The 48,599-nt window shown below is 68.7% G+C and carries 44 protein-coding genes; 23 read left to right on the top strand and 21 right to left on the bottom strand.

Features of this window, described 5'->3' with window-relative positions:
- Window positions 1–34 precede the first annotated feature (34 nt).
- Window positions 35–1,543, bottom strand: a complete 1,509-nt coding sequence (locus VFJ21_10390) for an MFS transporter (GenBank protein HET7407527.1) — start codon at window positions 1,541–1,543, stop codon at window positions 35–37.
- A gap of 158 nt (window positions 1,544–1,701) precedes the next feature.
- Here VFJ21_10390 and VFJ21_10395 point away from each other — a divergent pair, with 158 nt between their 5' ends.
- The gene (locus tag VFJ21_10395; GenBank protein ID HET7407528.1) at window positions 1,702–2,277 is read left to right on the top strand and encodes a TetR family transcriptional regulator; all 576 of its coding nucleotides are present in this window, start codon (window positions 1,702–1,704) and stop codon (window positions 2,275–2,277) included.
- A gap of 65 nt (window positions 2,278–2,342) precedes the next feature.
- Window positions 2,343–2,975, top strand: coding sequence for a trimeric intracellular cation channel family protein (locus VFJ21_10400; GenBank protein HET7407529.1), 633 nt, complete (start codon window positions 2,343–2,345; stop codon window positions 2,973–2,975).
- 14 nt (window positions 2,976–2,989) lie between these two features.
- On the opposite strand, the gene VFJ21_10405 is transcribed toward VFJ21_10400, so the two are convergent.
- Entirely contained in the window at window positions 2,990–4,249 is a 1,260-nt protein-coding gene (locus VFJ21_10405) for a DEAD/DEAH box helicase (GenBank protein ID HET7407530.1), read from the bottom strand.
- A 449-nt stretch (window positions 4,250–4,698) separates the two neighbouring features.
- Between VFJ21_10405 and VFJ21_10410 the strand changes: the two genes are divergently transcribed.
- Window positions 4,699–5,034 carry a metal-sulfur cluster assembly factor gene (locus VFJ21_10410; protein HET7407531.1) on the top strand — a complete coding sequence of 112 codons (336 nt, stop codon included), beginning with the start codon at window positions 4,699–4,701 and terminating at the stop codon, window positions 5,032–5,034.
- Between the two features lie 13 nt (window positions 5,035–5,047).
- Complete coding sequence (locus VFJ21_10415) at window positions 5,048–5,521, top strand: hemerythrin domain-containing protein (protein ID HET7407532.1); 474 nt, start codon at window positions 5,048–5,050, stop codon at window positions 5,519–5,521.
- Window positions 5,522–5,555: 34 nt separating this feature from the next.
- Here VFJ21_10415 and VFJ21_10420 read toward each other — a convergent pair whose 3' ends face one another.
- The 4 genes from VFJ21_10420 to VFJ21_10435 all read right to left on the bottom strand — a co-directional run bounded on the left by VFJ21_10420 (window position 5,556) and on the right by VFJ21_10435 (window position 9,689).
- The gene (locus tag VFJ21_10420; GenBank protein HET7407533.1) at window positions 5,556–6,182 is read right to left on the bottom strand and encodes an FMN-binding protein; all 627 of its coding nucleotides are present in this window, start codon (window positions 6,180–6,182) and stop codon (window positions 5,556–5,558) included.
- Between the two features lie 4 nt (window positions 6,183–6,186).
- Window positions 6,187–7,554, bottom strand: a complete 1,368-nt coding sequence (locus tag VFJ21_10425; protein ID HET7407534.1) for a ferredoxin reductase family protein — start codon at window positions 7,552–7,554, stop codon at window positions 6,187–6,189.
- A gap of 63 nt (window positions 7,555–7,617) precedes the next feature.
- Complete coding sequence (locus tag VFJ21_10430) at window positions 7,618–8,433, bottom strand: hypothetical protein (protein ID HET7407535.1); 816 nt, start codon at window positions 8,431–8,433, stop codon at window positions 7,618–7,620.
- 8 nt (window positions 8,434–8,441) lie between these two features.
- Window positions 8,442–9,689, bottom strand: a complete 1,248-nt coding sequence (locus tag VFJ21_10435) for a TQO small subunit DoxD (protein ID HET7407536.1) — start codon at window positions 9,687–9,689, stop codon at window positions 8,442–8,444.
- 79 nt (window positions 9,690–9,768) lie between these two features.
- On the opposite strand from VFJ21_10435, the gene VFJ21_10440 reads away from it, so the two are divergent.
- The 6 genes from VFJ21_10440 to VFJ21_10465 all read left to right on the top strand — a co-directional run bounded on the left by VFJ21_10440 (window position 9,769) and on the right by VFJ21_10465 (window position 17,200).
- A complete protein-coding gene (locus VFJ21_10440; protein ID HET7407537.1) occupies window positions 9,769–10,449 on the top strand; it encodes a response regulator transcription factor in 681 nt (226 codons plus the stop codon).
- A complete protein-coding gene (locus VFJ21_10445) occupies window positions 10,446–11,768 on the top strand; it encodes a HAMP domain-containing sensor histidine kinase (protein HET7407538.1) in 1,323 nt (440 codons plus the stop codon). The genes VFJ21_10440 and VFJ21_10445 overlap by 4 nt, the downstream gene beginning before the upstream one ends.
- Before the next feature lie 163 nt (window positions 11,769–11,931).
- Window positions 11,932–12,072 (top strand): hypothetical protein, encoded by a 141-nt coding sequence (locus tag VFJ21_10450; protein HET7407539.1) that lies wholly within the window; start codon window positions 11,932–11,934, stop codon window positions 12,070–12,072.
- A gap of 107 nt (window positions 12,073–12,179) precedes the next feature.
- Window positions 12,180–13,913 (top strand): ABC transporter ATP-binding protein, encoded by a 1,734-nt coding sequence (locus VFJ21_10455; protein HET7407540.1) that lies wholly within the window; start codon window positions 12,180–12,182, stop codon window positions 13,911–13,913.
- On the top strand, window positions 13,913–15,952 hold the full coding sequence (locus VFJ21_10460) for an ABC transporter ATP-binding protein (GenBank protein ID HET7407541.1): 2,040 nt from the start codon (window positions 13,913–13,915) through the stop codon (window positions 15,950–15,952). Before VFJ21_10455 ends, VFJ21_10460 begins: the two co-directional genes overlap by 1 nt.
- 171 nt (window positions 15,953–16,123) lie before the next feature.
- Window positions 16,124–17,200, top strand: coding sequence for a ResA-like WAxxUGC motif-containing protein (locus VFJ21_10465; protein HET7407542.1), 1,077 nt, complete (start codon window positions 16,124–16,126; stop codon window positions 17,198–17,200).
- A 16-nt stretch (window positions 17,201–17,216) separates the two neighbouring features.
- Here VFJ21_10465 and VFJ21_10470 read toward each other — a convergent pair whose 3' ends face one another.
- Window positions 17,217–18,578: an oxygenase MpaB family protein gene (locus VFJ21_10470; protein ID HET7407543.1), complete on the bottom strand. Its 1,362-nt coding sequence runs from the start codon at window positions 18,576–18,578 to the stop codon at window positions 17,217–17,219.
- 114 nt (window positions 18,579–18,692) lie between these two features.
- Between VFJ21_10470 and VFJ21_10475 the strand changes: the two genes are divergently transcribed.
- From VFJ21_10475 to VFJ21_10485, 3 genes are all read left to right on the top strand, one after another.
- Entirely contained in the window at window positions 18,693–19,259 is a 567-nt protein-coding gene (locus VFJ21_10475; GenBank protein HET7407544.1) for a TetR/AcrR family transcriptional regulator, read from the top strand.
- Between the two features lie 117 nt (window positions 19,260–19,376).
- Window positions 19,377–19,688 carry a non-heme iron oxygenase ferredoxin subunit gene (locus tag VFJ21_10480; GenBank protein ID HET7407545.1) on the top strand — a complete coding sequence of 104 codons (312 nt, stop codon included), beginning with the start codon at window positions 19,377–19,379 and terminating at the stop codon, window positions 19,686–19,688.
- A 16-nt stretch (window positions 19,689–19,704) separates the two neighbouring features.
- A complete protein-coding gene (locus VFJ21_10485; protein ID HET7407546.1) occupies window positions 19,705–20,028 on the top strand; it encodes a hypothetical protein in 324 nt (107 codons plus the stop codon).
- 6 nt (window positions 20,029–20,034) lie between these two features.
- On the opposite strand, the gene VFJ21_10490 is transcribed toward VFJ21_10485, so the two are convergent.
- The 5 genes from VFJ21_10490 to VFJ21_10510 all read right to left on the bottom strand — a co-directional run bounded on the left by VFJ21_10490 (window position 20,035) and on the right by VFJ21_10510 (window position 27,449).
- Window positions 20,035–20,715, bottom strand: coding sequence for a DUF2249 domain-containing protein (locus VFJ21_10490; GenBank protein HET7407547.1), 681 nt, complete (start codon window positions 20,713–20,715; stop codon window positions 20,035–20,037).
- A gap of 84 nt (window positions 20,716–20,799) precedes the next feature.
- Window positions 20,800–21,543 (bottom strand): respiratory nitrate reductase subunit gamma, encoded by a 744-nt coding sequence (gene narI, locus VFJ21_10495; protein HET7407548.1) that lies wholly within the window; start codon window positions 21,541–21,543, stop codon window positions 20,800–20,802.
- Window positions 21,540–22,157, bottom strand: a complete 618-nt coding sequence (gene narJ, locus VFJ21_10500; GenBank protein ID HET7407549.1) for a nitrate reductase molybdenum cofactor assembly chaperone — start codon at window positions 22,155–22,157, stop codon at window positions 21,540–21,542. Before narJ ends, narI begins: the two co-directional genes overlap by 4 nt.
- Window positions 22,154–23,782, bottom strand: a complete 1,629-nt coding sequence (gene narH / locus VFJ21_10505) for a nitrate reductase subunit beta (GenBank protein HET7407550.1) — start codon at window positions 23,780–23,782, stop codon at window positions 22,154–22,156. Before narH ends, narJ begins: the two co-directional genes overlap by 4 nt.
- A 31-nt stretch (window positions 23,783–23,813) precedes the next feature.
- On the bottom strand, window positions 23,814–27,449 hold the full coding sequence (locus VFJ21_10510) for a nitrate reductase subunit alpha (GenBank protein ID HET7407551.1): 3,636 nt from the start codon (window positions 27,447–27,449) through the stop codon (window positions 23,814–23,816).
- 330 nt (window positions 27,450–27,779) lie between these two features.
- Between VFJ21_10510 and gnd the strand changes: the two genes are divergently transcribed.
- Together gnd and VFJ21_10520 are read left to right on the top strand one after the other, a co-directional pair.
- Window positions 27,780–28,799, top strand: coding sequence for a decarboxylating 6-phosphogluconate dehydrogenase (gene gnd / locus VFJ21_10515; protein HET7407552.1), 1,020 nt, complete (start codon window positions 27,780–27,782; stop codon window positions 28,797–28,799).
- A gap of 6 nt (window positions 28,800–28,805) precedes the next feature.
- A complete protein-coding gene (locus tag VFJ21_10520; GenBank protein HET7407553.1) occupies window positions 28,806–29,480 on the top strand; it encodes an HAD family hydrolase in 675 nt (224 codons plus the stop codon).
- A 67-nt stretch (window positions 29,481–29,547) separates the two neighbouring features.
- Here the strand turns inward: VFJ21_10520 and VFJ21_10525 are convergent, their stop codons facing one another.
- Together VFJ21_10525 and VFJ21_10530 are read right to left on the bottom strand one after the other, a co-directional pair.
- Window positions 29,548–30,024 carry a phage tail protein gene (locus VFJ21_10525; protein HET7407554.1) on the bottom strand — a complete coding sequence of 159 codons (477 nt, stop codon included), beginning with the start codon at window positions 30,022–30,024 and terminating at the stop codon, window positions 29,548–29,550.
- Window positions 30,025–30,029: 5 nt separating this feature from the next.
- On the bottom strand, window positions 30,030–31,532 hold the full coding sequence (locus tag VFJ21_10530) for a catalase (protein ID HET7407555.1): 1,503 nt from the start codon (window positions 31,530–31,532) through the stop codon (window positions 30,030–30,032).
- A 27-nt stretch (window positions 31,533–31,559) separates the two neighbouring features.
- Between VFJ21_10530 and VFJ21_10535 the strand changes: the two genes are divergently transcribed.
- The 4 genes from VFJ21_10535 (at window position 31,560) to ftsH (ending at window position 35,669) form a co-directional block, all read left to right on the top strand.
- On the top strand, window positions 31,560–31,790 hold the full coding sequence (locus VFJ21_10535; GenBank protein ID HET7407556.1) for a hypothetical protein: 231 nt from the start codon (window positions 31,560–31,562) through the stop codon (window positions 31,788–31,790).
- A gap of 94 nt (window positions 31,791–31,884) precedes the next feature.
- Complete coding sequence (locus VFJ21_10540; GenBank protein ID HET7407557.1) at window positions 31,885–33,147, top strand: MFS transporter; 1,263 nt, start codon at window positions 31,885–31,887, stop codon at window positions 33,145–33,147.
- 104 nt (window positions 33,148–33,251) lie between these two features.
- Window positions 33,252–33,479, top strand: coding sequence for a hypothetical protein (locus VFJ21_10545; protein HET7407558.1), 228 nt, complete (start codon window positions 33,252–33,254; stop codon window positions 33,477–33,479).
- Window positions 33,480–33,728: 249 nt separating this feature from the next.
- Window positions 33,729–35,669: an ATP-dependent zinc metalloprotease FtsH gene (gene ftsH / locus VFJ21_10550; GenBank protein HET7407559.1), complete on the top strand. Its 1,941-nt coding sequence runs from the start codon at window positions 33,729–33,731 to the stop codon at window positions 35,667–35,669.
- A gap of 99 nt (window positions 35,670–35,768) precedes the next feature.
- Here the strand turns inward: ftsH and VFJ21_10555 are convergent, their stop codons facing one another.
- Both VFJ21_10555 and VFJ21_10560 read right to left on the bottom strand, forming a co-directional pair.
- Window positions 35,769–36,920 (bottom strand): acyl-CoA dehydrogenase family protein, encoded by a 1,152-nt coding sequence (locus VFJ21_10555; GenBank protein HET7407560.1) that lies wholly within the window; start codon window positions 36,918–36,920, stop codon window positions 35,769–35,771.
- A 3-nt stretch (window positions 36,921–36,923) separates the two neighbouring features.
- Entirely contained in the window at window positions 36,924–37,205 is a 282-nt protein-coding gene (locus tag VFJ21_10560) for a hypothetical protein (protein HET7407561.1), read from the bottom strand.
- Window positions 37,206–37,501: 296 nt separating this feature from the next.
- Here VFJ21_10560 and VFJ21_10565 point away from each other — a divergent pair, with 296 nt between their 5' ends.
- From VFJ21_10565 to VFJ21_10575, 3 genes are all read left to right on the top strand, one after another.
- The gene (locus VFJ21_10565) at window positions 37,502–38,461 is read left to right on the top strand and encodes a cyclase family protein (protein HET7407562.1); all 960 of its coding nucleotides are present in this window, start codon (window positions 37,502–37,504) and stop codon (window positions 38,459–38,461) included.
- A gap of 110 nt (window positions 38,462–38,571) precedes the next feature.
- Window positions 38,572–39,081: a MarR family transcriptional regulator gene (locus VFJ21_10570; protein HET7407563.1), complete on the top strand. Its 510-nt coding sequence runs from the start codon at window positions 38,572–38,574 to the stop codon at window positions 39,079–39,081.
- Window positions 39,082–39,165: 84 nt separating this feature from the next.
- Window positions 39,166–39,936: an enoyl-CoA hydratase gene (locus VFJ21_10575; GenBank protein HET7407564.1), complete on the top strand. Its 771-nt coding sequence runs from the start codon at window positions 39,166–39,168 to the stop codon at window positions 39,934–39,936.
- Between the two features lie 82 nt (window positions 39,937–40,018).
- On the opposite strand, the gene VFJ21_10580 is transcribed toward VFJ21_10575, so the two are convergent.
- From VFJ21_10580 to VFJ21_10600, 5 genes are all read right to left on the bottom strand, one after another.
- Window positions 40,019–40,981, bottom strand: coding sequence for a cyclase family protein (locus VFJ21_10580; protein ID HET7407565.1), 963 nt, complete (start codon window positions 40,979–40,981; stop codon window positions 40,019–40,021).
- A gap of 52 nt (window positions 40,982–41,033) precedes the next feature.
- Entirely contained in the window at window positions 41,034–42,041 is a 1,008-nt protein-coding gene (locus tag VFJ21_10585; GenBank protein ID HET7407566.1) for an ABC transporter permease, read from the bottom strand.
- Between the two features lie 100 nt (window positions 42,042–42,141).
- Window positions 42,142–43,146 (bottom strand): ABC transporter permease, encoded by a 1,005-nt coding sequence (locus tag VFJ21_10590; GenBank protein HET7407567.1) that lies wholly within the window; start codon window positions 43,144–43,146, stop codon window positions 42,142–42,144.
- 26 nt (window positions 43,147–43,172) lie between these two features.
- Window positions 43,173–44,723 carry a sugar ABC transporter ATP-binding protein gene (locus VFJ21_10595; protein ID HET7407568.1) on the bottom strand — a complete coding sequence of 517 codons (1,551 nt, stop codon included), beginning with the start codon at window positions 44,721–44,723 and terminating at the stop codon, window positions 43,173–43,175.
- 44 nt (window positions 44,724–44,767) lie between these two features.
- Window positions 44,768–46,015: a substrate-binding domain-containing protein gene (locus VFJ21_10600; protein ID HET7407569.1), complete on the bottom strand. Its 1,248-nt coding sequence runs from the start codon at window positions 46,013–46,015 to the stop codon at window positions 44,768–44,770.
- Window positions 46,016–46,815: 800 nt separating this feature from the next.
- On the opposite strand from VFJ21_10600, the gene VFJ21_10605 reads away from it, so the two are divergent.
- Window positions 46,816–48,438, top strand: coding sequence for an AMP-binding protein (locus VFJ21_10605; protein ID HET7407570.1), 1,623 nt, complete (start codon window positions 46,816–46,818; stop codon window positions 48,436–48,438).
- The last annotated feature ends 161 nt before the right edge of the window (window positions 48,439–48,599 follow it).

The raw sequence follows: 48,599 nt of genomic DNA on the forward strand, positions 1-48,599 counted from the left end.
CACTCCGGCGCAGCGGGAGACGCGAGCCGGCTGATCAGCCCAGGGCAGGCACCGGCTCCGGCAAGGGATACGGCTGCTCACCGCCGCCGTCGAGGTCCGGCCGGCTCTCGCCCGGGCGCCGGATCAGCGACACGACGACGACGAAAGCCACCGCGAGGATCCCGACGTTGACGGCGAACGCGCTGGTGAAGCCGTGCACGACTGCAGCAGGTGACAGGCCGCCGTGACCGACGGCGTACGACGCGGTCGCGCTGGTAGCGATCGTGTTCAGGAACGCGACTCCGAGCGAACCGCCGACCTGCTGCATCGTGTTGACCAGCGCCGATGCGGCGCCCGCATCGTGGTTCGGCACCCCGAGCAGGGCGGTCGACGACAACGGCACGAAGACGTGGCCCATGCCGAGACTGACGAGCAGCTCGGCCGGCACGACGTGCACGGCGTAGGACGACTCCGGCGACAGCTGCGTCAGCCACAGCATGCCGAGGGCGGCCGCCGCGAACCCGATCGAGGCGAGCACCCGCGGTCCGAACCTCGGAAGCGTGCGAGACGCGATCGTCGAGGAGGCGATGATCCCGGCCGGGAACGGCAGGAAGGCGATACCGGCCTTGAGCGCGGAGTAGTGCAGCACCTCCTGGAAATAGTAGGTCAGGAACAGGAACGTGCCGAACAGCGCGAGGGTGGACAGCAGGAACGCGGCGTAGGAGCCGCCGCGGTTGCGGTCGAGCACGACACGCAACGGCAGCATCGGGTTGGCCGCCCGGCGCTCCCACGCGACGAAACCGACGAGCAGCGCGACCGCGACGGCGACCAGCGTCAGGGTGAACGCTGCCGTCCACCCGTGCAGGGACGCCTCGGTGAACCCGTAGACGAGCAGGGCGAGACCGGAGGTGGCGACGAGCGCGCCGGGTAGGTCGAAGTGGCGGTCACCCTCGACGCGGCTCTCCTTGACCAGCGGGATGGCGGCGCACGCGACTGCGATGGCGATCGGCGTGTTGACGAGCAGCGTCCACCGCCACGACAGGTACTGCGTGAGCGCACCGCCGGCGATCAGGCCGAGCGCTCCGCCGGCGCCCGAGATGGCGCCGTAGACCGCGAAGGCCTTCGCGCGCTCGTGCGCCTCGGTGAACGTCGTGGTGACGAGTGACAGGACGGCCGGTGCAAGCACTGCCGCGAACACACCCTGGACGGCGCGAGCGCTGAACAACCAGGCCGGCGACTGTGCCAGCCCGCCGAACGCGGAAGCCGCGGCGAAGCCGAACAGACCGATCAGGAACGTGCGTTTGCGGCCGAGGTAGTCGGCGACGCGGCCGCCAAGCAGGAGCAGGCCGCCGAAGGTGAGCGTGTAGGAGGTGAGCGCCCACTGGCGCGAGGCGTCGGAGATGTGCAGCGCCTGCTGCGCATGCGGCAGCGCGATGTTCACGATCGACGCATCAAGAATGATCATCAGTTGGGCGAGGCCGATGACCCCGAGCGCGAGCCATCGCCGATCGCGAGGAGCAGGTGCCCGGGTCGCGGCAGCCCGGTCGAGTGTGGGTGCAGACATGCGGTTGTCTCCCTGACGAAGCGGATGATCCCTTGCGGATCGCCGAGCGGCGGCCTACGCTGGCGCCTAAGCGGAAGCAGCCTCCGTTAACTTACCGGAGGCACCCTCCGCTTTGTCAACGCCTTTCGTGATGTCTTTTTCGAGGCCGGGAGGAGCCGATGGGCCGCGCGCCGCGTGCCGACGCGTGCCGCAACCGCGACCGGCTGCTCGAGGCCGCCTCGGAGGCATTCGCCCGCGACGGTGTCGACGCGTCGCTTGAGAAGATCGCGAAGGCCGCAGGCGTGGGTATCGGCACGCTCTACCGGCACTTCCCCAACAAGGACGTGCTGATGGAGGCGGTCTACCGCCACAACCTCGACCAGATGCTGGCCGACGCCGACGAGCTGCTGGCCACCAAGCCGGCCGCCGAGGCGCTCGCCGAGTGGATGCAGCGCTTCGTCGCCTACGTGGCGACGAAGAAGGGCCTCGCCATGCATCTCAAGACCGTGGTGTCCGCCGACTCCGACCTGTTCACGAGCAGCCAGGAGCGGATGGGCGACACCATGCGGCGGATGGTGGAAGCCGGTGTCGCCGAGGGCGAGATCCGTCCCGACGTCGACCCGACCGACGTGCTGCGCGCCCTGGCCGGCGTGTGCATGACCAGCGACATGACGCAGTCACAGGAGCAGCCGTGCCGCATCGCACAGCTGCTGATGGACGGTCTGCGCTACGGCGCCGCGTCGGCAAGCCGCTGACCCACGCGACCGGGCATCCGCCGCGATCCAACCCCTAGGCTCGACCCCGTGAGGTGTACGCCGGGGTGACGCACGAGCCGTCCCTGCTGCTGGCTCTGGACCTGGCCGGCACCTTCGCATTCGGGCTCAACGGCGCGCTGACCGCGGTACGCGCCGTGCGGCTCGACATCGTCGGTGTCATCTCGCTCGGAATGGTCACGGCCCTGGGCGGCGGCATCATCCGCGACATCCTCATCAACGCGCTGCCGCCGGCCACCTTTCGCGACTGGCGCTACCTGTCGGTGGCGGCCGGCGGCGGGCTGGTCGCCTTCGCCGCCGGTCGCTGGTGGGATCGGCTGATGATGCCCATCACCGTGCTCGACGCTCTCGGGCTGAGCCTGTTCGCCGTCACCGGCTCGAGCAAGGCCCTGGGCTACGGTCTCGGCGTGGGGCAGGCGGTGATCCTGGGTGCCATCACCGGCGTGGGGGGCGGCACGCTGCGAGACGTGCTCATCCAGCGCGTGCCGACCGTGCTCACGAGCGGGCTCTACGCGATCCCCGCGCTGGTGGCGGCAGCCATCACCGTGGCGACGACCCGTGAGGGGGTCTACGGCGTACCCGCGGCTCTCGGCGCAGCCGCCGCGTGCTTCGTGATCCGCATGGTCGGGGTGCGCTACGGGCTCAACGCCCCCCGGCCACGTGGCGTCTCACCCGAGTAGGACGCGCTGACGGACTACGCAGCGGTGTCGCGACGATGCTGACGCTGCTTGGACCGTCCCGCGCGTAGCTGCCCCGGTGCGCGCCGGGCAGGTTGCGGTGACGACTGCAGCGGACGGACGGGGGTGCCGGACTCGGCGAGGCGGCGTACCTCCGAGTGGCCGGGATGGACGCGCGCCGACGTGGGCGTCACCTGCGCATCGCGATGCAGTCGGGTGACGGCGCGCTCCTGGTCCGGCTGGATGAAGGAGACCACGGTGCCTCGCGCACCGGCGCGTGCAGTGCGGCCCGACCGGTGCAGGTAGTCCTTGTGATCGTTCGGCGGGTCGAAGTGCATGACCAGGTCGACGTCGTCGACGTGGATACCGCGCGCCGCGACGTCGGTGGCCACCAGCACTCGAGGGTGGCCGTCGGCGAAGCCGGAGAGGGCTCGTTGGCGGGCGGGCTGAGAGAGACCGCCGTGGATCGCGGCGGCAGGCACCCCCGCCTTGCCCAGCTGCTTGGCGAGGCGGTCAGCACCGTGCTTGGTCCGGACGAATACGAGCGTGCGACCCGGTCGGGCGGCGATCTCGGCGGCGACCGCAACCTTGTCGCCGCCCTCCAGGAGGAACGCGTGGTGGTCCATCGCCTCGACCGGCGACGCCGCCGGTGCGACGGCATGCACGGCCGGCTCGCTGAGGTAGGCGCTGACCAGGCGGTCGACGCCGCGGTCGAGCGTCGCGGAGAACAGCAGTCGTTGCCCGTCGGCCGGCACGTCGTCGAGCAGCCGCACCACCGCGGGCAGGAAGCCGAGATCCGCCATGTGGTCGGCCTCGTCGAGAACGGCGACCGACACCGCGGACAGCGAACAGGCGCCGCGGTCGATCAGGTCGATCAGACGGCCGGGGGTGGCGATCACGATGTCGACGCCGCGTTCCAGCGCGGCGAGCTGCCGGCCGTACGGCGACCCGCCGAAGACCGCGACGATGCGCAGGTCGACCGCGTCGGCGAGCGGGCGCAGCGCGTCGGCGACCTGCATGGCGAGCTCACGGGTCGGGACGAGCACCAGGCCGCGCGGGTGGCGAGGCCTGGAACGCCGGCCGGACAAGCGCGCCAGCGTCGGCAGCCCGAAGGCGAGGGTCTTGCCGGAACCGGTCTGCGCACGGCCGAGCACGTCACGTCCCGCGATGGCGTCCGGGAGCGCGCGAGCCTGGATCGCGAACGGGGCGTTGATGCCGCGCCGGGCGAGCGCGTCCACCAGGACGGCGGGCAGCCCCGCCGCTGCGAAAGACGTCACCGGCGGCGCCTCGCGTGCCGACGCCTCGTCAAGCAGGCGCTCCAACGCGGATGGGGTGGGCTCGACGGCGGCGGCGGGAACGCTGCGCGGGTGCGGTCGGCGGCGAGGCCGCGATGACGACGTGGGTCGCCGCTGGTGTGGCGAAGACATGGGACGTGCTCCAACTCATCGATCGGCAGGCCACAAGGAGGCTCGCCAACACCGACGGGAACACTTCTTCTGCGACCTCGCGGGCGGCTCGCCCGCGGGAGACGACGGCGCGACGCACCGTCAGTGCCGCAAGGGTATCAGCGACGGTGCGCGATTCGTTGCGGCCTCGGGACCAACGGCCTATTGTTTCTCACAAGATGTCTCAGTAAAAAGTAGGTGTCGCACCGAGCGCGCGGAGAGGATTCCCTGTCGTGACCCACCCCATCACCGGCCGCGCAACGCGGCACGAGGAGTAGGCCGTGCTCCTCACCGACCTGCTCACGACCGAGCCGACCCACGAGTCGATCGGCGAGCTGCTGCACGAAGTCATCGACCCCGAGCTCGGCGTCAACATCATGGACCTCGGGCTCGTGCGCGAGATCGCCATCGCGGAGACCGGCGCGGTCGGGATCGCGATGACGTTGACGACGCCGGCCTGCCCGCTCGGGCCCTACATCACCGAGCAGATCCAGGACCTGCTGGGTCAGGTCACCACCGTCACCGACGTCGAGGTCGAGGTCGTCTGGAACCCCCCGTGGGACCCCGACCACGACATGACCGACTACGCCAAGCAGCTGCTCGGCTGGCGCCACTGACAAGGAGTGCACCATGCCCGCCACCACCGACATCGTCGCCGCGATCACCGGCCACCACGCCGAGCTCGAGGCGGCCCTCGACGCCCGCGTGGACGCGGTCGTCCGTGCCGCCCGCGACGGCGCCGACCCCGCTGCTGCGGTCGCCGAGCTTCGCGGCCTGCTCGACCACGACATCGTCCCGCACGCTCGCGCCGAGGAGGACGTGCTCTACGCCGCCGCCGTCACGCCGGACCTGCGCCCGCTCGTCACCGGCATGATCTTCGAGCACGAGACGCTGCTCGGGCTCGCCACCGACCTGGCCGGGGCGACCGCCGCGGTCGACTCGGCGTCCGTCGCCGCCGCGATCCGCGCGGTGTTCGTCGGCCACGTACGCCGCGAGAACGAGCTCCTGCTTCCTGCACTGGCCGCCGACCCCGCGGTCGACCTGCCGGCGCTGCTCCCGGTCATGCAGCAGCGGTTCGCGGACTACCGCGCCGTCGCGTCCTGACCCTGCCGCCGCCTGCCCGGTCGGCGGCGGCCCGTTACGGCAGGTGCGCCTGGTCCAGAGCGGACTGCAGCGACTGCCGGTAGCCGTCGGAGGTGTAGGTCGCGCCGGACACCGTGTCGATGTTCGCGCTCTGCGCCTGCAGGGCTTCTTGCCGCAGCTGCGGGCCGGCGTAGGAGCTGATCTCCTGGCTTCGTGGCGTGTCGTTGGGCAGCTGGAGAGCCTGCACGTCGGTGATGCGACCGCCGCTGACCCAGATCTCGACCTGCACCGGACCGTACGGCGTGTCTTCGGTCTGACCCGTGTAGGTCGTGGTCGTCGGCCGGGGACTGGGCGCCGGCGCGGCGCGGGTCGCGGCCGGCGCCGGGGCCGTCTTGACCGGTGCAGTCGCGGTCCGTGCGGCCGGTGCCCGCGATGCGGGCGCGCTCGCGGGCACCGCAGCGCGGACCGGCGCCACCACAGGACGCGACCGGGACGCCGGCTGGGCCGTTGCCGCGACGGGCGGGTGCGCCGGCGCGGCGGAGATCTTCGGCGCAGCCGTCGCGGGCGCGACGGCAACCGGCCGGGCGGCCGGCTCCGCCGGTGGGGCGGCCTGCTCGTAGCGCAGCAGCGCGACGATCGCGACGGTCGTGAGCCCCACAGCGACCGATGGGCGGACGCTCATGCGCTCACCACGCGAAGCTCTCCGTGTGGATGCGCGGGGCGGCGACCCCCGCAGCCTGCAGCAACGTGATCATCTCGCTCACGAGCCCCTCGGGACCACAGAGGTAGGCGTCGACCTCACCGGGCTCGGTGAGGAGTCGGGTCAGCTGGCCGGCCCGGAGGAACCGACGTACCTCCTCCTCGTGCCGGCCGCCGGCGAGGACGTGCAGGTCGACGTGGCCGGTCTGCGCCAGCCGGTCGAGCTCGGTCTGGAACCACGCCTGCCCGCGACCGCTGACGCGGTAGATCAGTGTGACGTGGGTCCGCGCACGCGCCGCTTCCTGGGCCATGGCGAGCATCGGGGCGATGCCGGAGCCGCCCGCGACGAGCACCAGGTGCCGCCCACGGGCGAGCCGGCGGGTGACCGCGCCGTAAGGCCCTTCGAGGATGACCGGGACGCCTTCGCGGAGTCGGTGCAGCGTGCTGGTGTGGTCACCCACCGGCTTCGCGGTCATCCGCAGCCATCGGCCGTTCGGTGCCTGCGACACCGAGAACGGGTGCGCGTGCCACCAGCCGGACGGGGTCAGGAAGCGCCAGCGGAAGTACTGGCCGCCCTCGATCGGCAGCCGCGACAGGTTGCGCCCGCCGACGTAGACGCTGACCGACCCGTCGGCCTCGGGGATGACGTCGACGACCCGGAACCGGTGCCGGCTCCACAGCAGGAGCGGGTCACCGACCCGGTAACGCAGCACGAGCAGCAGCACCACGACGTGCGCACCGATCCAGCCCGCGCGCATCGTCGCGTGCCGGGCGAACTGCGCACCGTCGACCAGCTGGTGGACGATCGCCAGCGCGATGCCGACGTAGGCCAGCAGGTGCAGGGTGTGCCACACCTCGTAGGGCAGCAGGCGGCGCAGCGGCTTCAACGACGTGACGACGACGAGCGCGACCAGCGCCAGCCCGACGGTGCCGAGCAGCACGTAGGGATAGGTGAGGACCAACGTCGCCGTCTCGTGCGAGACGGAGGCGTGGTCGTACGCCGCATAGCCCACGATCACCGCGCCGACGTGGACGGCGACGAGGCCCATGACGTAGGAGCCGAGCCAGCGATGCGCGCCGGTCAGCCAGTCGGTGCCCACCCGGCGCTCCAGCCAGGGAACCCTGGCCAGCAGCGCGACCTGTACGAGCAGCAGGTAGGCGGCGAGCATGCCGGCCGCCCGGGCGACGCCGACGAGCACGTCGCCGCCGCTGCGCACCGTCCGCGTGGCGGGGTCCTGCCACCACGGCACGAGCACCAGGAGAAAGCCGGTCGCGCAGGCGGCCGTCACCAGGAGCGCGGCCTCCCGCCGGCTCAACGCGACGCTCGCCGCAGGCCCGGGGCGCACCGCCGTCATCGCCGGTCGCCGCCCGTCGAGTGACCTGCGGACCGTGCAGCGATCAACGGCGGACCGCCAGGTTCACGACCGTCCCAACGACGAGACGGGTGCGGAGGAAACAGACCCGCGATGAGGGGTCGCGGTCATGCCTTGCGAGTCGTCGTGGATCCGGTCGAACTCGTGGTGGTGAAACGCGCGAACGCTGCCGTCGGTCCACCCGCCCGCGAGGTGCAGGACCAGCACCCCGATGGCCGCGCCCAGGGCCAGCGTCCCGAGCATGACGACGCCCCGGCCCACGGACCCGGGCACCCGCCGACGGTGCGGTCTTCCGCCCGCCGCGACCTGCACCGCCGGGACAGTGCGCGCGAGCACGTGCAGGCCCGTTGCGACCAGCCAGGCGATGAACGACGCCTGGTGCACGGTGAGCGGGCTGATCCGAAAGCCGACCACGCTGCCCAGCGAGCTGAACGCCCCGTCTCCCAGGGGGACGAGCGCGAGACCGCTGCCCACCACGGCGAGACCGGTCAGGACGACCAGTGGGCCGAGCACCCGCAGGACCAGCGGCGGCGGCCCAGCGGCGCGGTAGGCCGATGCGCCCAAGTAGTAGCGCACGATGCGCCAGCCGGTCGTCGCCGTCTTCAGCAGCACCAGCGGGATGAGGAACGCGCCGAGCAAGATGTGGATGTTGATCATCGCGTTCAGCGACAGCAACGTGAAGCACTCGACGAGGAACGCGACGAGTAGGAAGAGCCCCGCCCAGGCGGTCAGGCGCGCGTTGCCGGCGGGACCCCCGGTGTGCGGGGCCACCGGGTCCTCTCGATGGGCGGTGCCCATCGCCGTCGTGACGACGTCGTTGAGCACCGGCGGGAGCCCCGTCTCGGACGCGAACTGCTGCATGCCTCTCCTCAGTCGACCCGGATCTCACCGGACACGACGTGTACCGGGATGCCGTCGAGCGGCGCCGGCGGCGGCCCACCGAGGACCTGGCCGGTCTTCGCGTCGTACGTGCCGCCATGGCAGGGGCAGACGAACTCCTCGCTGGACGGGTCGAAGTCCACGGTGCAGCCGGCGTGGGTGCACACGGCCGAGAAGGCGACGAAGCGATCGCTGCTCGCGTGCACGACCCAGGCGGGCTGGCCGCTGGCCGGGTCGGTGAAGCTGCGGGCTTGGCCGACGGGCACCGCCGAGACGGGACCGACCGCGGTCCCCGGCGGTGGGGCAGCGGGCGCGGTCGGCCGGGATGTCGTCGCCGAGGACGTCGCGGATGGCTGCGGCGTCGCCCGCCGCGACGTGGGCAATGCTCGACGTTGCGTGCTCGTGGTGCCGCCGGCAAGGCGACCGGCTGCCGCGGTCAGCCCGCCGCCGGCTCCGGCGACGACCGCGACGAGAGCCGCGACCCGCGCGCGCCCGAGGAGGGTCCGCCGGTCGATCTCGTCGCGAGCCGCCGGCGACAGCGGCTCGCGGACCGGGAAGACCGGGCAGTCGGCACGGCGGCCGCACTCGCCGGAGGGTCGAAGCCCGCAGCTCGACCCGTGGGCGCACAGCTGGCGCAGCCGCGGGACCTCGACGCCGACGACGGCCGGTAGCCCGCCGACCCCGGTCGACAACCGGGCCCGCTCGGTCAGCCAGCCGTCGACGCTGAGGACCCCGCCGGCCCCGAAGCCGACCAGGATCGTCCACGCGAACAGGAAGACGATGTCCGAGCCGTAGTAGTAAGGCGTGGTGTTCCAGCTGACGGTGAGCAGGAACGTCAGCGACAGCAGCATCCCGCCGATCGCCGCGAGCCGGGTGAAGAGGCCGAGCAGCGCGCCCACGCCCACGGCGAGCTCGCCGAAGGCGATGAGCAGGCCCACCAGAGTCGGCGCGTGCGCCGACAGCTGCAGCAGCGGCCCGATCGGGCTGGTCGCCTGCAACGAGTGCATCTGCCCGACGACCGACGCCGGGTTGTGCGGGTCGAGGTACGCCGGATTGGCGAGCTTCTGCAGGCCGGCGTACATGAACGTCACCGCAAGGAAGCCGCGCAGGGGCAGGATCAACCAGCCGGGTTGCCGCAGCCCGAGCTCGGTCCAACGGCGACCGGCCAACCACGCGGGGGGCGCCGGCGGCGGCGCGGTGCGCACCGCCGATGTCTGCCCCGTCCGCTGGAACGTCACGACCCCAGAGTGACGCGGCGGTGACTAAGAAGTCGTTCAGCGCGGCGCGCCGGCGATGCCGCGGCCGTACCGTTGCACCGTGACGGCACCGGGCGACGCGCTGACCGGCGTCCGGGTGCTGCTGGTCGAGGACGACCGATCGATCGCGCAACAGCTGACCCGCGGGCTCGAGCGGGCCGGCTGCTCCGTCATCGCCGTCCGGACCGGATCCGAAGCGCTGCAGCACTCGGAGGCCGACCTGATCCTGCTCGACCTCGGCCTGCCGGACGTCGACGGCATGCCCCTCTGCGCCCAGCTGCGCGGCTGCACGGACGCGCCGATCATCGTCGTCACGGCGCGAGACGCCGAGCCCGACCGGGTTCGCGCCCTGGACAGCGGTGCCGATGACTACGTGGTCAAGCCGTTCGGGTTCGCCGAGCTGATGGCGCGGATGCGAGCAGTGCTGCGCCGGGCGGAGCGCAGCCAGCCGACCCTCCTCCGGTACGGGCCGCTGTCGGTCGACCTCGACGGCCGGCGCGTCGAGGTGGACGGCGCGTCGGTGGTGCTGACCGGCAAGGAGTTCGACATCCTCTCGTGTCTGATCACCGAGCCCGGCCGAGTGGTCAGCCGCGAGGAGATCTTCGACCGGGCCTGGGACGAGCACTGGTATGGCCCCACCCGGGTGCTCGACGTCCACATCGCGGCCTTGCGGCGCAAGCTCGGCGACCCATCGCTCATCGAGACCGTCTACGGGCGCGGGTTCCGGTTGCGGGCACCGTGACCCGCCGCATCCTGGCGGGGTTCCTCGGTCTGCTCATCGGCGTGCTCGCGCTCATCGTCGTACCTCTCGGTGCGGATCTCTCCGCGCAGCACCGGCGCGACTTTCAAGACGCCGTGAACGGGACCGCAGCGTCTCTCGCGGCGGTCGCGGAGGAGCGGCTGGGCGACCGGGCGGACCCGAAAGATCGCGGGCTGATCACCCTGCAGGCCCACCCCGGCGACACCGTCATCCTGCTCGACGACCGTGGCAACGTCTTGGTCGCCGAAGGTGCCCACGCGACCCAGGCGGCCATCCGAGCCGTCCGGGCCGGCCGCGCGCCCGAGGTCGTCGACACCGTCACCGCGGTGGCGACGGTGGGCCCGAAGGCGCACCCCGAGGGGAGGCTCGTGCTCGTGCGTGCGGCCGAGCCGCTCGACCGCCGGATCGAGCGGCTCTGGGCAGGGCTGAGCGCCGCGGCCGCACTGGCCCTGGCGGTCGGCGCGCTCGTCGCCGTCGGCCTGGCCCGCTGGATCGCCCGTCCGTTGCGGGATCTTCGCGGCGCAGCGATGCGCATGGGCGGTGGCGACATCACGGCTCGCGCCGGTGGGACCAATGGGCCGCCGGAGGTGCGCGAGCTCTCGCGCGCGTTCGACGAGATGGCCGCACGGATCGGCTCGCTCCTCGACAGTCACCGCATCATGACGCTCGACGTGTCGCATCAGCTGCGCACCCCGCTGGCCGCCTTGCGGCTGCGGTTGGAGCTGCTCGCCGACGACGTCCCGGGCGATCTGCGCAGTGAGCTCCACGGCGCCCTGCGCGAGATCGGCCGGCTCACCCGGCTCGCCGACGGCCTCCTCGCGGTCGCCCGGGCCGAGGAGATGGTCACCCATCCCGAGTCGGTCGACGTGCGTGGAATCGTGGAGGAGCGCGTCGAGCTGTGGGAACCCGCCTCCAAGGAGTGTGGGGTCACCTTGACGACCGCGGTGGGGCCGGCCCGTGCCTGGGCGACACCGGGCCACCTCGACCAGGTGCTCGACAACCTGCTCGCCAACGCGCTCGAGGCCCTCGGCCCGGGCAACCACATCGCGGTGACGGCCCGGGTGGCGGACGGCAGCGTCGTCATCTCCGTAGCCGACGACGGCCCGGGCCTGACCCAGCCGCAGCGCGACGCGGCGTTCAACCGGTTCGTCAGCGGCCGCTCGCAGCCGTCGAGCTCCGGGCTGGGGCTCGCCATCGTGGCGCGACTCGTCGCGGCCGACCACGGCAGCGCAGAGCTGCACGAGACCCCGGGCGGCGGCCTGACGGCGGTCGTCCGGCTGCCGAGCGGCCGGCCGCGATAGCCCGGCGCCCGCAGGTGACCGACGGCGGCGCGGGCATTTCGGCGGCCCGGAGTGTCACGGCCGCGAAACGGGAAACAATCCGCACGGCCTCAGACAGCAGTCGCCGCCGCCCAGGCGGCATGCCCGTAGCCTGGCGCGCCTGCCGAAGTCGCCGTTCGTCTCGATGCGTGCGCTGCGAATCCTCGCGCAGTACCACCGGCCGGGGTTCCACTCCAACGACCGCGACACCACGCGGCTGATCGCCGACTGGAAGCAGGCGCTCTTCGGCAGGGACGGGCAGCTGACCGGGCTCCTCGCCGGCTAGCGGCAGCACCACCCCACCTCGAGCACCCGGCACGGTCAGGCCGCCGTCCGACCGCCCGGCTGCGGCGCGCAGCGAGATTAGAGTGGCCGGGGGATGGGGGGCAGAACGTGTTGTTGACCCTGGTGCGCCGCTACCTCGCGCCCTACCGGACGTGGCTGCTGGGGATCGTCGCACTGCAGTTCGTGGCGACGGTGGCAGCGTTGTACCTGCCCAGCCTGAACGCCGACATCATCGACTTCGGCGTGATCACGGGCGACACCGGCTACATCCTCAGCCACGGCGGCATCATGCTCGCGGTCGCCCTCGTGCAGATCGGCTGCTCGGTCGCAGCCGTCTACTGCTCGGCCCGCACCGCGATGGCCTTCGGCCGCGACGTCCGGGCCGGCATGTTCCACCAGGTGGGGTCGTTCTCGGCCCGTGAGGTGCAGCACTTCGGGGCGCCGTCGCTGATCACGCGCGAGACCAACGACGTGCAGCAGGTCCAGCTGCTCGTGCTGATGTCGTTCACGATGATGGTGATGGCCCCGATCATGATGATCGGCGGCATCGTGATGGCGATACACGTCAACCTCGGCCTGTCGTGGCTGATCGCCGCCTCGGTGCCGATCCTCGTCGTGGCGATCGGATTCATCGTCACGCACATGGTGCCGAGCTTCCGGTTGATGCAGGTCCGGATCGACGAAGTCAACCGCCTGCTGCGTGAGCAGATCACCGGGGTTCGGGTGGTGCGAGCCTTCGTCCGCGAGCCCGAGGAGACCGAGCGTTTCCGTCTCGCCAACGGCGACCTGACCGACGTCTCGATCAGCGCCGGCCGGTGGATGGCTGCGATGTTCCCCACCGTCATGGTCGTCGCGAACCTGTCGTCGGTGGCCGTGCTCTGGTTCGGCGGGCATCGAATCGACGCCGGGCACATGCAGGTCGGCGCGCTGACGGCGTACCTGTCCTACCTGATGCAGATCCTCATGTCCGTGATGATGGGCACGTTCATGATGATGATGATCCCGCGCGCGGCGGTGTGCGCCGAACGGATCGTCGAGGTGCTCGACACCGACACCTCCGTCGTGCCTCCGGCGCAGCCGGTCACCGAGATCGTCGAGCCGACCACCTTGCGCTTCGACGAGGTCGAGTTCACCTACCCCGGCGCCGACGTCCCCGTCGTCCGGGGAGTGAGCTTCGCGGCCGCGCCCGGCCAGACGGTGGCGATCATCGGCTCGACCGGCGCCGGCAAGTCGACGCTGCTCAACCTGGTGCCCAGGCTGTTCGACGCGACCGCGGGCACGGTTTCCGTGGGGGGCGTGGACGTACGGCGGCTGGACCCCGACCTGCTGTGGTCGAAGCTGGGGCTGATCCCCCAGAAGGCGTTCCTGTTCTCCGGGACGGTGGCCTCGAACCTGCGCTACGGCAAGGAGGACGCGAGTCCGGACGAGATGTGGGCGGCCCTGGAGATCGCCCAGGCACGCGACTTCGTCGAACTCATGCCTGAAGGGCTCGAGGCGCGCGTCGCGCAAGGAGGCACCAACCTCAGCGGTGGCCAGCGCCAACGCCTCGCGATCGCCCGTGCGCTCATCCGGCGACCGGACATCTACCTGTTCGACGACTCCTTCTCCGCCCTCGACCTGACGACCGACGCACGGCTCCGGGCGGCGCTGCGCCCGGTGACCCGCGACGCCACGGTGGTGATCGTGGCCCAACGGGTGTCGACCATCCGCGACGCCGACCTGATCCTCGTGATGGAGGACGGCGCGCTGGTCGGCACCGGCACGCACGCGCAGCTGCTCGAGACCTGCGCGACGTACCAGGAGATCGTCGAGTCCCAGCTCAGCGCCGAGGAAGCAGCCTGATGAGCCGATCCGGCGGCAACGGCTCGGACCCTGCGGAGGGCCGGCCCGCCGGCGTACCAGCGGGAAGTCCTCCTGCCGGGCACGAGACCGGCCGGCTCAAGGAGACCGAACGGGTCCAGACCGGCGGACCGGGCGGTGGCCGGTGGGGCAGCGGGCTGGTCGGCCAGAAGGCCTCGTCGTTCGGGCCGTCGGCCAGACGGCTCGTCGGGCGCATGCGCCCCGATCGCGTCAAGGTCGTCGGCGTGGTGCTGCTCACCATCTTCAGCGTGGCACTGACCGCACTCGGTCCCAAGCTTCTCGGCCGCGCCACCGACCTCATCTTCGGCGGCGTGATCGGCAGGGAGGTGCTGCCGCACGCCACCAAGGCCCAGGCGATCGCTCGCCTCGATGCGTCGGGCAACCACACGAGGGCGAGCCTGCTCTCGTCGATGCACCTGACGCTGGGGGTCGACTTCGGGTCGGTCGGCCGGGTGCTGCTGTTCGCCGTGCTCGTCTACGCCGGTGCGGCGGTGCTGAGCTTCGTGCAGGGCTACCTGCTCAACGACGTCGTGCAGAACACCGTGCGCCGGATGCGGGCGGACGTGGAGGAGAAGGTCCACGCCCTGCCGCTCAGCTACTTCGACCGCCAACCCCGTGGCGAGCTGCTGAGCAGGGTGACCAACGACATCGACAACATCAGCCAGAGCCTGCAGCAGACGATGAGCCAGCTGTTGACCAGCCTGCTGACGGTCGTGGCCGTGCTGAGCATGATGTTCTGGATCTCCTGGCTGCTCGCGCTGGTCGCACTGGTGTCGGTGCCGGCCTCGATGGCGCTGGCGCGCGTGGTCATGCGTCGCTCCCAGCCCATGTTCATCGACCAGTGGCGCCGCACCGGCCGGCTCAACTCCCACATCGAGGAGACCTTCACCGGCCACGAGCTGGTCAAGGTCTTCGGTAAGCGGCGCGAGGTCGAGAAGGTCTTCGCGACCGAGAACGAAGCGCTCTACAAGTCGTCGTTCGGCGCGCAGTTCGTCAGCGGCCTGATCATGCCGCTGATGATGTTCGTCGGGAACCTGAACTACGTCGTCATCGCGGTGGTCGGCGGGCTACGCGTCGCGCACGGGTCGATGTCCCTGGGAGACATCCAGGCATTCATCCAGTACTCGCGCCAGTTCACCCAGCCGCTGACCCAGGTCGCCTCGATGGCCAACCTGCTGCAGTCCGGTGTCGCCTCCGCGGAGCGGGTCTTCGAGCTGCTCGACGCTCCCGAGGAACCCGCCGACGCCACAGGCAGCGCCGCGCCCGAGCGGCACGGCGAGGTCCGCTTCGCGCACGTGTCGTTCTCCTACGACCCGAGCAAGCCGCTCATCAAGGACCTGTCCCTCGTCGCCCAGCCCGGCCAGACCGTCGCCATAGTCGGGCCCACCGGCGCAGGCAAGACCACGCTGGTCAACCTGATCATGCGGTTCTACGACGTGAATGGCGGTCGGATCACCCTCGACGGGGTGGACATCACGTCGATGCCACGCTCGGCGCTGCGCCGCCAGATCGGCATGGTGCTGCAGGACACCTGGCTGTTCGAAGGCACCATCCGGGACAACATCGCCTACGGCAGACCGGACGCCTCCGAGGACGAGATCCGCACCGCCGCCCGAGCGACCTTCGTCGACAGGTTCGTGCACTCGCTGCCCGACGGCTACGACACCAGGGTCGACGAGGAGGGCTCCAACCTGTCGTCGGGCGAGCGCCAGCTGGTGACGATCGCGCGGGCCTTCCTCGCGAGTCCGGAGCTGCTGATCCTGGACGAGGCCACCTCGTCGGTCGACACCCGGACGGAGCTGCTGCTGCAGCACGCGATGAGCGCGTTGCGCACCGACCGCACGTCGTTCGTGATCGCGCACCGCCTGTCCACGATCCGCGACGCCGACCTGATCCTGGTGATGGAGCACGGCGAGATCGTCGAGCACGGCACCCACCAGACGCTGCTGCAGGCCGACGGGGCCTACGCACGGCTCTACCAGTCGCAGTTCGCAGCGACCGGCGAGGCGCTGACGCACTGAGCGCAACCCGTGCTGAGCCTGAACCTGGGCTGCCACCTGCTCGATGCGACCACTTCGGCTCGACGGTGGAGTGAACCGCCTGCGCGACGATCCAGCGGCCCGGACCTCTCGGCCGGGAACGCTACCGTCAATCCCGCACCGGAAACCGTATCGACCTGGCAGGATGGCGCGGTGCTGCTTGACTCACTGTCGGTCGATCCCGGCTCGTTCTCGGCGACCGGATGGTCCGTGGAGCCGCAGGGCGCCTGCCGAGGCGACGTGTGTGTGCCGTTGCCGGTCGAGGCAAGGGTCGCGGGCGGCGCGATCGACGTAACCGTGGTCGCGGAGCGCCTGGGGATGCCCCTTGTGCACGACGCCGAGCATGAGCTCTGGGCACTCGGGCCGGCCACGGTGGGCGGTAGAGCGCTTGCGACGGCTACCGCTGCAGAGCTGACGCTGCCCGACCTCGATGGGCGGCCGTTCACCCTGTCATCGTTGCGGGGCCGCAAGGTGCTGCTGCTGGCCTGGGCGTCCTGGTGAGGCTGCCGTGACGACCTGCCCGGGTGGCAGGCAGTGCGCGAGGAGATCTACCCGCAGGGCGCCGAGGTGGTCACGGTCGCCCTCGACCTGGGCGGCCCCGAGGCCGCGCGCCCGTGGATCGAGAAGGCGCGACCACAGCACCCGTCGCTGATCGACCAGGCGCACAACACCGACGAGAAGTTCGGCTTCGTCAACGTGCCCAACGCCGTGTGGATCGACGAGGCCGGGACGATCGTGCGACCCGCCCACGCCGCGCACGTGCAACGGTCGCCGCTGCGGGACATGGACGTCCCCGAGGGGCTGGGCCGGCTCGGCGAGATGCTGACCGAGGTCAAGAAGATCCGAACCGATCCGGATGGGTACCTGCGCGCGCTGCGCGACTGGGTGTCCCGCGGCGCCGACAGCCGGTATGCCATGTCACCGGACGAGGTGGTGGCGGCCGCACGCCCCCAACCGCGCGAGCACGCCGAGGCGGCAGCGTGCTTCGAGATCGGCCAGCACCTGTGGCGAGCCGGCGACACGGACGCAGCGGTGCGGTGGTTTCGACGCGCACACGAGCTGCACCCGGCGAACTGGACCTACAAGCGGCAGGCCTGGACCCTCGCCACCACGGCCCCCGGCGAGCCGTCGGACCTCGTCCAAGGACCGACGGACGTCTACCCGGGCAACTGGCTCGACGACGTCCGCGCCATCGGTGCGGAGAACTACTACGACGTGCTGGACGACTGACCGCGCCCGTCAGGCGCTAGCCGCGGGCCGACGACAGGGGGCGGCCGCTGCCGTCACTGCTGTGGCCGACCGGATACTTGCTCGCGTCAGTGGTGAACTCCGGCGTGCCATAGGTCACGAGCCGCTTCTTCAAGACGCGGATCGCGTAGGCGTCGCACACGCCTCGTAGTCCGGGCAGCTTGCTGGCGGCGATGACTGCCGCGTTGCGACCAAGGATGAACGGCGCCGTGACACCGACGACCGCGACATCGAGCAGCCGCAGCCGCACACCCATCCCGGCTGCCGCTGCCCGGTTGCCGTTGCAGAAGGCGCGGACGAACCCGACCTTGCTCCAGCACTTCTCGATGAACTCGACCGCGCGGTCGTACGGCGTGTGTCCCGGCCGGACGTAGGCGGCCATGGTCGACCGGACGAGCGCACCGCAGGTCGCATCGTCGAACCCGTCCCGCAGCAACGCGCCGCGCGCGTGGAAGACGTCGACGATCTCCTGCGGGTCGGTGGGGAGGAGGTCCTTGGGCAGGCCGAGCAGGAAGCACCGGTAGCGGCTGAACTCGAGCACGGCGCGCTCGTCTGCGTTGAACTCCGTGCCGCCTCGGCGCAGGACTGCGGCCGCGAGCATGTACATGTTGATCAGCCCGGCCGGCATCTGGTCGACCTGCGGGACGGGTACGCCGTAGATCCCCGCGTCCCACTTGTCGGAGCGCTTCAGCGCGTTGAACCGCACCATCGAGTGCATGAGGCGGACCATCGCCGCCGCCTCGAAGCCCGGCCCGTGGCGCTCCAGCGCGCCGGGCATCGTGGTCACCGCGAAGAAGCTCGACGTCTCGTTGACCCGGTGCGCCGCGCGCGTGCCGGACAGCGCCCCGGTAAGCGCCATCGGAAGCGCGGCGTAGCTGTTGATGAACGTCCCGAGGAACACGCCGCGAATCACGAAGGGCGCCACGAACGCCGACGGGATCCGGGCCTGCCGAGCACCCTCCTCGACCAGGCGCATGTCAACCCAGTCCGGGGTCGCCTCCATCGACGCGATGAACGCCCGCAGCTCGTCGGGCGCATCCGGCACGGAGTCGACCCCTTCACGGCACGCCTGCCGCAGCATGCCGATCAACCCGGGCACGCCGTAGCGCCCGACGAGCGAGGCGTAGGGGTCGGCGACCACGTCGCCGAGCATCGTCGCGGTCGCCACCAGCTCGACGATTCGCTCGTTGCCGAGGATCTGCTCCCGGTCGGCGACCCATGACGGCAGCGCCGCGGTCTCCTCGGGGTCCGCCGTGTGCCGGTAGGGCAACCGACCGAAGTCGATGTCGCCGTACAGCTCTGGCTGCAGCACCGCCTGGCTGCGGACGCGCGCGGCCAGCTCTGGGTAGTGGAGCGTCATCGACACCTCTGCTCGGGCACGGTTCGACCGGTCAAATTTCACTGTGTAAGTTGATACTGTCAGATCGTAAGTTACGCTGTCAACGTGGCTGCAACCGCAACGCCGCGCACGCGGATGAAGGCGGAAGAGCGTCGCGAGCAGATCCTGGACGTGACCCACGAGATCGTCGACGCCGAGGGCTTTCACGCGGCGACCCCTGCCCGGATCGCCGAGGCGGCCGGCGTCACCCGGCCGGTGCTCTACCAGCAGTTCGGTGACCTCGGCGGCTTGTTCGTCGCGCTGATCGACCGGGAGGCAGAGCGGGCCGCAAAGCAGTTCACCGAGGCGATCGCCGAGCCGGACGAGGAAGCCGACTCCGACCCGTTCCTGCACGCCTTCGACGGTGCCCTGCGGGCGATCGACACCCATCCGGCGACCTGGCGGCTGTTCCTGGTCCCACCCGAGGGTGCGCCGCCGGAGCTGCACCAACGTGTCGCCGTGTCACAGGACGGCGTGCGTCTCTACCTCACCCAGCAGCTGCTCCGGCTCTTCCCCGAGCTCCCGGACCCCGACTACACCGCTCGGATCATCTTCGCCACCGGCCGAGAGCTGCTCTACCTGCGGCTCACCGATCCCGAGGCAACCAACGAACGCCTGCGATCCGTGGTCAGGCATCTGCGCACTCTCACGGTGCAGGACTAGCCATGGGTACGCCGTAGAGCGGGCACGGCCGGCCGGCTGCCTGTCCGGACGTGTTGGCCTGGAGACGTCGTGAGAAGGTCGCCTCGTGAGGCTGCAGTCAGCTGCTCGGCAACGACCATGAGCTGGGCGGACGCCTGTCCTTTGGCCGATCTGGCCGACGAGCTGCCGGCGGGCGTGGTCGTCGACGGCGTGGCCGTCTGCCTGGTCCGGCTGGCGCACGAGGTCTTCGCCGTACACGACGAGTGCACCCACGAGGCGGTGCCCCTGTCGGAGGGCGACGTCGAGGACGGCACGATCGAGTGCTGGCGGCACGGCTCCCGGTTCGATCTGCGCACCGGTGCCGTACTCAACCCACCGGCCGTCAAGCCGGTGGCGACCTACGCCACCCGCGTGAATGGCGGGACCGTGCAGGTCGACGTGGGCGCCTGAGACGAGGGAGGAACCCATGCCCGTATCCGAGTGGCGGTCGGCGGTCCGGTTCGACGACCACGGTCCGGGCGTGACCGTGCTGCACGAGTCGGCGGAGCTCAAGGTCGTGCTCGTGGGACTGCGGGCCGGACAGCAGCTACCGGTCCACCCGGGACCCGCGGCATCGTTCACGTTTCTCAACGGGGAAGCGGTCATGGTCGTCGGAGACGTCGAGGTCCCCGTCGCGGCCGGAGGCATCGTCATCGTGCCGACCGGTGCCAACCGTGCGGTACGTGCGATCACCGACACGGTGTTCCTCGGAAACCTCGGCGACCCGGGCTCGGAGCAAGGGCCCCACTGAGCAGCGTCAGTCGCCCGAGTTGCTGCGACGGGTGACCCGGGCGCGCCACATGCCGGGCCCTTCGAGCTCGTAGACCCAGACGTGCGAGTCCGGGGAGCGGGAGTTCTGCCGCCTCCACAGCGGGTGCAGGTCGCCGCGCGCCTGCAGGCGAACAACCTCGCCGGGACGCATCCAGGTGAGCCGTTGCAGCACCATCCGCTCACGGTGCCGGGCCGGCAGCGCATCGAGATCGATGTCGCCGGCGAACAGCAACGGCAGCGCCCAGCCCTGCTGGTCGACTTCGGTCGCCGGCTCCGGGCCGTGGTCGGCGACCCAGGTCTCCTCCCGGCCGACGTGCCGGTCGAGCCGGTCGACGAGGGCGTCGGCGGTGAGGGCGAGCCGGCGGCGGGTGTGGCTGCCCTCGAGGTTGCCGACGTCGTCACGTAGCCGCTCATGATCGGCCAGCAGCAGCCCGCGCATGCGCTCGTCGCGGAGCCGCGTCTCCGGCAGCCGCCGCTCCTCCTCGGTCAGGTAGGGCAGCAGCCGGTAGTGCAGGAACTCGAGCATCGCGTCGTAGGCGTCGCCGAGCGGTTGCATCGAGCGGGCGGCGTCGGTCAGGTCGTCGGCGTAGGCGCAGGTCTGCCAGAGCAGGACGCTGTGTTCGTCGAGGATCGGAGCGGCGGGCGCGGCGGTCATCGAGATGCGCATCGCGCTCCTCCTTAGAACTCATCTATCTCAGTTTTACAGGACCACCGCCATCATCGCAACGGGCTGGGTTCCGCTCGGGTCATCTCAGTACGGGACGCCGATCTTGCGCCACCTGCGGCCACCGGTGCCGGGCTCGGGCGGATGGACCGCTCGCCGCCGCCGGTAGACGATGTAGGGGCGCCACAAGTACCAGAGCGGATAGCTCCATGCGTGTACGAGCCGGCTGAACGGCCACACCGCGAAGATCACCCAGGCGGCGGTGGCGTGGACCTGGTACATGATCGGCGCGTTGGAGATCAGGTGGACGTGCGGATCGCCGGCGAACAGGCCCCGGAACCACACCGACACGCTGTTGCGGTAGTCGTAGCCGCTGCCGATCTCCTGCACGCCGAGAGTCAGGTAGATACCGAGACCGACGATGATGCCGAGCAGGATCAGCGCGAGGTAGTCGACCGCAGTGGTCGTTGCCCGCACCCGCGGCACGCCGGTACGACGGAGCAGCAGGATGCCCCCGCCGATCAGGACACCCACCGCCGCGATCGAGCCGGCGATACCGGAGAACGTGGTGTAGACGTGCTCGGGGATGCCGAGCCACTCGGTGACCGCCTTGGGGATCAGGATGCCGATCACGTGGCCTCCGATGGCGGCGAAGGTCGCGTAGTGGAACAGCGGAGCGCCCCACTTCAGCAGGCGCTTCTCCTGGAGCTCGGTCGAACGGCTGGTCCAGCCGAACTGGTCGTAGCGCCAGCGCCAGACGTGGCCGACGACGAACACGATCATCGCGGCGTAGGGCAGGATCACCCACCACCACAGGTCCCAGCCGCTCATGGACGCATCCCCGCCCCGGCCATGTAGTCGGGTGGGGCGAACGGTTCGAGCCCCACCTCCTCCTGCGGCGGCCCGGCGTCCCAGGCCTGACCGACGATGGTCAGGTCGCGGCGTCGCAGCCGGGGCAGCTGCGTGCAGACGGCCTCGACCACATCGGCGTACGGCGTCTCCGCCTCGTGCAGCGCCCTGCGCAGCAGCTCGAGGTCGGCGCGGTGCGCGCGCAGCATCGACTCACCACGCGGGCTGAGCGACGCGAAGTCGAGCACCATCGGCAGGTAGTCGGGGAGCTCGTCGTCGGTCGGGGTGAACCCCGCCGCGCGGTAGGCCGTCTTGAATGCGAGCATCGACATGCCGCGCTTGCGGGTGTCGCCGTAGCGGTAGTAGGTCAGGTACAGCGCGCAGCGGCGACGCAGGTCGAAGGTCTCGACGTAGTGCTGCGCAACCTCCGTCGGGCTGGTGACGCGCAGCCAGTCGAGGAACCGGCCGAACGCGTCACGGCCGGCCCGCGGTGCGGTCTGCGCCGCCGAGGCCTCGAGGTGGTCGAGGCCGTCGAACAGCCTGACGGTCGGGTACTGCAGCAGGACCGAGGCGAGCTTGAACGGGCTGACCGTCACGACGCACCGCCCTCGGGGAAGAGGTTCGGCGCGGCGCCTTCACCGTTCCAGCCGAGCAGGTTGAAGTGCACCCGCCCGTCGGCGGCGCGGAACGTCTGCGTCGTCGCCACCTCGTCCGGTGCGGTCGCCGGGTGGAAGCTGCGGATGCCGTGCCCGCCCATCCCGGGGCCGCCGTCGGTGTCGAGGCTGCAGAACAGCTGCTCGTGCTGGGCCATCAGCCGGCCGGCGTCCTCGGCGTGCGCCTTCGGGATGACGTAGCGGTCGTCGTACTTCGCGATCGCCAGCAGCCGGTAGAGGTCGTCGAGGTCGTCGACGGTGGAGCCCACCGACTCCGGTAGACCATCGTCGGCCTCCAACCCCAGCTGACCGGCGCGCTGGATCGTCCGGACCGCGGCGAGCTTGCGCAGCACCGTCCGCACGGTCTCGGCGCGTCCGGCGGTGAACAGGTTGGCGAGGTAGTCGATCGGGACGCGCAGCGCGTCGATCGTCGCGAAGACCCGGTCGGGATCCGCGTCGTCGTAGCCCTCGGCGTGCACGATGTCGGCGACCGGTGACAGCGGCGGGATGTACCAGACCATCGGCAGGGTGCGGTACTCCGGGTGCAGCGGCAACGCGACACGGTGCTTGGCAGCCAGGGCGTAGACGGGTGAGCGTCGCGCGGCGTCGATCCAGTCGGCCGGCATGCCCTGCCGCGCGGCCTCGGCCTGCACCTCGGGGTCCTCGGGGTCGAGGAACACCGACAGCTGTGCTTCGTAGAGGTCCTGCACGTCGGTGGTGGCTGCGGCGCCGAGCACCCGGTCGGCGTCGTACAGGACCAGTCCGAGGTAGCGCAGCCGGCCGACGCAGGTCTCCGAGCAGACCGTCGGCTGCCCGGCCTCGATCCGCGGGTAGCACAGCGTGCACTTCTCGGCCTTGCCGGTGCGGTGGTTGAAGTAGACCTTCTTGTAGGGGCAGCCGGACACGCAGAACCGCCAGCCGCGGCAGCGGTCCTGGTCGACCAGGACGATGCCGTCCTCCTCGCGCTTGTACATCGCGCCGGAGGGGCAGGAGGCGACGCACGACGGGTTCAGGCAGTGCTCGCAGATGCGGGGCAGGTAGAACATGAAGACCTGCTCGAACTCCATCCGCACCCGTTCCTCGAGCCCGGCGAGGTTGGGGTCGTTGGCGGCGTAGTCCGGCGAGCCGGCCAGGTCGTCGTCGAAGTTGCTGCCCCAGCTGACCTTCATCTGCCGGCCGGTCAGCGCCGAGATCGAGTGCGCGCTGGGGTTCTGGGTGCCGAGCGGCGCCTCGATGAGGGTCTGGTAGTCGTAGGTCCACGGGTCGCCGTACTCGTCGATCGACGGCAGGTCGGGGTTGTAGAAGATCGACAGCAGCTTGCGCAGCCGCCCGCCCGCCCGCAGCTGCAGGCGGCCCTTGCGGTCCAGCGCCCAGCCGCCGTGCCACTGCTCCTGGTCCTCGTAGCGCTTGGGGTAGCCGATGCCGGGCTTGGTCTCGACGTTGTTGAAGTAGACGTACTCGGTGCCCGGCCGGTTGGTCCAGACCTGCTTGCAGGTGACCGAGCAGGTGTGGCAACCGATGCACTTGTCGAGGTTCATCACCATTGCCATCTGCGCCATCACTCTCATCGGCGCACCCCGCAGACTCCGTTGCGCTGCATCAGAACTGCACCTCCTGGGAGCGGCGGCGGATGACGGTGATCTCGTCGCGTTGGTTGCCGGTCGGGCCGTAGTAGTTGAAGGCGTAGGTGAACTGCCCGTAGCCGCCGATCATGTGGGTGGGCTTGATGACCAGGCGGGTGAGGGAGTTGTCGGACCCCCCGTGCCACCCGGAGACCTCGGAGCGCGGAGTCATCAGGTGGCGGTCCTTCGCGTGGTACATGAAGACGGTGCCGGGCGGCATCCGGTGCGTCACGACCGCACGGCAGGCGACGACCCCGTTGCGGTTGTAGGCCTCGATCCAGTCGTTGTCGCGCACGTCGATCTTCGCCGCGTCCTCCGGGCTCATCCAGATCACCGGACCGCCGCGGAACAGCCGCAGCATGTGCAGGTTGTCCTGGTACTCCGAGTGGATGGACCACTTCGAGTGCGGGGTGAGGTAGCGCACGGTGATCTCCGGCCGGCCTGCCTCCTCGAGGCCCTGCTCGCCGAAGTGGCGGACGTAGTTCAGCGGCGGACGGAAGGTCGGCAGCCACTCGCCGTACTCCGCGATCCAGTCGTGGTCGAGGAAGAAGTGCATGCGGCCGGTCAGCGTGTGCCACGGCTTGTTGCGTTCGACGTTGACGACGAACGGGGAGTAACGCCGCCCGCCGGTCTCACTGCCCGACCACTCGGGTGAGGTGATGACGGCTCGGGGTTGCACCTGGATGTCGCTGAAGTTGATGTGCTCGCCCGCCCGCTCCTCCGCGAGGTCGGCCAGGGATTGGCCGGTCTGCTTCTCGAGTGCGGCCCAGGCCTGCAGCGCAACCTTGCCGTTGGTGGTGCCGGACAGCGCGAGGATCGCCTCGGCCAGGTGCACGTCCCTGCGCAGCGACGGGCGCCCGTCGCCGACACCGCCCCTGACGACACCGTTGGCACGCCGCAGGTAGTCGACCGCGCCGGACGGCACCCAGGTCAGGCCCTTCGTGGTGGTGCCCAACGTGTCGACCAACGGTCCCAGCGCCGCCATCTTCGCGGCCACCGCGGTGTAGTCGCGCTCGATGGTGACCAGCTTCGGCATCGTCTGCCCAGGGACCGGCTCACCCTCTCCCGCCTTCCAGTCGCGCACCTGCCCACCGGGCTGCGCCATCTCGTCCGGGCTGTCGTGTGCGAGCGGCGCGGCGACGACGTCGGTGCGCGTGCCCAGGTGGGTGGCGGCGAGCCGCGAGAACTCCTCGCCGATGAGCCGGAACGCGTCGAAGTCGGTGCGGGTCTCCCACGGCGGCGCAATGGCCGGGTTGAACGAGTGCACGAACGGGTGCATGTCGGTGGTGGAGATGTCGTGCTTCTCGTACCACGTCGCCGCGGGCAGTACGACGTCGGCGTAGGTGCACGTGCTCGTCATCCGGAAGTCGATCGCGGTGATCAGATCGAGCTTGCCGCGCGGCGCCTCCTCCCGCCAGGTGACCTCGACGGGGCGAAGGTCCGGAGGCGACTCCTCGGCGCGCACCGCGTCCTCGACCCCGACGAGGTGGCGCATGAAGTACTCCATGCCCTTGCCCGAGGAACCCAGCAGGTTGGCCCGCCACACGGTCAGCACCCGCGGGAAGTTCGCCGGGTTGTCCGGGTCCTCGCCGGCGAAGTGCAGCCGGCCGGCCTTGAGCTCCTCGACGACGTGGTCGGCGACGGGCTTGCCGGCGCGTGCCGCCTCGTCGGCGAGGTCCAGCGGGTTGCGGTCGAACGCCGGGTGTGACGGCGTCCACCCGAGGCGGGACGCCTGCGCCAGGCAGTCGGCGAAGGTGCGCCCGTGCAGAAGCCCCTGCCCGAGCGGGCTGGCCAGCTCGCCGGCGCCGAAGCTCTCGTAGCGCCACTGGTCGCTGTGCAGGTAGAAGAACGACGTGCCGGTCATGTGCCGCGTGGGGCGCTGCCAGTCGAGGCCGAACGCCGTCGTCGCCCACCCCGTCAGCGGCCGGACCTTCTCTTGCCCCACGTAGTGCGCCCAGCCGCCGCCGTTGACGCCCTGCGTGCCGCACAGCATCAGCAAGGTGAAGAACGTGCGGTAGATCTGGTCGGAGTGGTACCAGTGGTTGCTGCCCGCTCCCATGGCGATCATCGACCGGCCGCGGGACAGCTCGGCATTGCGCGCGAACTCGCGGGCCACCCGGATCGCCGCCGCCGCCGGCACCGACGTGATCGCCTCCTGCCATGCGGGCGTGTAGGGCTGCGGGTCGTCGTACGACGCCGGCCACTGCCCGGGCAGTCCTTCCCGCGGCACCGCGTAGTGCGCCATCAGCAGGTCGAACACCGTGGTCACCAGCCGGCCGCCGATGCGCAGGACCGGCACACCGCGCCGCACGGACTCGCCGCCCTCGGTCGGCCCGATGTCGAAGCGCGGCAAGTCGACTGCGACGGCGTCGTCGCTGCGGTCGTGCAAGGTCAGCGCCGGGTCGACCGCACCGAGATCGAGGTTCCAGCGACCCTCGTTGGCCGGGCCGAACCGGAAACCCAGCGACCCGTTCGGTGCGACCGGCTCGCCGGTCGCTGCATCGAGCAGCACCGGCTTGTGCGCGGCTCCCTCACCGGTCTCTCCCAGGTCGGCGGCGGTGAGGAAGTGCCCCGGCACGTAGCCGTCACCGCGCTCACGCAACGTCACCAGGAACGGCAGGTCGGTGTAGCGCTTCACGTAGTCGTCGAAGTAGGGCACCCGCCGGTCACGGAAGAACTCGCTGAGGATCACGTGCCCCATCGCCATCGCCAGCGCGCCGTCGGTGCCGGGTGCGGCGGGCAGCCAGTCGTCGGCGAACTTCGTGTGGTCGGAGAAGTCGGGACTGACGACGACGACCTTCTGCCCCCGGTAACGCGCCTCGGTCATGAAGTGCGCATCCGGGGTGCGAGTGATCGGCAGGTTGGTGCCCCAGATGATCAAGTAGGAGGAGTTCCACCAGTCGCCGGACTCCGGCACGTCGGTCTGGTCACCGAAGACCTGCGGGGAGGCCGGCGGCAGGTCGGCGTACCAGTCGTAGAAGGACAGGATCGTCCCGCCGATCATCGACAGGAAGCGGGTGCCGGCGGCGTAGGAGACCTGCGACATGGCCGGGATCGGCGAGAAGCCGACGACCCGGTCCGGTCCGAACTCCTTGACCGTGTGCACGTGCGCAGCCGCGATCAGCTCGGTCACCTCCGGCCAGGTGGACCGGACGAACCCGCCCTTGCCCCGGAAGCGCTTGTACGCCGCCGCCTTCTCCGGGTCGCCGCTGATCTCCGCCCACGCCTCGACCGGGTCGCCGAGCCGGGTGCGGGCCTCTCGCCACATCTCCAGCAACGGGCCGCGTACGTAGGGGTAACGCACCCGCGACGGCGAGTAGGTGTACCAGGAGAACGACGCCCCGCGCGGGCAACCCCGGGGCTCGTACTCCGGCGAGTCGGGACCCACCGACGGGTAGTCGGTCTGCTGGGTCTCCCAGGTGATGATCCCGTCCTTGACGTAGACCTTCCACGAGCACGAACCGGTGCAGTTGACCCCGTGGGTGGAGCGGACCTCCTTGTCGTGGCGCCACCGCTCCCGGTAGAACTCCTCCGCACCCCGCCCGTCCACGCGGTGCACCTCGCGGTAGTCCTGCGACGGCACGCCGGGCGTGAAGAACTGCGCCCGGCGCAGCAGCGCCTCCACCGGCTCGCCACCCGGCAGCAATGGCGCCAGCAGCTCTGATCGATCGGTCGTCTCGGTCACCTCGGCCACCTTTGTCCCGGTGTGCGTCGACCCCCGTGACCCGACGTTATCGGGCTCCCGCCGCCACACCTATACCGCGTCGTGAGGTGGCAGCGCTCGTGGGGCCCACGACGCAGGGAACCTCGCCCGCCGGTGGACCCACGGGCTGGCCTAGACATCTCGCTGACCGATAGGGATGCTCGGATTGACCCGCATGACACCGCAACAGCGGTCCCCCACCGGCGGCAGTTGCGCCGGCAACACCTGAACGGAGAGCAGATGCAGCTCGGCATGGTGGGCCTCGGTCGGATGGGCGCCAACTTGGTCCGCCGGCTACAGCGCGCAGGTCACGAGTGCGTCGTCTACGACGTGAGCGCCGAAGCGATCCAGACGCTGGTCCGCGAGGGCGCGACCGGCGCGAGCTCGCTCGACGACTTCGTCGCGATGCTCGACGCGCCGCGCGCCGCCTGGGTGATGGTGCCCGCGGGTGACATCACCGGTCGAACCGTGCAGGAGCTCGCCGACCGGATGGCCGCCGGCGACGCGATCATCGATGGCGGCAACTCCTACTATCGCGACGACATCGCCCGGGCCCGCGACCTGGCGACCCGCGGGATCGACTACCTCGACGTCGGCACCAGCGGTGGCGTGTGGGGGCTCGAGCGGGGCTACTGCCTGATGATCGGCGGCCCAGAGCGTGCGGTCGCGCGGTTGGGTCCGATCTTCGCCGCGATCGCGCCGGGCGTGGATGCGGCTGCGCGCACACCGGGGCGCACCGGCGACCCGTCGCCGGCCGAGCAGGGCTACCTGCACTGCGGCCCCGCCGGCGCCGGTCACTTCGTGAAGATGGTGCACAACGGGATCGAGTACGGGCTGATGGCCTCATACGCAGAGGGGCTCAACATCCTGCGCAACGCCAACGCCGGAACGGTCGAGCGGACCGCCGACGCCGAGACCACACCGATGTCCGACCCGCAGTACTACCAGTACGAGCTCGACCTGCCGGCAATCGCGGAGGTGTGGCGGCGCGGCAGCGTGATCGCGTCCTGGCTGCTCGACCTCACCGCGACCGCGCTGCACGAGTCGCCGGACCTCGCGGAGTTCTCCGGGCGGGTGTCCGACTCCGGAGAGGGCCGCTGGACTGCCCTGGCCGCGATCGACGAAGGGGTGCCCGCGCCGACGCTGGCGACGGCACTGTTCTCCCGGTTCGCCTCCCGTGACCTGAACCACTTCGCCAACCAGACGCTCTCGGCGATGCGCAAGCAGTTCGGCGGGCACGCCGAGAAGCCCGCCGGCTGACGGGTCATGGCTCACGACTTCCTGGTGCTGCTGTTCGACATCGACGGCACGCTCATCGTCACCGGCGGCGCGGGGGCGGCCTCCTGGCGGCTCGCATTCGACGAGCTGTACGGCATTCCCGCCGACATCGGGCAGTTCACCGACGTCGGCATGACCGATCCCGATGTCGGCCGCAAGACGTTCGCCGCAGTGCTCGGGCGGCAACCGGAGCGGGCCGAGTTCACCAAACTGATGGAGCGGCGGCTGCACTACCTGCACCAGACGGTCGCCGACTCCACGGACTACCGCGTGCTGCCGGGCGTCGAGCAGCTGCTGCCACAGCTCATCGATCAGGGTTACCTGCTCGGCCTGGTCACCGGCAACGTCGAAGCCGCCGCGCACATCAAGCTGCACCGCGCCAAGCTCAACCGCTTCTTCTCCTTCGGCGGCTACGGGTCCGACTCCACTGACCGCCCCGAGCTCACGCTGATCGCGCTGCAGCGCGCGAACCTCGTCTACGGCCAGGACATCACCCGTGCACGCTGTCTCGCGATCGGTGACACGCCCCACGACGTGGAGGCGGCGCACGCCGTCGGCGTCGCCTGCGTCGGTGTCGGCAGCCACCACTACACGGCCGACCAGCTGCACGACGCCGGTGCCGACTTCGCCATCACCTCGCTCGAGGACGAGCTGCCGCTGTAACCGCGCATCGCGCCGGTGATCTACCGGCACTGTCGAGCCGGCTCGCCTGCTGCCGCGCGCCTGACAGTCAGTACTCACCCTTGATGACGAAGTACGTGCCGCGGATCGTGCCGGCCAGCTTCGACTTCTGCCGCGCGAACTTGAACGACGCGAGCTCGGTCGGGATCTCCATCCCTTCGCAGAGCTTGAACCCGACCGCCCGCTTGCCCCCATCGGCCAGGCTGTACAGCACGTTCACCGACAAGCCGCTCGCGTAGAAGACGTACGGCCATCGGATGTTCTCCACCGCCACCTCCGCCGCCTCCAGCGGCGCTGACGAGATGACGATGCCTCGCTCCTTCTCGAGGATCCGGTGCACCCACTCGATGGTGTCTTCCGCGTCCTTCGCGGGCCGCACGGTGAAATCGATGCCGTACTTGTTCTTGAAGTAGCGAGCCTCGTTCGCGCGCACGCCGGCCAACGCTTCGGCGAACGGCGACGACTCCAGGCCCACGGTCGAGACGTTCGTGAAGTCCACCGTGTGGGCGGTTCCGTCGGCGGTCACTGCCCTCAGCCCTCGCCCATACCGGGCACCGGCTCGGGCGCGGCGCCCTGCCGCACCTTTTCCTCGATCCGCTTGCCGATGTCGGGGTCGATGCTCTGCCAGTAGCCGAACGCGCGCTCCAGCGCCTCTCCGTGCACGCCGCCCAGCAGGCTGCCGCTCACCTGCTCGACGAGCCGGTCGCGCTGGAGGTCGTCGAACACGTCGCGGACGAGAGCGCCCGGCTGGCCGAAGTCGTCGTCGTCCGCGTGCAGCTCGTAAGCGCTGCGCACCATGTCTCCGTCGACCGCCCATGACTCTTCCAATGCGGCCCCGCCGTCGGCCCACGCGCGGCCCTGCGAGTTGGGGGCATAGACCGGCTGGTTGCCCGAGTTGTCGAAGGCCATCTGCCCGTCGAAGAGATAGGTGTTCGTGGCCCCGTTGCGCGGCCGGTTGACCGGCAGCTGGTGGAAGTTGGTGCCGATGCGGTTGCGCTGGGCGTCGTGGTAGGCGAAGGCCCGGCCGAGCAGCATCTTGTCGGGGGACAGCCCGATCCCCGGGACGACGTTGCCCGGCGAGAACGCCGCCTGCTCGATGTCGGCGAAGAAGTTGCCCGGGTTGCGGTTGAGCGTCATCGTCCCGACCCGGATGAGCGGGTAGTCGGCGTGCGGCCACACCTTCGTCAGGTCGAACGGGTTGAACCGGTAGGACCGCGCGTCGTCGTACGGCATCACCTGCACGTACAGCGTCCACCTCGGCAAGTCGCCGCCGGCGATCGCCTCGAACAGGTCGCGGCGGTGGAAGTCGGCATCGGTTCCGGCCATCAGTGCGGCCTCGTGGTTGGTGAACGTCTGCCAGCCCTGGTCGGTCTTGAAGTGGTACTTCACCCAGAACCGCTCCCCCGACACGTTGACCCACATGAAGGTGTGCGAGCCGTAGCCGTTCATGTGCCGCCACGTGCGCGGCAGGCCGCGGTCACCCATGAGGTAGGTGACCTGGTGCGCGGACTCGGGGTTGAGCGTCCAGAAGTCCCACTGCATGTGGTTGTCGCGCAGCCCCGAGTCGGGCAGCCGCTTCTGGCTGCGGATGAAGTGCGGGAACTTCATCGGGTCACGCACGAAGAACACCGGGGTGTTGTTGCCGACCAGGTCGTAGTTGCCCTCGGGCGTGTAGAACTTCAGCGAGAAGCCGCGCACGTCGCGCCACGTGTCGGGGCTGCCCATCTCCCCCGCCACCGTGGAGAAACGGATCAGCAGGTCAGTGCGCGCGCCGGGCTGGAACAACGCCGCCCTCGTGTACGACGACACGTCTTCGGTCGTCTCGAACACGCCGTAGGCACCACCCCCCTTGGCGTGCGGTTGGCGCTCCGGCACCTTTTCACGGTTGAAGTGCGCCATCTGCTCGAGGAAGTGCACGTCGTGCAGCAGCAGCGGCCCGTTGGCGCCGACCGACAACGAATTGCGGTCACTCGGCGCCGGTGCGCCCGCCGCCGTGAACGAGCCACCACCAGACCGGCCGTCCGTCGTCGCCATCGCTGCCTCCCGGTCGTCGGTGAGGGAATGTCCCGATCCACACGAGCTGAGCATCCCCAGCCGGCCGGCCGGCTGCAAGCCGACAGCTACGCCCCCACCGCGGTGCTGCGGCTGTGCCCTCGGGTGGAACCGATGGCAGCCGGGCTGCGTTCGCTGAATGTGCTGTCCGCCTGGGAAACGGTCGTGGTCGCCTTCGGCGGGGCGCTCCTACTGGTGGTCATCTGCGCCGCCACCTGGCGGCAGCAGGGTCGGGGGTAGGGCTGGGGACGACCGCTGCCGCACTCGTGGCGGTGCTCGTCGCGGCGTCACGCCTTGTGAGATCCGGCTTTCCGCGTGTCGTAGCGTTCGGCGGGTGACCCGGCCGCAGACTCGCGTGGACGAGTCACCGGGCAACGAACAGGGCCCCCTGGCTCGCTCCGCCGAGGACAGGCGTGCCATCTGGGTGATGTCGCTCTGCCACGGCATCCAGCACTTCTACGTCGCCGGCCTGGCCGTGACCTACCCGTTCGTGGTTGCTCACTTTCACATCTCGTACACCGTGCTCGGACTCTGGCTCACCGCCGCCGGGGTCATCGGCGGCATCCTGCAGGCCAGCGCCGGCTTCGTGCGGCGAGCCCGCGTGCGGGTGATCCTGACCCTGCAGGACCTCGGCATGGCAGGCGCGGCCTTCCTCGGCGCGGCCAGCCCAGCCTTCACCGTTTTCGGGTCGGCGAGGATCAGTGGCGCCGTCGCCAGCTGGCCGCAACATCCGGTGGGTTCCGCCTACCTGTCCGAGCGTTTCCCCCGCCGGCGTGCCACGGCCCTCAGCTGGCACACGGCCGGGGGCAGCGCGGGCACGGCCGTGGTGCCGCTGATCGCCTCGGCCGTGATCGCCACCGCCGGCTGGCGCTGGGCGCTGGTCACGGTCGGCGGCGCGCTGGTGGCCGGTGCCGCGCTGGTCTGGACCGCACTTCCCGACGAACGGTCGCGCACGCTGTCCGGGCCCGACGGGGCCGCGGCGTCGATGCGCGCGGCACTGCATCACATCCTCCGGCAGCGCCAGGCGGTCGCGGTCCTGGCGGCGGGGACCGTCGCTGCCGGCGGCCGCGGGCTGGGCGTGCTCAACGCCTACATCCCGGCGTACCTCCGCTCGGGTCTGCACCTGTCGGCTCTCGGTGTCGGCGGCATCTTCACGGTCGTCATGGTCGCGAGCATCGCCGGCCCGGTCGCGGGTGGCATGCTGGCCGACCGGTTCGGCCGTCGCCGGATCCTGATCGTCACCTATGTCGGCGGCGCGCTGGCCGTGGCCGCGTTCGGCGCGGTGGGTCGCCACCTGGTCGCTCTCGTCGTGACCGGGCTCTTGGTCGGCGTGCTGGCCTACGCCGAATCACCCCTGCTGCAAGCCCTCTTCGCCGACATGACCGCCGACACGGAGCCCCGCGCCGCCTTCGGCGTCTTCTACGCCATCGCCTACGGAGTCGGTGCGCTGTGGACGGCGATCGTCGGCTGGCTCATCGACGTGGCCGGGTTCAGCGCCGCATTCGGTGTGATGGGGGCGTCGTTCGTGGCCGCCGCACTGATCATTCACCTCGGCATCAGCGACCGGCCCGGACTCGACCGATCACTGCAGCGATAGACCGGGCCTGTCCTCCACGGCGCCCGGGGCGACGGTCGCGGCTCCGCTGCGGGCTGATCCTCGCGCTGGTGGCGCGCGCGAGGCTCGGGTGCGATGCTCGACGCATGGCCCGCATCGATTCGTACGAACTCGCGGACGACGACGCCGAAGGCACGCAGGCAACCCAGCACCGCAAACGTGACCAGGACGGTGTCGCATCGTTACGCGACACCGAAGCGGAGGCCGGCGACGACGAGGAAGTCACTGACGACTTCGACATGGACGACAGGGAAGCGCTCGAGGTCGGGGCCAATCTCGACGACCGCGACGAACCTGAGCCCGGCTTCGACTGACACGTCAACTCGCAGCCTGGGCCAGTGTGCTGACCATTCATACGGCACGCGCTCGGAAGCCGGTGACGTAACGTTCCGCCACATCGGTGCCAGGAATGATGATCTCGCGCGCTGATGTGCCGATGGTCGAGGGAGATCGCGATGGCGGACGCAGTCGGCGAACAGCCGGCTCGGCACCACGTGAACGGGACCGATCAGGTGCCCTCGTCCGACACTGCTGGGAACGGCAACCGGCGAGTTCCCTGGAGGGTGGAGGGCGAGCGGCCGGCGTCGGATCAGATCGACGGTCCACGCAAGGACTCCCCTCCGCTGCGCCGACCGCGCTTCTGGTGGGTGCTGCTGGTCCTGCTCGTTCTCAACTGGGTGATCTCGGCGGTGTTCCTGCGGCCGTCGGCGCCGACGGAGGTGCCGTACTCGTTCTTCCGCGCGCAGGTGCAGGCAGGAAACGTCGTCGAGGTGACGGCGGTTGAGGACGCGATCGACGGGCGGTTCAAGGACCCGGTGCGGCCACCGACCGTGCCAGGCACGGACGAGAACAGCGGGCGCAAGCCGCTGACGGAGTTCAGCACCCACCGGCCCGGCTTCGCCAACGATGACAAGCTGTTCGACCTGCTCGCCAGCAAAGACGTCACGGTGAGCGCGAAACCACCCCCTGGCCCCTCGCTGCTGGAGCGGGTGCTCCTCGGGTTCGGCCCGACGCTGCTGCTGGTCGGCCTGTTCGTGCTGCTGATGCGTCGCGCCGGTGCGGGGGCCTCCGGGCTCGGCGGGCTGGGCCGGTCCCGCGCACGCCGATATGAGCCGGAAGCTGGACGGCGTACGACGTTCGCCGACGTCGCCGGCATCGACGACGTCGAGGACGAGGTCGCCGAGATCGTCGACTTCCTGCGCAACCCCGACCGCTACCGGCGTCTCGGCGCAGCCATGCCGAAGGGCATCCTGCTCGCCGGGCCGCCCGGCACCGGCAAGACGCTGCTCGCCCGCGCGGTCGCCGGCGAGGCTGACGTGCCGTTCTACTCGGTCTCGGCGTCGGAGTTCATCGAGATGATCGTCGGGGTCGGCGCCAGCCGAGTGCGCGACCTGTTCGCGCAGGCCAAGGAACACGCCCCGTCGATCATCTTCATCGACGAGCTCGACGCGATCGGCCGGGCTCGGGGCGGTTCGATGAGCATCGGCGGCCACGACGAGCGGGAGCAGACGCTCAACCAGATCCTCACCGAGATGGACGGTTTCACCGGCCGCGAGAACGTCGTCGTTCTCGCCGCCACCAACCGGCCCGACATCCTCGACCAGGCCCTGCTGCGACCTGGCCGCTTCGACCGACGTCTCATGATCAACCCACCGGACATGAAAGGTCGTCGCGAGATCCTCGACGTGCACGTCCGGTCGGTGCCGCTGGATGCCGACGCAGACCTCGACACCGTTGCCGCCATCACCCCCGGCATGGTCGGCGCCGACCTGAAGAACCTCGTCAACGAGGCGGCTCTGCTCGCGGCCCGACGGGACGGGGACACCGTCCGACTGCGGGACTTCACCGAGGCGCTGTCGAAGATCCAGCTCGGCAGCGAGCGGCGGATCGTGGTGTCCGAGGACGAGCGGCGGCGCACCGCCTACCACGAGGCCGGTCATGCGCTGCTGGGCATGCTCACGCCGGGCGCCGACCCGGTCCGCAAGATCTCGATCGTCCCGCGCGGGCACGCGCTCGGGGTCACGTTCCAGAGCCCCGACACCGAGCGCTACTTCTACAGCGAGCCCTACCTGCGCGGCCGCATCGCCGGCATGCTCGGTGGCCGCGCCGCCGAGCAGATGGTCTTCGGGGACGTCACCACCGGCGCGGAAAGCGACCTCGAGCAGGCAACCGCGCTCGCCCGACAGATGGTGGGTCGCTGGGGCATGTCCGAACGGGTCGGCGCGATGTCCGTGCTGCCCGACCCGCGCCGGGAACAGGCGTTCTCGTTCGACGGCGGCGGGACGTCACCGGCGACCAGGGAGCTGGTCGAGTCCGAGGTACGCCGCATCCTCAAGGAGTGCTCCCAGCAGGCTCGCAGCGTTCTGGACAAGGAGCGGGCACGGCTCGAGGGGCTGGTCGAGGCGCTGCTGTCGGCGGAAACGCTCGACTCGGCGGATGCCTACCGCGCGAGCGACCTGACCCTGCCGCGCGGCTCCTCCCCGGACGAACCGGCCGGCACCTGACACAACGTCGTCTCCCGCTACCACCTTCGCGACGTCAACCTCTCGCCGCACCAGACGTGCCATGCAGCCGCGAGCCGCGTGGGCCGGGAGCGCGCGGTCTCAGCGATCGCGCAGCAACTCTCGCGACATGACGAGCCGCTGGATCTGGTTGGTGCCTTCGTAGATCTGGGTGATTTTCGCGTCGCGCAGCATCCGTTCGACGGGGAAGTCCTGGGTGTAGCCGTAGCCGCCGAGGATCTGTACGGCGTCGGTGGTGACCTTCATGGCGACATCGGAGGCGAAGCACTTGGCGGCGGCTGAGGTGAAGGTGAGGTCATCGGCGCCGTGGTCGGCTTTGGCGGCGGCCGCATAGATGAGGTGGCGGGCCGCTTCGATCTGCATGGCCATGTCGGCGAGCATGAAGCCGATGGCCTGGAAGTCGCTGATGGGACGACCGAACTGCTGGCGGGTCTTGGCGTAGCCGACGGCGACGTCGAGGGCGCCTTGGGCGATGCCGAGGGCTTGGGCGCCGATGGTGAGCCGGGTGTGGTCCAGGGTGCGCAGGGCGGTCTTGAACCCGGTGCCGGGCTCGCCGATGATCCGGTCGACGGGGATGCGGCAGTTCTCGAAGTGGATCTCGCAGGTGGGGGATCCCTTGATGCCGAGCTTGTGCTCCCGGCTGCCGACGGAGAAGCCGGGGTCGTCGGCATGCACGACGAACGCGGAGATCCCGCGGGCGCCCTGAGCAGGGTCGGTCTTGGCCATCACCGTGTAGTACTGGGAGACGCCGGCGTTGGAGATCCAGCACTTCGTGCCGTTGAGCACCCAGCCGTCGCCGTCTCGGGAGGCGCGGGTGCGCATGGCGGCCGCGTCGGAGCCGGCTTCACGTTCGGACAGTGCGTAGCTGAACATCGCCCGCCCCGAGGCGACCTCGGGCAGGTACCTCCGCCGGAGGGTCTCGCTGCCGGCCAGCAGGATCGGCATGGTGCCGAGCTTGTTCACCGCCGGGATCAGCGAGCTGGAGGCGTCCGCGCGGGCGATCTCCTCCACGACGATGGCGCCGGCGATGGCGTCGGCACCCATACCGCCGTACTGCTCGGGGATGTGCACGGCCTGCAGGTCGGCGCGGCAGAGCACGTCGTAGACATCGTGCGGGAACTCGGCGGTGCGGTCGATCTCCGCGGCACGTGGTGCGATCGCGTGGTCGGCGATCTGGCGCACCGTCTTGCGCAACAGCTCATGATCTTCGGACAGCGTGTAAAGGCTGGGCATGACTTATCGGCTTCCTGCCATCATCGAACGGGCCGGTTGCGGGGCGCAGCGCAGGATGTGCGGCGCGTAGAGGCGAGGCCGGATCTCGAGAGAGTCGGCGCGCAGAATGTCCGCCAGCGACAGCAGGTGCAGCCTGGGCTGGCCGTCTCGCCAGATCAGCGTGTAGGCATACCACGGGTTGGACCCGGGTTCCGGGTCGACGACGGTCCACCGGCGGGTGTCGGTACGCCCGAGCAGAACCGGCCGTCCACACCGATCGCAGACGTCACGCTGGAGGTCGGTCATGGCCCGGACCACCGGCCTGCGTGGACGTTGATCCAGGCGAGTTCACCAGCTCGGCTGCTCGGCGTATCCGCCCCGGTAGGCCACCACGCCGTCAGGTCCGCGTCCCGCTTCACCGCCACCGCAAACCGCCGGCGCATGCGCCCGCGGCCCGCGATCTCCTGAGCGTCCACAGCAGGTCATCCTTGTATACGTGGAAGTCCGATTGTAGGTCGACCTACTTGTCTTCTGCAACGTCCACGAGGAGACTGTCGCCGTTCTGCATGCCACGGATCTGGACCGGAAGGAGCAAACCGTCCATGAGTGACCAGGCACCTGCAATGGCACAGCTTCTGAAGGATGCGCCGTCGAACTGGGGCAAATGGGGGCCGGATGACGAACTCGGCTCGCTCAACTACCTGACCAACGCAGAGGTTCTGCGCGGCGTTCAAGCCGCGCGCCAGGGCAAGGTCTTCACACTGCAGGTACACATGGGTCACGAGAAGGGTGACCCGGTCTGGCCCGGCCGGCGAGGTGCCGAGCGGTACATGGTCGTGGACGAGGGCACGTGGCTAGGCGACAAGGCACCACAGTTCCCGGGCGGCCTGCACTACGCGGACGATTTCATCACGGCGTTTCTGCAGGGGTCGACGCAGTACGACGCGCTGGGTCACGTCTGGTACGACGGCAAGATCTACAACGGTTACGACGCCAGTACGACGATCGGCGGTCTGACGAAGGCGAGCGTGCTCCCCATAGCCGAGCACGGCGTGGCAGGTCGCGGAATTCTGATCGACCTGGCCAGGCATCGCGGCAAGGCGTCGTTGGCGAAGGGCGAAACATTCACCCATCAAGACGTGCTTGACGCGGCAGAGTCCCAAGGGGCCGCCATCGAAAAGCACGACGTCCTGTTGATCCGAACTGGATGGATTTCCACGTGGTACGAGAGCACGCCCGCCGAGTTCTACGAGGGATTCAACGAACCGGGACTCACCTACACACCCGAACTCGTCGAGTGGTTCCAAGAGATGGAAATTCCCAATCTGGTCACCGACACCATCGCCAACGAGGTGACGTACGAGCCGGACACAGGCGTCGCGCTGCCGCTCCATTGTGCCTTGATGCGCAATCTCGGTGTGGCGTTCACCGAAATCTGCACACTCGACGCCCTGGCTGAAGACTGTGCCACGGACGGGCAGTGGACGTTCCTCTATACCGCGGCTCCGCTGAAGGTTGTTCGCGGTACAGGGGCGCCCGTCAACCCGCTCGTCATCAAGTAGAACCGGTGCGGGCGCCTCGCTGATGCGACGAGGCAAGCGTTGCGGCTCGTGAGTGCAGCAGACGCGTTCGCGCTCGAAGGTCGAGGCGTTCCGCTATGTATGGTTTGCGCGTGCCGACACGCAGGCGGGTGACCTTCGACCCAATCGCAGAGGCGACGCGCCAGTGGGACGAGCGGTTCGGTCGGTCACTGCCGATGACGACCGTGATCTCGCTCATGCGAGCACATCAGCTGGTGCAGGCGGGTGTCGACGCGTGCCTGCTTCCCTTCGGACTCTCGTTCGCTCGCTATGAGGCACTCGTTCTCTTGTCCTTTACCCGACAAGGTCGCCTACCCATGAACAAGATGGGCGAGCGTCTCATGATCCACCCGACGAGCGTCACCAACATCGTCGATCGACTGGAACAGGATGGCCTGGTCATACGAGCAGAGAATCCTGCGGACCGCCGGTCACGACTGGTAGAGATCACATCGGTCGGTAGGAGCACCGCCGAACAAGCAACTCAAGCGCTGAACACGGCAGAGTTCGGGCTGGCAGCGATGCCTGACCGTGACCTGCAGGCGCTCGTAGGGATCTTGCGGCGGCTGCGTCTCAATTCCGGAGACCTTCAGACCCAGTAGTCCAGGAGGCCGGCCCACTCGACTGCCACCGCAGGGACACAAAGAGTTCAAACCAGCTTCACACACACGAACGGCAGGAGCGTCATGGCATACGGCGTCGACCTCGAGACCGAATCGGGAATCGCCCTGGTGCGTCTCAACCGGCCTGAGCAGCGCAACGCCCTGGACGGGACCATGTTGACGCAGCTTGACGCTGCTCTCACGGAGAGCGAGGAGCGCGACGACGTCCAGGTGGTCATCGTCACCGGCGCTGATCCCGCCTTCTGCGCGGGCCTCGACGTGGGCGCGCTGACCCGGCCGGGCGGACTCAACATCAGCGAGCTGACGCCGAAGGGGCGACCCTGGCCCGCGCAGCATCACAAGCCGTGGATCGGCGCGATCAACGGCGTGGCTATCACTGGTGGTCTTGAGCTGGCGCTGGCCTGCGATTTCTTGATCGCCTCAGAACAGGCGCGCTTCGCCGACACCCACGCACGGCTCGGCATCCTGCCGTTTTGGGGACTGACCGCAGAGCTGCCGCAAGCCGTCGGGCTACGGGCCGCCCGACTGATGAGCCTGACCGGTAATTTGATCAATGCGCATGAGGCGCACGAGTGGGGTCTCGTCTCCCGGGTGGTCCCGCATGACCGGTTGATGACTGCTGCGCGCCAACTCGCTGAAGACATCACCAGCAATGATCTCGCGGCGGCACAAGTCATCAGGCAAGAGCATGAAGCGGGGCTGTCGATGAGCGCAGACTCCGCGCGAGACGTGGAAGTCCGGCGAGCAGTGGAATGGCAGGGGACCGGCTGGGACAGCGATCGCATGGCCGCGCGCATCGAGGCTGTGAAGCAACGGGGACGCGCGCAGAAGTAGCCTCTCCGGCGGGCGGTCTCGCGACCGCCCGCCGAGAACTAGGCGCGTAAGAGCCTTCAGCCTTGCTGATCCGGTGATCGACCTACTTGATGGCTTGCGGGTTGACCGGCGAGCCGACTGAGCCCGTCACGGTGAGTGGCGGCGCAACCAACATGAACTCGTAGACGCCATCCTCGGCGCAGTCCGCGGCCAGCGCCTCCATGTCCCACATCTCACCCAGGTAGATGCCTGCGTTGACGAGCATGATGATGTGCAGGGGCTGCCACACATCAGGACTCTCGTTGGGCAGCACCTCAGTTCCCCAGGTGTCGGTGGCCACCGCAGCGACGTGACGCGGGCAGAAGAAGTCCGCAGCACTGATGGCAAGCCCGGGTGCGGGGCCTCCGGCGAAGTCGCCCCAGGCGCCTGCAGTACGACGCTCGAGCATCTGCCCCGTGCGCACGAGAACGATGTCGCCCTCCTCGACGGCCACTCCCTGCCGCTGCGCGCACGCCTCGAGATCTTCGGCGCTGATCGGCTCACTCGTCTCAAGCCACTGCTTGCCCTTGAACCGAGGAATGTCCAGCAGAACTCCGCGACTGACCGCACGATCCCGTATGTTCGTTATGCTGTTCTTCTTCGCGCCTTGGCTAGTCACCATTTCGGTGCCAAAGCCGTTGTACATCTGCCCTTCGTGATAGATGTGCGAGAGCGCGTCCCACTGAGTTGAGCACTGCAGCACGAGGTAGACGGCGTCATCGGTGTAACGCAGTGTGGGCAGGTGGTCTTGCGCCCCCGAAGAGATGTCGCCGCCGTCCTGGAGCATGAGGTGTACCGGGTTGATGCGGCCGAGGCCGCCCGTCATCGGACCCTCCCCGTCCAGCGGAAGAGCCAGTGAAAAGACTCTGCCCTTTCGCACGAGCTTGGCCGCAGCCGCGACCTTCTCAGCCGTGATGTAGTTGGCCGATCCCAACTCGTCCTCTGCCCCCCACTTCCCCCAATTGCGGTACTGGTGGGCCTTCTTCACCACCGACTCGACGCTGACAGGTGCATCAGTTGCGGTCACGACTATCCTTCCTTTGACGAACGGCCCCGCTACGGGTGGGTACGGATTTCTGTCACGACGACGTGGCGGTCTGTCGAGCGGCGAGCACCGCCGCGATGATCGCCACGGCGTAGACGATCTGCTTGACGGCTTCCGGAAGAGACGTGCCGGACAAGGTCGTACTGATGGTCTGCAGGATCAACGCGCCGCCAATCACGCCGATGTAGAGGCCCCGCCCCCCCATGATGCTGGCGCCGCCGAGTACCACGGCAGCCAGCGTCAGCAGGAGGTAAGGGTCACCCATACCCAGGAAACTCTGGTTGCCGTAGCCGTCGAGCATGATCGCAGTCAGCGCGGCGCACAGTCCGCTGATCGCGTAGACCGTGATGATGACGCGATTGACTCGTACCCCGGACAGGTAGGCGACCTGACGATTGCTACCGACCGCGTAGACGAACCGACCGAACACCGTCTTGCTCATTAGGAACGACGCGAGCGCGGCGAACCCGGCCAGGATGAAGATCACATAAGGAACGCCCTGGAAGTCGCCCTGAATCGCATTCACGACGACCTTGGGCGTGAACCCCTTAGGCGTGCCGTTGGTGTAGACCAGCACCACGCCGCTGAGGATCACATTGACCGCCAACGTCATCACGACTGGCGACAGTTTGAGGTAGACGATGCCGATACCGTTGGCGATTCCAATGGCCGCGCCCATCGCGCAGATCAAGGGCAGCGCCCACGCGACGTTACCGCTCGATCCGGCGCAAAAGCCCGTGAACATGACACCGGCGAGTGTGATGACGCTCGGGATCGACAGGTCCAGACCACCTGTCAGAACAACGACGAACTGACCGAAGCTTGCGATAGCCGTGAACGTGGCGATCGCCGCGACGCTCTTGACGAAACCGATCGAACCGTAGGACGAGCTGACCGCTTTGGACGCAAAAATAAGAACAACGAGAAAGACGTAGACGGCGAGGACGGTCCGGGTCGACCGTTGGCGCCACAGCATCTGCCACGTCGAGATGAGCTGCGGCTCTGGCGTGTCAACGGGTACTGCGGGCTGGCTGTATGCCACGTTTCGCTCGGCCCCTTCGCGTCGTAACGGCTACTTCATCGATAGGACGGCGCCGACCTGATCAGCCGGCCGGTGCCGTCCTCCACAGTCCGAGCGCTGGCTATCCATCGGCGGCAGAAAGGGAAGGTCGCAGCCGGGAGAAGAGCCACTGCCGCGCGCCTGACAGCGAGCCGGCGAGCACGGCCACGAGAAGCACCGACCCGTTCAGCACATTGGTGTAGAAGGACGACACCCCCAGGGCGAACAGCACGTCGGCGATCAGGTAGAGAATGAATGCCCCGATCATGCTGCCGACCACGTCACCACGGCCACCGCCGAACACCACGCCGCCGATCACCACAGCTGCGAACACGCTGAGGAGCAGGGGGCCGCCCACGTTGGGATCGCCACTGGCGCTCTGGGCCGTCAGAAAGATTCCGGCCAGCCCGTAGAGCAGGCCACCGAGGGTGTACGCAGCAAGGGACGTCGGGCCAACGCGGATGCCGTTCGCGGCGGCGGCGCCTGGATCCCCTCCGACGGCGTAGATGGCCCGCCCGAGTCTGGTTCGCTTGACCAGGATCCACAGGGCGACCACGACTACCAGGAGCACCAGTGCGGCGGGTATGGCCCCGCGGACGTTGCCCGTGAACCAGTTGACGAAGTCGAGCGGTACGGATCCCCCGGGCTGGCTCAGAATCAGGAGTGCCACGCCGCCCCAGAAGAACGACATGGCCAGCGTGGCGACGATAGAGGGGATGCGCAGGAGGACGACGAGGGCGCCATTGATGGCACCGATGGCGGCACCGGCACCGAGGGCAATCGGCACCATGAGAAGCTGCGATCCAGTGCTGGTCCCGATCTTCGTCGCGATGAGCACGTTGATGAGCGACAACACCGACCCGACGGACAGGTCGAATCCTCCGGCGAGGACGATCAGCGTCTCGCCGGCCGCCGCGATGGCGACTGCCGTCGCTTCATTCGTGAGGGTGTTGAACTGCAGCAGCGACAACACCCCGGGGTGTACCGCGACATAGATGAAGAACAGGACGACCAGGACTACCGCAGGGCCCACCGTGCCGGTCAGGGACATCCGTCGCCGGTAGACGCCGAACTCGCTGAGCTTCACCCAGGGGGCGCCCCGCCTCGTGACGCTCACAGTGCCGCCTCGGGCGCTTGCACGGGCATCGAGACGGAGTCATCGCGGGCGACGCCCAGCATCGCGGTCAGAACGCGGTCTCGGGTCATCTCGGACTGTGATAGCTCCGCGGCCTTGACGCCTCTGTAGAGCACGACAATGCGGTCGCTTACACCGAGCAGCTCCTCAATATCCGTCGAGTAGAACAGGATAGACTTCCCGGCCTCGGCCATCTCCTGCATCATGGCGAAGATCTCTGCCTTGGTGGCCACGTCCACCCCGCGGGTAGGGTCGTACATCAGCAACAGCTTGGTATCGGCGACCAGCCACTTCCCGAGGGCAATCTTCTGTTGGTTGCCGCCGCTCAGCGCTCGAACCTCCTTCACGAGGTTCTGTGGAGTGACGTTGACCCCTCGAGCTGCGCTCAAAGCTGCGCGTCGTTGGCGGGGTGTACGAACAACGCCGGCCGTTGCCAGCGCGCGCAGGCTCGGGAGCGTGATGTTGGCAAGGCCCGACATATCCACCATGACGCCCTCGGCCTTGCGATCCTCGGGCACCAGGCTGATCCCAAGTCCGCGGTGAATGGCGTCGTAGGGCGACCTGGGCTTGTAGGGCTGTCCATCCAACCGGATCGTGCCGGACGCCGCCCGTCGCGCGCCGAAAAGGGACAGGAACAGCTCGAGTTGGCCGTTGCCCTGCAGTGCTCCGAGGCCGACGATCTCTCCAGCGCGCAGCGAGAAGGACAGACCTTTCAGACCCGGTTCACAGCGCAGATCTTCGACGTCCAGTCGTACTTCTGAAGACACATCGCGCGTCTTTCGCAACGTGGCTTTGACATCGCGCCCAACCATCATCTGGATGACGTCTCGATCGCTTGCCTCGTGGGGAGCGAACGTCGCCACCTCGTGGCCGTTGCGCAGAACGGTGATCTTGTCCGCGATCTCACGGACCTCGCTCATCCGGTGAGAGATGAAGACCAGGGTCTTGCCCTTATCGCGCAGTCGGCGGACCTGACGAAACAGCCAATCCACCTGTTGCGCGCCCAGAGCCGCGGTGGGCTCGTCGAGGAGCAGCACCTGCGATGTGCGATCGAGGCTTCTCACAAGCTCCAGTTGCTGTCTCTCGGCGAGCGACAGCTCCGAAACGAGGGCTTCCGGGCTGACGCCGGCCAGCTCCCACCGCTGCAACATGCCGCTGGCCTGTTGAACGAGGCGATTCGTCGAGACCAGACGAAGCCTGTTCCTCGGCTCTCTTCCGAGCAACAAGTTCTGCGCAACAGTCAGGTAGGGAATCACCGTCAACTCTTGGTACGCAGTGGCAATGCCGGCGCCGAGAGCGTCGCGTGGCGAGTGCAGTCGAACCGACTCACCCGCCACGCGAATCTCTCCGGCGTCTGGCCGAATCAAGCCACTGAGAAGCTTCACCAGAGTTGACTTGCCCGCACCGTTCTCTCCGATGAGAGCATGCACGTCGCCGTCAGCCACAGCGAACGAGGCATTGTTAAGCGCGACCGTAGGGCCGTAATGCTTGCTCACCTCGACCACTTGCAGCCTTGCAACGTCGGTCACGAGCTCTCCCTCACCTACTGCAGTCTCTCCAGGGCTGACAAGAACTAGTTGCCGCCAGAATGCTGCTTGTCAAATGACAGCTTGTCCTGCGTCTTGCACCCATCGACCTGGTCGCAGGGCTTGGCGTCGCTGATCTTGTCGGACTTACCGGTCAGTGCCGCCTGCACGCCCTGCTCCACCAGTGGGTTCCAGAAGTCACCGAAGAAGCCCGGGTTGCTCACCACGCTCGGCGGGAAGACGAGTGCTCCCTGAGCCGGGTTGTCACCGACTGCCTTGACACCAAGCTGGTCGAGATCATCCGTCGTGAAGTACGGCAACGGCAGGATGGTGTCGTGTGCGATCTTCTGACCTTCCAGGATCTTCACCGAGTTGATGAAGGCGAGCTCACCTGAGTAGACCGGCGACCCGGCCGAGCTGCTGGGCAGGTGCGCGCAGCTGCTCGGGTCCACGTTCGCCTTCTGACAGATGTCCTTGGAAAGCATGTACAGGTGGTGCCCGTTGCTCATTTCACCGGCGCATGGGAGCGGCTGCTTTCCGCTGGAGATCAGGTACTGTGTTATCGCGTAGCAACCGGCCTCGGCGTAGATGCCGTCAAGGTTGGGGTGTCCAGACTGGATCTGGACAAATGCCGTCTTGCCTTGCGCCTGCGCCCACTCGCCGTTGGCCGAGCCAGCGACATGAATGTTCGGGTAATTCTTCAGGACATCCTTCAGAGCCTGTTCGCGGTCAGTGTCGACCGTTGTTCCGGGAACGCCAGAGATGTTGGCGATCTGCCCCTTGCCGTTCAGCTTCTTCGCCAGCCAGGTAGCCGACTTGATGCCCCATTCGTACTGGTCGATATGCACGTTATAGGCGCAAGGGGCCGTGACGAGGCTGTCGTACGCGTAGACGACGATTCCCTGTTGGCACGCCTTCTGAATCGTCGCGTTCAGGGCTGTGGGCGAGATCGGGTAGACGATGATGGCGTTCATACCCGCGTTGATCTCGTTGTTCAGAGTCTGAATCTGCTTCGTGACATCCGCGCCCGCGATGTCAACTCTCAGGTCGACCTTCTGGTCATACGGTGGAGTCGCCGCCACGGCCTTGACCAAGTTGGCAGCTTCATTCTGCCAGTCATTGCCGGTGTAGCTCAGACTCAGCGCGATCTTGTACTTACCAGCGTGAGACTGTCCGCCCGACGGGCTGGAGCTACTTCCACTGGCGCTCGTGCCGCCGCTGCTCGAGCCGCAGCCGGCCGCCACCACTGCGGCGGTCAGCAGCCCGACGGCTACCCCCCACTTTGGACGTTTCATCCCGTTCCGATCCCTTCTCAAAGACTGCCGACGTCACCGTCGTTGCGAGTACAGATCTTGTCCATCGCGGCCGCCAGCGCGGTCCGTGCTCCGGTAGGACTCCTTCCTCTCACCGCGAGGAGACAGGCAGCCAGACGCACCGAAGCGTCTCCGCCCCTCGGCAGTACCGACCGGTCGGTACGTTGTCCGTGGCGCGAGATTTCCTCACGCCGCGATCCGTGTCAAGCAGTTCGGGGGCTGTCGGAGATAACAACATGGCAACGGGCTGATCGGCCGAGACTCTGTCGATGTCGCTCTTGGTGACGGCGGCTCAGCCGCCTGGGCGCTTCGAGGCGGCGCTCCCCCCGCGCCCCGGTGTGCGGGCTCTCTGGCCCTGCCCTCGGCCATGCCGGGCCCGCGTCTCACGACAGAGGGACCATCGAGCGCTCTGCTGGCGACCGGTCAACTGCTCCGCTGCGAGCAGTGAATTTCGCTCGGCCCCTTTCCACGGCGGGCCACGTGTGGCAAGGTCCTGAAGGGATCCGTACCGACTAGTCGGTATGGCACCGTCACCAACCGGAGGTCGTAGCCGCCGATGCCGCATCCGCCCGTAGATCGCCCCAGGTGCGTCCTCGCCCGCCTGCACTGGCAGACCGCCACCGCCGGCCGACCGTCACCAGGCGCGGAGCGGGGCAGGGGCAGAGTCCGGCTGTCTGGACCCGGCCCATGCCTCGGTGTTGAAGGCGGCACACGCCGCGCTACCAGTCGTTGCGCGACCGCAAAGGAGTAGTGGATTCGTGCCCAGCACAACGAAGCCATGGTTGGCCCTCTACGACGAAGGCAAGCCCGCCGGCATCGACCTTGAGTACGACAACGCCCTGGACATGTTCAAGGCCGCCGTACGACGCTCCCCCGACTCACCGCTTATTCACTACTTCGACACCAGCTTGAGCGTCGTCGAGGTCGACCGACTGAGTGATGCAGTCGCGTGCGGTCTGCTGGCGAACGGCGTGCACGAAGGCGACAGGGTCGCCGTCTACCTGCAGAACGTGCCGCAGTTCCTGATCGGCATGGTCGCCATTTGGAAGACCGGCGCCACCATGGTGTCGATCAACCCGATGTACCGCGGCAAGGAAGTGGAGCACCTGCTCAACGACTCGGGCGCGGTCGCCATCATCTGCTTGCAGTCGCTCTACAACGACGTGATCGCCGGCTTGCGCTCGGCCACCAAGCTTTCTACGGTCATCACGACCTCGGAGTTGGACTTTCAGCACCAACCTCACGAGCGCTTGTTCGCCAACATCGAACGGCAACAGCCCGACGACACTCTCGATTTTCTGGAAGTTGCCAGCAGCTACGCCGGCGAGAAGCCGCCGCCCGTCACGCTCGACCTGGACTCGGTCGCGTTTCTCACCTATACCTCCGGAACGACCGGGCCGTCCAAGGGCGCGATGAACACACATCGCAACGTCATCTTCACCGCGCAGGCCTACCGAGACTGGATCGAGCTCACCCCCGACGATGTCGTGCTCGGTGTGGCTCCCCTGTTCCACATCACCGGGCTCATCGGCCACATGGCGCTGTGCCTGCTGCTGCCGGCGCCCCTGGTGCTGGGCTACCGCTTCGATGCGCCCGTAGTGCTCGAACTGATCGAGCGCTACGCAGTGACCTTCACTATCGGCTCTATCACCGTGTTCGTCGCCCTCATGAACGAACCCAGCGCCAAACACCGGGACACTAGCTCCATGCGGAAGGTGTACACCGGAGGGCAGCCGGTTCCGCCCACCATCGTCGATGACTTCGAACGACAGTTCGGCACCTACATTCATGTCGCATACGGGCTCACCGAGTCGACATCTCCTTCGCATTTCGTGCCCTTGCGTTCACGGTCACCGATCGATCCAAACTCCGGCGCGCTGGCGGTAGGGGTGCCCATCTTTGACACGGACGCCGCCATTCTGAACGAGGAGGGTGTGGAGGTAGCTCCCGGAGAGGTCGGGGAGATCGTGCTGGCGGGGCCGCAGATCGTGCCTGGCTACTGGGAGAAGCCCGAGGAAACGGCTCATGCATTCCACGACGGTTGGTTTCACACCGGCGATGTCGGGGTGATGGACGAACACGGCTGGTTCTACGTGGTCGACCGAAAGAAGGACATGATCAATGCCTCGGGATACAAGGTCTGGCCACGCGAGGTGGAGGATGTGCTCTACCAGCATCCGGCGGTGCGCGAAGCAGCCGTCGTCGGTGTCGCGGATCAGTATCGGGGCGAAACCGTTAAGGCTTTCATCAGCCTGAAACCAGACCAGACCGTCACAGCCGAAGAGCTCAAGGCGTTCTGCAAGGAACGGATCGCGGCCTACAAGTATCCACGGGAGATCGAGTTCCTCGAGGATCTGCCCAAGACGGTGACTGGGAAGATCCTCCGCCGCGAGCTCCGTACCTGACGTCCAGCGAGAAGTAGTGGGGAGGTCCTGATGCCGTACCAGTTCACGGAGAAGGGTGTGGAGACTCTCGAGGAGGTCAAGCGGTTCCTCGATGATCACATCTATCCGAACGAGCAGGAGTATCTCGAGCAGGCGCACGAGGTCGGGTCGACCGGCTACCC

Source organism: Mycobacteriales bacterium (genome assembly GCA_035690485.1).
Classification (GTDB): domain Bacteria; phylum Actinomycetota; class Actinomycetes; order JAFAQI01; family DASSKL01; genus DASSKL01.

Coding starts and splice junctions, on each gene's coding strand:
- VFJ21_10480 (HET7407545.1), top strand. CDS start 19,377: ATGAGCTGGGCGGACGCCTGTCCTTTGGCCGATCTGGCCGACGAGCTG.
- narH (HET7407550.1), bottom strand. CDS start 23,782: ATGAGAGTGATGGCGCAGATGGCAATGGTGATGAACCTCGACAAGTGC.
- VFJ21_10420 (HET7407533.1), bottom strand. CDS start 6,182: ATGAGCGTCCGCCCATCGGTCGCTGTGGGGCTCACGACCGTCGCGATC.
- VFJ21_10390 (HET7407527.1), bottom strand. CDS start 1,543: ATGTCTGCACCCACACTCGACCGGGCTGCCGCGACCCGGGCACCTGCT.
- VFJ21_10545 (HET7407558.1), top strand. CDS start 33,252: ATGGCCCGCATCGATTCGTACGAACTCGCGGACGACGACGCCGAAGGC.
- VFJ21_10415 (HET7407532.1), top strand. CDS start 5,048: ATGCCCGCCACCACCGACATCGTCGCCGCGATCACCGGCCACCACGCC.
- gnd (HET7407552.1), top strand. CDS start 27,780: ATGCAGCTCGGCATGGTGGGCCTCGGTCGGATGGGCGCCAACTTGGTC.
- VFJ21_10565 (HET7407562.1), top strand. CDS start 37,502: ATGAGTGACCAGGCACCTGCAATGGCACAGCTTCTGAAGGATGCGCCG.
- VFJ21_10520 (HET7407553.1), top strand. CDS start 28,806: ATGGCTCACGACTTCCTGGTGCTGCTGTTCGACATCGACGGCACGCTC.
- VFJ21_10485 (HET7407546.1), top strand. CDS start 19,705: ATGCCCGTATCCGAGTGGCGGTCGGCGGTCCGGTTCGACGACCACGGT.
- VFJ21_10600 (HET7407569.1), bottom strand. CDS start 46,015: ATGAAACGTCCAAAGTGGGGGGTAGCCGTCGGGCTGCTGACCGCCGCA.
- VFJ21_10560 (HET7407561.1), bottom strand. CDS start 37,205: ATGACCGACCTCCAGCGTGACGTCTGCGATCGGTGTGGACGGCCGGTT.
- VFJ21_10470 (HET7407543.1), bottom strand. CDS start 18,578: ATGACGCTCCACTACCCAGAGCTGGCCGCGCGCGTCCGCAGCCAGGCG.
- VFJ21_10430 (HET7407535.1), bottom strand. CDS start 8,433: ATGCAGCAGTTCGCGTCCGAGACGGGGCTCCCGCCGGTGCTCAACGAC.
- VFJ21_10450 (HET7407539.1), top strand. CDS start 11,932: ATGCGTGCGCTGCGAATCCTCGCGCAGTACCACCGGCCGGGGTTCCAC.
- narI (HET7407548.1), bottom strand. CDS start 21,543: ATGAGCGGCTGGGACCTGTGGTGGTGGGTGATCCTGCCCTACGCCGCG.
- VFJ21_10535 (HET7407556.1), top strand. CDS start 31,560: ATGTCCCGATCCACACGAGCTGAGCATCCCCAGCCGGCCGGCCGGCTG.
- VFJ21_10475 (HET7407544.1), top strand. CDS start 18,693: ATGAAGGCGGAAGAGCGTCGCGAGCAGATCCTGGACGTGACCCACGAG.
- VFJ21_10530 (HET7407555.1), bottom strand. CDS start 31,532: ATGGCGACGACGGACGGCCGGTCTGGTGGTGGCTCGTTCACGGCGGCG.
- VFJ21_10490 (HET7407547.1), bottom strand. CDS start 20,715: ATGCGCATCTCGATGACCGCCGCGCCCGCCGCTCCGATCCTCGACGAA.
- VFJ21_10425 (HET7407534.1), bottom strand. CDS start 7,554: ATGACGGCGGTGCGCCCCGGGCCTGCGGCGAGCGTCGCGTTGAGCCGG.
- VFJ21_10575 (HET7407564.1), top strand. CDS start 39,166: ATGGCATACGGCGTCGACCTCGAGACCGAATCGGGAATCGCCCTGGTG.
- VFJ21_10395 (HET7407528.1), top strand. CDS start 1,702: ATGGGCCGCGCGCCGCGTGCCGACGCGTGCCGCAACCGCGACCGGCTG.
- VFJ21_10555 (HET7407560.1), bottom strand. CDS start 36,920: ATGCCCAGCCTTTACACGCTGTCCGAAGATCATGAGCTGTTGCGCAAG.
- VFJ21_10460 (HET7407541.1), top strand. CDS start 13,913: ATGAGCCGATCCGGCGGCAACGGCTCGGACCCTGCGGAGGGCCGGCCC.